At 70.4% G+C, this 57,671-nt stretch carries 51 protein-coding genes (1 of these 51 running past the window's edge); 36 read left to right on the top strand and 15 right to left on the bottom strand.

Annotation, left to right across the window (positions count from 1 at the left end; genetic code table 11):
- Positions 1-188 carry the 3' portion of a proline racemase family protein gene (locus ACYVIP_RS32125; RefSeq protein WP_460403194.1) on the top strand. Its footprint begins 814 nt before the window's first position, so 188 of the gene's 1,002 nt are visible here — the last part of the coding sequence; its start codon lies beyond the left edge, outside the window; it ends in the stop codon at positions 186-188.
- On the opposite strand, the gene ACYVIP_RS32120 is transcribed toward ACYVIP_RS32125, so the two are convergent.
- From ACYVIP_RS32120 to ACYVIP_RS32105, 4 genes are all read right to left on the bottom strand, one after another.
- On the bottom strand, positions 178-891 hold the full coding sequence (locus ACYVIP_RS32120) for a lysophospholipid acyltransferase family protein (protein ID WP_460403192.1): 714 nt from the start codon (positions 889-891) through the stop codon (positions 178-180). The genes ACYVIP_RS32125 and ACYVIP_RS32120 overlap by 11 nt on opposite strands.
- 163 nt (positions 892-1,054) lie before the next feature.
- On the bottom strand, positions 1,055-2,251 hold the full coding sequence (locus ACYVIP_RS32115; RefSeq protein WP_460403190.1) for a serine hydrolase domain-containing protein: 1,197 nt from the start codon (positions 2,249-2,251) through the stop codon (positions 1,055-1,057).
- A 129-nt stretch (positions 2,252-2,380) separates the two neighbouring features.
- Entirely contained in the window at positions 2,381-3,142 is a 762-nt protein-coding gene (locus tag ACYVIP_RS32110) for a MerR family transcriptional regulator (RefSeq protein WP_460403242.1), read from the bottom strand.
- Between the two features lie 26 nt (positions 3,143-3,168).
- A complete protein-coding gene (locus ACYVIP_RS32105) occupies positions 3,169-4,308 on the bottom strand; it encodes a serine hydrolase domain-containing protein (RefSeq protein ID WP_460403188.1) in 1,140 nt (379 codons plus the stop codon).
- Positions 4,309-4,560: 252 nt separating this feature from the next.
- On the opposite strand from ACYVIP_RS32105, the gene ACYVIP_RS32100 reads away from it, so the two are divergent.
- Positions 4,561-6,537 carry a HelD family protein gene (locus ACYVIP_RS32100; protein ID WP_460403240.1) on the top strand — a complete coding sequence of 659 codons (1,977 nt, stop codon included), beginning with the start codon at positions 4,561-4,563 and terminating at the stop codon, positions 6,535-6,537.
- Positions 6,538-6,542: 5 nt separating this feature from the next.
- Here ACYVIP_RS32100 and ACYVIP_RS32095 read toward each other — a convergent pair whose 3' ends face one another.
- The 4 genes from ACYVIP_RS32095 to ACYVIP_RS32080 form a co-directional block, all read right to left on the bottom strand.
- Entirely contained in the window at positions 6,543-7,412 is an 870-nt protein-coding gene (locus ACYVIP_RS32095) for an aminoglycoside phosphotransferase family protein (RefSeq protein WP_460403186.1), read from the bottom strand.
- 92 nt (positions 7,413-7,504) lie between these two features.
- Positions 7,505-8,200 carry an SUKH-4 family immunity protein gene (locus ACYVIP_RS32090; RefSeq protein ID WP_460403184.1) on the bottom strand — a complete coding sequence of 232 codons (696 nt, stop codon included), beginning with the start codon at positions 8,198-8,200 and terminating at the stop codon, positions 7,505-7,507.
- 18 nt (positions 8,201-8,218) lie between these two features.
- Positions 8,219-8,767: a GNAT family N-acetyltransferase gene (locus ACYVIP_RS32085; protein WP_460403182.1), complete on the bottom strand. Its 549-nt coding sequence runs from the start codon at positions 8,765-8,767 to the stop codon at positions 8,219-8,221.
- Between the two features lie 19 nt (positions 8,768-8,786).
- Positions 8,787-9,758 carry a hypothetical protein gene (locus ACYVIP_RS32080; RefSeq protein ID WP_460403180.1) on the bottom strand — a complete coding sequence of 324 codons (972 nt, stop codon included), beginning with the start codon at positions 9,756-9,758 and terminating at the stop codon, positions 8,787-8,789.
- Positions 9,759-9,850: 92 nt separating this feature from the next.
- On the opposite strand from ACYVIP_RS32080, the gene ACYVIP_RS32075 reads away from it, so the two are divergent.
- The 6 genes from ACYVIP_RS32075 (at position 9,851) to ACYVIP_RS32050 (ending at position 13,646) form a co-directional block, all read left to right on the top strand.
- Positions 9,851-10,264 carry a hypothetical protein gene (locus tag ACYVIP_RS32075; protein WP_460403178.1) on the top strand — a complete coding sequence of 138 codons (414 nt, stop codon included), beginning with the start codon at positions 9,851-9,853 and terminating at the stop codon, positions 10,262-10,264.
- Positions 10,265-10,366: 102 nt separating this feature from the next.
- Complete coding sequence (locus ACYVIP_RS32070) at positions 10,367-10,615, top strand: hypothetical protein (protein WP_460403176.1); 249 nt, start codon at positions 10,367-10,369, stop codon at positions 10,613-10,615.
- Positions 10,612-10,896: a hypothetical protein gene (locus tag ACYVIP_RS32065; protein WP_460403174.1), complete on the top strand. Its 285-nt coding sequence runs from the start codon at positions 10,612-10,614 to the stop codon at positions 10,894-10,896. Before ACYVIP_RS32070 ends, ACYVIP_RS32065 begins: the two co-directional genes overlap by 4 nt.
- A gap of 68 nt (positions 10,897-10,964) precedes the next feature.
- Entirely contained in the window at positions 10,965-12,758 is a 1,794-nt protein-coding gene (locus ACYVIP_RS32060) for a serine/threonine-protein kinase (protein ID WP_460403238.1), read from the top strand.
- Between the two features lie 67 nt (positions 12,759-12,825).
- Positions 12,826-12,993, top strand: a complete 168-nt coding sequence (locus ACYVIP_RS32055; RefSeq protein ID WP_460403172.1) for a hypothetical protein — start codon at positions 12,826-12,828, stop codon at positions 12,991-12,993.
- A gap of 146 nt (positions 12,994-13,139) precedes the next feature.
- Positions 13,140-13,646, top strand: a complete 507-nt coding sequence (locus tag ACYVIP_RS32050) for a class I SAM-dependent methyltransferase (protein WP_460403170.1) — start codon at positions 13,140-13,142, stop codon at positions 13,644-13,646.
- On the opposite strand, the gene ACYVIP_RS32045 is transcribed toward ACYVIP_RS32050, so the two are convergent.
- Positions 13,643-14,509, bottom strand: a complete 867-nt coding sequence (locus ACYVIP_RS32045) for a hypothetical protein (RefSeq protein WP_460403168.1) — start codon at positions 14,507-14,509, stop codon at positions 13,643-13,645. The genes ACYVIP_RS32050 and ACYVIP_RS32045 overlap by 4 nt on opposite strands.
- Before the next feature lie 42 nt (positions 14,510-14,551).
- Here ACYVIP_RS32045 and ACYVIP_RS32040 point away from each other — a divergent pair, with 42 nt between their 5' ends.
- The 5 genes from ACYVIP_RS32040 (at position 14,552) to ACYVIP_RS32020 (ending at position 18,852) form a co-directional block, all read left to right on the top strand.
- The gene (locus ACYVIP_RS32040) at positions 14,552-15,598 is read left to right on the top strand and encodes a hypothetical protein (RefSeq protein ID WP_460403166.1); all 1,047 of its coding nucleotides are present in this window, start codon (positions 14,552-14,554) and stop codon (positions 15,596-15,598) included.
- Positions 15,599-15,762: 164 nt separating this feature from the next.
- Complete coding sequence (locus ACYVIP_RS32035) at positions 15,763-16,389, top strand: cytidylate kinase family protein (RefSeq protein ID WP_460403164.1); 627 nt, start codon at positions 15,763-15,765, stop codon at positions 16,387-16,389.
- Positions 16,390-16,426: 37 nt separating this feature from the next.
- Positions 16,427-16,837 carry an NUDIX hydrolase gene (locus ACYVIP_RS32030; protein WP_460403162.1) on the top strand — a complete coding sequence of 137 codons (411 nt, stop codon included), beginning with the start codon at positions 16,427-16,429 and terminating at the stop codon, positions 16,835-16,837.
- 52 nt (positions 16,838-16,889) lie between these two features.
- A complete protein-coding gene (locus ACYVIP_RS32025) occupies positions 16,890-18,197 on the top strand; it encodes a coproporphyrinogen-III oxidase family protein (RefSeq protein ID WP_460403160.1) in 1,308 nt (435 codons plus the stop codon).
- Between the two features lie 52 nt (positions 18,198-18,249).
- A complete protein-coding gene (locus tag ACYVIP_RS32020; RefSeq protein WP_460403158.1) occupies positions 18,250-18,852 on the top strand; it encodes a DUF4406 domain-containing protein in 603 nt (200 codons plus the stop codon).
- A gap of 8 nt (positions 18,853-18,860) precedes the next feature.
- Here the strand turns inward: ACYVIP_RS32020 and ACYVIP_RS32015 are convergent, their stop codons facing one another.
- Complete coding sequence (locus ACYVIP_RS32015) at positions 18,861-21,053, bottom strand: NACHT domain-containing protein (RefSeq protein WP_460403156.1); 2,193 nt, start codon at positions 21,051-21,053, stop codon at positions 18,861-18,863.
- Here ACYVIP_RS32015 and ACYVIP_RS32010 point away from each other — a divergent pair.
- The 6 genes from ACYVIP_RS32010 to ACYVIP_RS31985 all read left to right on the top strand — a co-directional run bounded on the left by ACYVIP_RS32010 (position 21,018) and on the right by ACYVIP_RS31985 (position 26,298).
- A complete protein-coding gene (locus tag ACYVIP_RS32010; RefSeq protein ID WP_460403154.1) occupies positions 21,018-21,317 on the top strand; it encodes a hypothetical protein in 300 nt (99 codons plus the stop codon). The genes ACYVIP_RS32015 and ACYVIP_RS32010 overlap by 36 nt on opposite strands.
- 191 nt (positions 21,318-21,508) lie before the next feature.
- Entirely contained in the window at positions 21,509-22,303 is a 795-nt protein-coding gene (locus ACYVIP_RS32005; protein WP_460403152.1) for an ABC transporter ATP-binding protein, read from the top strand.
- Positions 22,300-23,061 (top strand): ABC transporter permease, encoded by a 762-nt coding sequence (locus tag ACYVIP_RS32000; RefSeq protein ID WP_460403150.1) that lies wholly within the window; start codon positions 22,300-22,302, stop codon positions 23,059-23,061. Before ACYVIP_RS32005 ends, ACYVIP_RS32000 begins: the two co-directional genes overlap by 4 nt.
- Before the next feature lie 14 nt (positions 23,062-23,075).
- A complete protein-coding gene (locus ACYVIP_RS31995) occupies positions 23,076-23,861 on the top strand; it encodes a MerR family transcriptional regulator (protein ID WP_460403148.1) in 786 nt (261 codons plus the stop codon).
- Positions 23,862-23,869: 8 nt separating this feature from the next.
- A complete protein-coding gene (locus ACYVIP_RS31990) occupies positions 23,870-24,883 on the top strand; it encodes a methyltransferase (protein ID WP_460403146.1) in 1,014 nt (337 codons plus the stop codon).
- Between the two features lie 71 nt (positions 24,884-24,954).
- Positions 24,955-26,298 carry a hypothetical protein gene (locus ACYVIP_RS31985; RefSeq protein WP_460403144.1) on the top strand — a complete coding sequence of 448 codons (1,344 nt, stop codon included), beginning with the start codon at positions 24,955-24,957 and terminating at the stop codon, positions 26,296-26,298.
- A gap of 5 nt (positions 26,299-26,303) precedes the next feature.
- Here ACYVIP_RS31985 and ACYVIP_RS31980 read toward each other — a convergent pair whose 3' ends face one another.
- Entirely contained in the window at positions 26,304-27,206 is a 903-nt protein-coding gene (locus ACYVIP_RS31980; protein WP_460403142.1) for a MurR/RpiR family transcriptional regulator, read from the bottom strand.
- Between the two features lie 43 nt (positions 27,207-27,249).
- Here ACYVIP_RS31980 and ACYVIP_RS31975 point away from each other — a divergent pair, with 43 nt between their 5' ends.
- The 6 genes from ACYVIP_RS31975 (at position 27,250) to ACYVIP_RS31950 (ending at position 34,975) form a co-directional block, all read left to right on the top strand.
- On the top strand, positions 27,250-28,407 hold the full coding sequence (locus ACYVIP_RS31975; RefSeq protein ID WP_460403140.1) for an NAD(P)/FAD-dependent oxidoreductase: 1,158 nt from the start codon (positions 27,250-27,252) through the stop codon (positions 28,405-28,407).
- Positions 28,404-30,146 (top strand): gamma-glutamyltransferase family protein, encoded by a 1,743-nt coding sequence (locus tag ACYVIP_RS31970; protein ID WP_460403138.1) that lies wholly within the window; start codon positions 28,404-28,406, stop codon positions 30,144-30,146. Before ACYVIP_RS31975 ends, ACYVIP_RS31970 begins: the two co-directional genes overlap by 4 nt.
- Positions 30,147-30,243: 97 nt before the next feature.
- The gene (locus ACYVIP_RS31965; RefSeq protein ID WP_460403136.1) at positions 30,244-31,164 is read left to right on the top strand and encodes a Bug family tripartite tricarboxylate transporter substrate binding protein; all 921 of its coding nucleotides are present in this window, start codon (positions 30,244-30,246) and stop codon (positions 31,162-31,164) included.
- A gap of 4 nt (positions 31,165-31,168) precedes the next feature.
- Positions 31,169-31,663 carry a tripartite tricarboxylate transporter TctB family protein gene (locus ACYVIP_RS31960; RefSeq protein ID WP_460403134.1) on the top strand — a complete coding sequence of 165 codons (495 nt, stop codon included), beginning with the start codon at positions 31,169-31,171 and terminating at the stop codon, positions 31,661-31,663.
- Positions 31,664-31,667: 4 nt separating this feature from the next.
- Positions 31,668-33,182 carry a tripartite tricarboxylate transporter permease gene (locus ACYVIP_RS31955; RefSeq protein WP_460403132.1) on the top strand — a complete coding sequence of 505 codons (1,515 nt, stop codon included), beginning with the start codon at positions 31,668-31,670 and terminating at the stop codon, positions 33,180-33,182.
- A 50-nt stretch (positions 33,183-33,232) separates the two neighbouring features.
- Complete coding sequence (locus ACYVIP_RS31950) at positions 33,233-34,975, top strand: gamma-glutamyltransferase family protein (protein WP_460403236.1); 1,743 nt, start codon at positions 33,233-33,235, stop codon at positions 34,973-34,975.
- Between the two features lie 97 nt (positions 34,976-35,072).
- Here ACYVIP_RS31950 and ACYVIP_RS31945 read toward each other — a convergent pair whose 3' ends face one another.
- The gene (locus tag ACYVIP_RS31945; protein ID WP_460403130.1) at positions 35,073-40,535 is read right to left on the bottom strand and encodes an ATP-binding protein; all 5,463 of its coding nucleotides are present in this window, start codon (positions 40,533-40,535) and stop codon (positions 35,073-35,075) included.
- A gap of 381 nt (positions 40,536-40,916) precedes the next feature.
- Here ACYVIP_RS31945 and ACYVIP_RS31940 point away from each other — a divergent pair, with 381 nt between their 5' ends.
- The 4 genes from ACYVIP_RS31940 to ACYVIP_RS31925 all read left to right on the top strand — a co-directional run bounded on the left by ACYVIP_RS31940 (position 40,917) and on the right by ACYVIP_RS31925 (position 45,617).
- A complete protein-coding gene (locus tag ACYVIP_RS31940; protein ID WP_460403128.1) occupies positions 40,917-41,960 on the top strand; it encodes a family 2 encapsulin nanocompartment cargo protein polyprenyl transferase in 1,044 nt (347 codons plus the stop codon).
- Positions 41,961-42,035: 75 nt separating this feature from the next.
- Complete coding sequence (locus ACYVIP_RS31935) at positions 42,036-43,529, top strand: hypothetical protein (protein ID WP_460403126.1); 1,494 nt, start codon at positions 42,036-42,038, stop codon at positions 43,527-43,529.
- Complete coding sequence (locus ACYVIP_RS31930) at positions 43,522-44,433, top strand: terpene synthase family protein (protein WP_460403124.1); 912 nt, start codon at positions 43,522-43,524, stop codon at positions 44,431-44,433. The genes ACYVIP_RS31935 and ACYVIP_RS31930 overlap by 8 nt, the downstream gene beginning before the upstream one ends.
- Positions 44,430-45,617 carry a cytochrome P450 gene (locus ACYVIP_RS31925; RefSeq protein WP_460403122.1) on the top strand — a complete coding sequence of 396 codons (1,188 nt, stop codon included), beginning with the start codon at positions 44,430-44,432 and terminating at the stop codon, positions 45,615-45,617. Before ACYVIP_RS31930 ends, ACYVIP_RS31925 begins: the two co-directional genes overlap by 4 nt.
- Positions 45,618-45,664: 47 nt before the next feature.
- Here the strand turns inward: ACYVIP_RS31925 and ACYVIP_RS31920 are convergent, their stop codons facing one another.
- A complete protein-coding gene (locus tag ACYVIP_RS31920) occupies positions 45,665-47,266 on the bottom strand; it encodes a GMC family oxidoreductase (protein WP_460403120.1) in 1,602 nt (533 codons plus the stop codon).
- A gap of 327 nt (positions 47,267-47,593) precedes the next feature.
- Here ACYVIP_RS31920 and ACYVIP_RS31915 point away from each other — a divergent pair, with 327 nt between their 5' ends.
- From ACYVIP_RS31915 to ACYVIP_RS31895, 5 genes are all read left to right on the top strand, one after another.
- Positions 47,594-50,128, top strand: coding sequence for a sensor histidine kinase (locus tag ACYVIP_RS31915; protein WP_460403118.1), 2,535 nt, complete (start codon positions 47,594-47,596; stop codon positions 50,126-50,128).
- A gap of 44 nt (positions 50,129-50,172) precedes the next feature.
- Positions 50,173-50,580 (top strand): roadblock/LC7 domain-containing protein, encoded by a 408-nt coding sequence (locus tag ACYVIP_RS31910; RefSeq protein ID WP_460403116.1) that lies wholly within the window; start codon positions 50,173-50,175, stop codon positions 50,578-50,580.
- On the top strand, positions 50,577-50,963 hold the full coding sequence (locus ACYVIP_RS31905; RefSeq protein WP_460403114.1) for a DUF742 domain-containing protein: 387 nt from the start codon (positions 50,577-50,579) through the stop codon (positions 50,961-50,963). The genes ACYVIP_RS31910 and ACYVIP_RS31905 overlap by 4 nt, the downstream gene beginning before the upstream one ends.
- Positions 50,944-51,546 carry a GTP-binding protein gene (locus ACYVIP_RS31900; RefSeq protein ID WP_460403112.1) on the top strand — a complete coding sequence of 201 codons (603 nt, stop codon included), beginning with the start codon at positions 50,944-50,946 and terminating at the stop codon, positions 51,544-51,546. Before ACYVIP_RS31905 ends, ACYVIP_RS31900 begins: the two co-directional genes overlap by 20 nt.
- A gap of 125 nt (positions 51,547-51,671) precedes the next feature.
- Entirely contained in the window at positions 51,672-52,100 is a 429-nt protein-coding gene (locus ACYVIP_RS31895; RefSeq protein ID WP_460403110.1) for a hypothetical protein, read from the top strand.
- Here the strand turns inward: ACYVIP_RS31895 and ACYVIP_RS31890 are convergent.
- Positions 52,087-53,139 carry a HAMP domain-containing sensor histidine kinase gene (locus tag ACYVIP_RS31890; protein WP_460403108.1) on the bottom strand — a complete coding sequence of 351 codons (1,053 nt, stop codon included), beginning with the start codon at positions 53,137-53,139 and terminating at the stop codon, positions 52,087-52,089. The two genes, ACYVIP_RS31895 and ACYVIP_RS31890, sit on opposite strands and share 14 nt — an antisense overlap.
- 14 nt (positions 53,140-53,153) lie before the next feature.
- Positions 53,154-53,813, bottom strand: a complete 660-nt coding sequence (locus tag ACYVIP_RS31885; RefSeq protein WP_460403106.1) for a response regulator transcription factor — start codon at positions 53,811-53,813, stop codon at positions 53,154-53,156.
- Positions 53,814-53,915: 102 nt separating this feature from the next.
- Here ACYVIP_RS31885 and ACYVIP_RS31880 point away from each other — a divergent pair, with 102 nt between their 5' ends.
- Both ACYVIP_RS31880 and lanM read left to right on the top strand, forming a co-directional pair.
- Complete coding sequence (locus ACYVIP_RS31880; protein WP_460403104.1) at positions 53,916-55,109, top strand: glycosyltransferase 87 family protein; 1,194 nt, start codon at positions 53,916-53,918, stop codon at positions 55,107-55,109.
- A gap of 80 nt (positions 55,110-55,189) precedes the next feature.
- A partial coding sequence (gene lanM, locus ACYVIP_RS31875; protein ID WP_460403102.1) for a type 2 lanthipeptide synthetase LanM occupies positions 55,190-57,671 on the top strand: 2,482 nt, incomplete at its 3' end.

The following is a 57,671-nucleotide window of genomic DNA, read 5'->3' as shown; positions in this document are numbered from 1 at the left end:
CGCTGGACACCGACTTCCGCAACGAGTCGTTCATCGGCACGTCGTTCGTCGGCAGGCTGGTGGCGCGGACCTCGGTCGCCGGCCTGCCCGCGGTGGTGCCGACGATCACCGGTCGCGCCTGGCTGACCGGGACCGCTCAGTACTTCCTCGACCCGGACGATCCATTCCCCGAGGGCTTCACGTTGTGAGCGCCTCCGGCTCGGGCGCCGAGCCGCCGAGGTGGGCGGGCAGCCAGAACGGGCTCTCGCCGGGTTTGGCCTTGTCCGGGTAGTCGAGCTGGACCTGGTCGAGCAGCGCGGACATCCTGGTGCGCAGGTCGGCGGTGAGCACGTCCAGGTCGTCGGCCGGCGTCGGCTGGAACGGCTCGCCGACCCGGATCAGCAGCGGCAGGTGGCGTTGGCCGAGGTTGCGGGGCCTGCCCTTGGTCCAGAGCCGCTGGCTGCCCCAGACGGTGACCGGGATGACCGGCACGCCGGCCTCCGCCGCCATCCGCACCGCGCCGGTCTTGAGCCCCTTGACGGTGAACGACTGGCTGATCGTGGCCTCGGGGAACACGCCGACCACCTCGCCGGCGCGCAGCGCGGCCACCGCCTGACGGTAGGCGGCCTGCCCGGCCGAGCGGTCGACGGGGATGTGGCGCATGCCACGCATCAGCGGCCCGGAGATCCGGTTGGCGAAGACCTGGTTCTTGGCCATGAACCGGACCTTGCGCCGGGACGGCAGGCCGGCAAGGCCGCAGAAGATGAAGTCCAGGTAGCTGACGTGGGTACAGGCGAGCACGGCGCCGCCACCTGTCGGCACATGTTCACTGCCCTGCACGTCCAACCGCAGGTCAAGGGCCCGGAACAGGGTCTTACAGGCCAGGATCACCGGCGGGTACACGAACTCCATGGGTCCAACCTAGCTCAGCGGTCGGGCCAGCGGGTTGTCGCGAACGTCCGGTTTTCGGCCGGCGGCGGCGCCAGTAGCCGGCGGCACCGAGAAGCCGAGTCGGGTGATGGTTTCCCACCGTGGCGACTCGGCTACTCATTCGCTACCGCCGGCTGCTCTGGCCTCAGGCGGCGTCGATCAGCCGCAGGTCGGTGTCGACCGGCACGTCGCAGATCGCGGCGGCCAGGACGTCGTTGATCGCGACGTAGAACCGTTGGGCCGCTTCGGCATCCGCGCTGTCAAAGTCGCCGCTGGTGACCGACATCTCGACCCGGGTGCCGCCGTCGGGCGTGCTGAACAGGTACGAGGTGTACCCGTGCATACCGCCGGTGTGGCCGTCATAGCGACCGCCGCACTCCGGCCCGACGTCGATGATCTCCAGGCCGAGGCCGTAGCCGCCGCCGGGAACCTCCTCGCGCATCTCCGCGAGCAGGTTGGGGGGCAGCAGCTCGCCGCCGAGGAGGGCGCTGATGAACCGGTCGAGGTCGCGGGTGGTGCTGATCAGCTCGCCCGCGGAGGAGGCCCAGGTCGGGTTGATCCTGGAGGCGTCGACCACCCGCGTCGTGCCGTTGTCCTGGAAGCCGTAGTAGCCGTGCGCGTGCGGCCCGGGGATGCCTGGCCGCGAGCCGGGGAAGCTCGTGTCCCGCAGGCCGAGCGGGTGCAGGATCCGGTGTTTCACCTCGGTGGCGTAGCGGTGTCCGGTCAGCCGCTCGATCAGCTGGCCGGCGAGGATGTAGTTGGTGTTGGAGTAGGACCAACTGGTGCCCGGCTCGAACCTGGCCGGGTTGGCCAACGCGACCTCGATCAGCTCGCTCGGCCGGTAGTCGCGGAACTGGTTCTCGGCGAACTCCGCGCCGAACAGGGGGATTCCCGGGTCGAGGGTGCCGTCCGGGTTGGCCTCGCCGGTGTAGTTGAACAGGCCGCTGGTGTGTTGGAGCACCATGCGCACGGTGATCCGCGGGTCGATGCCGAACTCGGGCAGGTGGCTGGCGATCGGGTCGCCCAACGTCAGCTCGCCCTCGTCGACGAGTTGGAGGACGACCGTCGAGATGAAGGTCTTGGTGATGCTGCCGCCGCGGAAGCGCCCGTTGGTGGGGACCTTGCCGCCGTCGAGCCGTCGGACGCCGGCCGAGCCGGTCCAGTCGCCGTCCTCGTCGTGGACGCGGACCTGGACGCCGGCCGCGCCGGAGTCGGCGAGGTCGCGCATGGCCTGCTGGAGTTGTGCGCGGTCGGCGTCGGCCCCGGCTGGCGAGCTGGTCAGGCCGGCGATCATGGTGCCGGCCAGGACGGCGCCGGCGAGCGCGCGAACTCTTACCCTCATAGGGATCCCCCAGACGTGTCAGGCCGAGGCCTTTCCTCGGCGGATGACACGTTTCCGTGTTATTGGCGCCGAAGCATCCGCTGACAGGGGGATGCCACCGTCATCCGTACGGAGGACATCGTGGCGGAGTTATTGGTGGGGGACGGGTATGCCCGCGGCGCGCAGTCTGGCCTCGACGAGCGCGTTGAGCCGTGCCCAGGTCGTCGGTGCCTGTTCCTCGCGGTGGTGGTTGATCAGCCCGTACCGGATGGGGTCGTCTGGCCGGGGTTGGAAACCGGTCGGCACCGCCAGGTGTTGGGGATGGGCCAGCAGGTTGTCGGCCAGCGCGGACGCCAGCTCGTCGATCCGCGGGTCGTCCGGCTGCCAGGACCGGGCGTCCCAGCCGCGTTTGGTCAGGTCGAGGAACTCGGGGTCGTCGAGCCGGTGTTCGAGCTGGGTCAGGAAGAGGTCGAACAACGTCGGGGCCAGTGCCCTGGCCAGGACCATGGCTTCCCGTTGGCCGGCGACGTAGTCGGGATCGAAGTCGAGACCGGTGAGCCGGTCCAGGATGACCAGCGCCCGGTGGGGCAGCAGGAGCCGGTCGCCGTCGGCGAGCCGCCGCAGGGTGTCGCGCCGGGTGATCAGCTCGGCGATCCGTTCGGTGAGGCGCTGTTCGACGTCGACGAGTGCGGTGGCGAACTGCTCGGTGTCGGCGTCGAGCAGCGGACCGACCTCGGCCAGCGGCACCCCGGCGGCGGCCAGCGTCCGGATCTGCACCAGCCGCAACAGGTCGGCCGATCCGTACCGGCGGTAGCCGGAGCTGTCGCGTCGTGGTTCGGCGAGCAGCCCGTGCCGGTGGTAGTGCCGCACGGCCTTCACCGTGATCCCGACGAAGGCCGCGGCCTGACCGATCGTGACGCCGCCGGCCGTGGTCCCCGTCAGCAGAACACCTCCTTGAGGAGCCTGGCCAACGCCGTCGGGTATCCCGTTTCCAGGTCGATCTCGGTGTCCCCGCTGGTCACCGAGGCGGTCAGGGTCCTGCTGCCGTCGGGTGTGCTGTACATCAGCGCTCCGTAGCCGATGGTGCTGCCGTTGTGGCGCAGGACGGTGACGCCGCAGCCCGCGTCCTCCACGAACAGTCCGAGGCCGTAGTTCGCCTTCGGGTGCGGGGTGCGCATCTCGGCCAGCAGTGGGCCTGGCAGGAGCCGGCCGCCCTGCAGCGCGGAGAAGAACGTACGCAGGTCCTGGGTGGTCGAGATCATGTCACCGGCGCCGAACAGCAGGGAGGGATTCTGGTGGGTGACGTCGACCGTCTGCCACTGGCCGGCGTCCTGGTAATGGTAGTAGCCGTGGGCGTGCGGCCCGGGGATCCCCGGCCGGTCGCCCGGCACCACGGTGCCCGACAGTCCGAGCGGCGTCAGGATCCGCCGTTGCGTCTCCTGGGCGTACGAGCGGCCGGTGACCTGTTCGATCAGCAGCGCGGCCAGGGTGTAGTTGGTGTTGGAGTAGTTCCAGTCCGTTCCCGGCGTGAACAGCGCGGGCCTGGACAACGCGAACCGCACCAGCTCGTCGGGCTGGTAGGTGCGGAACCGGTTGTCCACCCATTCCTGGCCGGTCGAGGGGAGCCCGGGCAGGGTCGTCCCGTCGTAGTAGTCGCCGGTGTGGCTGAACACCCCGCTGGTGTGCTGCAACAACATCCGCACCGTGATCCGCTGGTCCAGCCCGAACCGCGGCAGGTAGCGATCCACCGGTGCGTCCAGCCCGATCCTGCCCTCGGCCACCAGTTGCAGGACGATGGTCGCGACGACGGTCTTGGTGTTGCTGCCGATCCGGAACCGCCCGTTGGTCGGCGGCTTCGCGGTCTCGCCCAGCTCGCGCACCCCGGCGGCGCCCACCCACTCGCCTCGCTCATCGTGCACCCGCAGCTGCATCCCGGCGAAACCGGCGTCGACGAACTCCTGCATGGCCGCCCGCAACTCCGGGCGATCCTGCGCGGCGGTGGCCGGCGACCCGGACAGCAGTGCGACCGTCAGCGTCGCGATTGCCACGCGAGCCAGGGAAGTGATGGTGTTCCGCATGCGGTCAGGCTCCAGCCTGACCCAGGGGCGGGGTCAAGTCCGTGTCGGCTGAGGCAGCGGGAAAGAACAAGACTGTTCTTTCCGGAAGCCGCCGTGGACGCTCGACGGCACTGATCGCCGACCCAGGGGAGCGCGGGCGTGACCGGCAGCGACATCAACCATGACATCGACCGTGAGATCGACCGTGAGATCGACCGTGAGATCGACAACGAGCAGGAGTACGTGGCGGGCCTGTATGCCCGCGTCGATGCCATGCGCGCGCGGGCGGCCGCACGGTGCGCCGACGGGGACCAGGAGACGGTGGCCGTCTGGCGGGCGGAGGTGGCCCGGCTGGACGCGGTGGAGCGGGGACTGTGCTTCGGGCGGCTGGACCTGCGCGACGGCCGGCGCGTCTACATCGGCCGGCTGAGTCTGTTCCTGGACGAGGCCGCCGAGCCGTTGCTGGTGGACTGGCGCGCTCCGCTGGCCCAGGCGTTCTACACCGCGACGGCGACCGCGCCGGCTGGCGTGCGACGGCGACGGCGCATCACTACGCGAGGTCGGACGGTCGTCGCGCTGAACGACGAGTTGCTGGACCCGGACGGTGCGGACAACGCCGGCCTGGTCGGGGAGGCGGCGTTGCTGGCGGCGGTGACCTCGGCGCGAACCGGGCGGATGCCCGACATCGTGACCACCCTGCAGGCCGAACAGGACCGGATCATCCGGCACGAGACCAGCGGAGTGCTGGTGGTGCATGGCGGTCCCGGCACGGGCAAGACGGCGGTGGCGTTGCACCGGGTCGCATACCTGCTGTACACCCGTCCGCACCTGCGCACCCGAGGTGTCCTGGTCGTGGGCCCCAGCCGGATCTTCCTCGACTACATCGGCCAGGTCCTGCCGGGTCTCGGTGAGCGCGGCGTGGTCACGGCCACCGTCGCCGACCTGTGGCCGGGTATCGAGACCAGCCGGCAGGACCCGCCGGCAACCGCCGAGGGCAAGGGCCGGGCGGTCATGGCCGAACGGTTGGCGGCGGCGGTTCGGTCGCGGGTCCGGACACCGGACGACGCGGTGAGCGTCGAGTTCGAACAGCAGGTGCTCCGGCTCGACCCGCCGACCTGCGGCAGTGCCGTACGGAAGGCCAGGCGGTCCGGACTTCCGCACAACCAGGCCAGACTGGTCTTCCAGCGGGAGATCGTGGCGGTGCTCGCGGCGCGCCTGGTCCAGGACATGGAGGCGGTCGTGCTCACCGACACCGGGGAGGCGATCGACGGCGGCAGTCCGGACGGCCGGCTCGGCGCGGCCGACCGGCGTGCGCTGGCCGCCGCGGGTGTGGTGCTCGGCGCCGATGATTATGACGGACCGCGCACCCTGCTGGACGACACCGACCGGGACGGCCTGCGGGACGCGCTGCTCGCCGACCCCGGCGTCCAGGCCACCCTCGACGAGCTGTGGCCGCCGCTGACCCCGGAGCGCGTGGTGTCGGACCTGCTCGGCGAGTTCGTCGACGGCTGGAGTGCCGAGGATGTCCCGTTGCTTGACGAGGCCGCCACGCTGATCGGCCAGGGTGGTGACCGCGCGACGTTCGGCCACGTCGTCGTCGACGAGGCACAGGAACTGTCCGAAATGGCCTGGCGAATGCTGATGCGCCGGTGCCCCACCAGGTCGATGACCGTCGTCGGGGATCTCGCCCAGACCGGGAGCCCGGCCGGCGCCTCCTCGTGGGACCGTGTGCTGGGGCCACATGTGGGGGACCGCTGGCACCTTGTCCGGCTCACCGTCAACTACCGCACGCCGGCGGAGATCATGGCGGCCACCGCAGACCTGCTCGCCGCCCATCATCCGGGAACCTCGCCACCCCGGTCGGTCCGCGCGACCGGCGAACCACCGTGGCGTCTCGCCACCACGTCCGCCGCCCTCCCCGCCGCCATCGCCGCCCTTGCCGCGGCACACACCGACGGTCAGCTCGCGATCATCGCCCCGAATGTCCACATTGGACCCCTGGCCAGGGCGCTGTCCCTCGCCACACCACCGGACCTGACCGACAAGGTGGTACTGCTCACCCCCGCCCAGGCCAAGGGCCTGGAGTTCGACTCGGTCCTGATCGCCGACCCGGCCACGATCCTCGGTGCCGCACCGCTCGGTCACCACGACCTGTACGTCGCCATGACCCGAGCGACGCGCCACCTGGGCATCGTGCACCCCGGCCCACCGCCGGCGGAGCTGTCCGCCATGCGAGAACGCACCCCCTGACCCGCCTAGCCGACGATGGCCTGGCTGATCTGGCGGGTGGTCTGGGCGGCGATGCGGGGGTTGACGGCGGCGTAGGCGGTGTGGGCGCTCAGGCCGGTGGTCAGGGCCCAGCCACGGCCGCGGGTCCAGGTGGAGTCGTCCACCCCGAGCGCGGCGCGGAAGGTGGCGCGGGTCTCGGCGGACATCAGGGTGAAGGCGATGGTCAGGTCGCAGGCCGGGTCACCGATGCCGAGCCCGCCGAAATCGATGACGGCGCTGAGGCGGCCGCTGATGGTCAGCAGGTTGCCGGTGTGGAAGTCGCCGTGGAACCAGACCGGTGGACGGTCCCAGTCGGGGGCGGCGAGGGCGGTGTCCCACAGCTCGGTCATGGCCACGGTGTCGAATGCCGCACCGACTCTCGTGATGGCCGATCGCGTCGCCGTGTCCCGCGCGGCCAGCGACTGGCCGGCGAGATCGGCGGGCTGCGCGGAGTCGAACCGGTGGAGTGCGGTCAGGAACTCGGCCAGTGCGCTGGCGGCCTCGTGCGAGTCGGCCAGGGCGTCGACGGTCGCCACCTCGCCGGTCAGCCAGCGCGACACCGCCCACGGCCACGGGTAGCCGAAGTCCGGTTCCCCCACCTCGACCGGCACGGGAACAGCCAGCGGCAGGTGCGGCGCGAGCCGGGGCAGCCACTCGGCTTCCGTGCGCGCCTGCCTGATCGCACCGGCATGGCGCGGGAGCCGAACGGACAACTCCGCGCCCAGCCGGTAGATGACGTGGTCCGAGCCGGCCGGTGCCAGCAGCCGCAACGGCATTCCGGACCACCGCGGAAACTGCGTGTCCACCAAGCGCCTCGCCAGCGCGACGTTGATCGCCGGGGTGATCTCGCCGGTCAAGAACAGCTCCTGTGGGTAGGCCGTGGCTATCGCATCATGGCCCCGCGGCGTGCTCAACTCATTTGTTCGCGACTCGTATCTCGAGAACGGCCCTAATATCCCGGATCGGTGACGAGCTGGACCCACAGCGAGGCGGGATCGTCCAGGCGAACGTGGCTGTCGATCTCCACGATGTGCTTCAGCACGATCCGCTCAGCCGCGCTGACTCGGTTGTCGAAGGCCTCGTGCGCGTCAAGTGGCGCGGCGGCGGGGGGATGTTCCAGTGTGCGCAGGATGTGCAGCGCGGCGCGCCAGCGCCAACTGATCTCGACCAGTCGCGCCACCGATGAGTTGATGAAGTCCACAGCCGGGTGGTACAGGTCGCGATGAAACTCTCGCAGCGCCGGATGCAGGTCCTGGGCGGTCACCGGTCTGTCCCGGATCGCCAGCACCCGACCGTCACCAGCGACGGCGCCCATCCACGGTGTGCGATCGTGACCGCCCCACCTTCCCAACCGGTACAGCCGATCCGCCGGCGTGATCAGCCGGCTCTCCGCCGGCCCGGCCACGTTGGGCACGAGCACAGGTTCGGACTCGGCCTGGAAACGGGGTGTCATCAGCACGTCCCGCGGCAGCCCCCACTCGGCCAGTGTCCTCAGGTCGTTCGCCGGCAGATGCCACTCCCGCATGGCCGATGCAGGAGGAAGCACCCGCACGTCACCGTCGACGAGCACATCCAGCGGCGCGGTCATCACCGCGACGAGCCGATCTTCTGGCACAACCTGCCCCTGGTCGGCGTCACGTGGCATGGCCGACCGTATCCGTTGTCAGGATGTGGGCGTCCACTCGTGATCTAGGATCGAGAACAGTTCGGAGTCGCGCCAGGCGCCGTTGGTGTGCACGTGGTCGCGTAGCCGGCCCTCGTGCGTGAACCCAAGCCGCGTGACGACGGCGATGGAACCGGCGTTGTCAGGTCCGATGGCGGCGGTGATGCGGTGGAGGCCGAGGATGGCGAAGCCGAAGGTGATGATTGTTCGGGCGCCGTCGATGGCATAGCCCTTGCGCCAGTTGTTGGCCACGACGGCGCCGCCCAGCTTGGCGGCCTTGACTCCCGACAGGCCGAGCCGCGCGAAGCCGATCAGCTGGTCGTCGTCGTGGGTGGTTATCGCCAGGTAGTACTCGGTGCGGGGGTCGTGTCGGGCGCGGTCGATCGCGGCGGCGAGTAGCTCGGCCTGCTGATCTCGGCTCTTCGCGTCGAACGACAGGAAATGGGTCACCTGATCATCACCGACGACGGCCATCGACGCGTCGAGGTCCTCGATGCGGAACTCCCGTAGGCGGACCAGTTGGCCAGTCAGCGTCACGTCATAGGGCATAGTTAGCCTCATCGGGTCTCTATTCGAGCACTTCGGCAGCGCGGTAGACTTTCAGGTCTTTCGATATCCATGGTTCCCATGGTTCGATCGCGAGGCGTTCGATCCATCGCATCTGCGATGCGAAATATTCGGCGTATGAGGTGTCCTGGCCGAAGATCAGGATAGGTCCGTCGGTGCCACGTTTGCCGTGTCCGTACGGCATCACTCGATACTCATCGTCTATTTCCTCGATCGCGAACGAGCACGGGAAGTTGTACAACCACACCTCCAGTCCGGCGCCACGTTCACCGAATTCGGACAAGCGCTCCTGCGCTGCGGCCAAGGGGCGGAGCACTTCGCGTAGGTACCGGTCCGGATTCTCCATCGCCGCCTCGCCCGGCTCAAGCCGGTAGCGATCCTTCCGGGAATCAGAGGTTGGGTCCATCATGTACAGCCGAACCGGCACGGTGCGGGCCTTCGCCTCGATCATTGGCAGTACGTGATCACGGGCATAGAAGTTCCGGGTAAGTCCGAACACGTTCACCCGGTGCCTGGCTGAGGCGATCCGGCCGAACAGGTCACGCATGCTCTCGTCGTCGGTGCGTGGGTAGATGTCGATCAGGCCAGCACGTTCCAGGTGGGTGATTTCCTGCACCGAATGATCCTCTCCGTATCCGAGGCGGTCGGGCCTTGTCCGGTACACCCGGCAGAGATAGGCCACCCGCTCGTCGTTCGGCCGACGCTGGTCGTGCTCCCACCGCAGGATCTCGGGGTCGGTGAGGTGCGGGGGAGCGAGTCCGTCCTGTTCGTAGGCCCCGTCGATCCGGGCGGACAACTCGGACCGACTCCACCCGTGCGCCCAGCGCCACGCGAGCAGCGGATGGATGTCGTCCAGTCGCGCGATTCGCGTTGCGATGTCCTCTACGTGGCTCCCCTCCCGCAAGCCGGCGAGCCGGATCTCCAGGGCTTCCCGCTCTCGTTGTCGTCTTACTGATCGATCTACCCGCGCCATGCCCCGAACGGTGCCGGATTTGACGTGAGGCGTCAACTCCAATGACGTGCTGAGCCGTCGAGAACGTCAATCCAGATGACGATGCTCATGTCATGGCGGGTGCTGACATGGTCAACGTCGCGCTGCTGTCGTTCGACGACCTGTTGACGGAGCTGCGCATTCGAAGCTTTACGCTCTTTCGGTGGGGTCCCACGGAGGACCCCGCGATGCTGGCTGGTGTGTACCGGTGGTCAGCGGAGCGGCAGGCCGACGTGCTGTTACTGCGACCTGACCAGTCTGCGACCGCCTACCGTGCGCCGGTGTTCGACGACCGCGACATCTTCGCCCCGCAGACGGTGCTATGGGAATACCATTGCGAAAACGCGCTGTGGACGCTCCGTGCGTTGTTGACTCTTCCGGTGGCCGGAGACCGGCAGGCACCTCAGGTCATGTACCCGGCACGCGGTAAATGTGCGGTGCCTGGCGACCTGCCGTCGCCAGTCGTATTCCGGCCGCTCGGGAGGTGAACCTTGGCATTGTCCCATAGAAACAGGAGTATTCGCGGAGTGAACCCTGAATTTGGCGTACCTCAATCCGGCACCAATGGATCTGCCCAGTACTGTGGCGCGTTGGAGTCGCTGCGGGAGTTGTTCGCCGGCTATCCGTGTCATGTCGAGATGTCGTCCATTTCCATTGCTGTGGATCCGACGGGGCAGGCGGCGGTGACGGTGCGGCTGCGGGAGGCGGACCCGGCTGTGCTGGCCGCCGGCATCGTCGAGTGGAAACGGACGTTGAGCCGGGCCAGTACGTCGGCCTGGCGCACCCCGGCCGGATATGAGGTCCATGTCGCGATCCCCAACACTGGAGCCATATCGTGACGGCCACACCGTTTGCCCTGGTCAGTGTCAAGGACAGGAACCAGGTCTTCGCTTACGGTCTCGATATCGTCCTGCCGTCCGGGCGTGATGTCATCGTTTTCCGTAAGGAGGCCAACGGCCGGAATCTGGTGGGCGTGCACGACTCCGTCGAGGCGGCACGGCGGCGCTACAGCGCCATCACCCCGCTCGAACTCGTGTGGGAACCCGGTTGCCGCTGCTGCCTGTGCGTCAACGGGGACGACTCCTGCGCACTCGACGGCACGTGCTCGAGCCACCTGTGAGGGAACCGTGGCGCGCCGCGGCGGCTCGAATCGGGGGCTGACAAGGAGAAGCGCATGGCGGACAGGCACTGCCGGGATTCACCGAGCTGAGCGAGCTGGGAGCGGGCGGCTTCGGCCGGGTCGTACTGGCGCGCCACGACGAATCCGGGCGGTTCGTCGCGATCAAGTACCTGTTCGCCGAGTACGCCGCGGACCCCGAGCAGCGTGGTCTGTTCCGGCGGGAGGCGGAGATCATGCGTCGGGTGGTCAGCCCGTATGTGGCGCGGCTGTACGACTTCGTCGAGACCGATCGCACCGCGGCGATCGTGATGGAGGCCGTGCCGGGAGTGTCCCTGCAGGCGATCCTCGCCGTGGAACCGGTGTTGGCGCCGGAGTCGGCGTTGGCCTTGCTGAAAGGGTCGCTGCTGGGGCTGACCGCGGCGCACGCGGCGGGCACGGTGCACCGGGACTACAAGCCGGGCAACGTACTGGTGCCTGCTGACCGGCGCAGCGTGCTGGTCGACTTCGGTATCGCGGTGCTGGCCGGACAACGGGGATCGGCCATCGGCTCGCCCGCGTACATGGCGCCCGAGCAGTGGAATGCCGGCATAGCCACACCGGCCACCGACATCTACGCGGCGACCTGCGTGTTCTTCCAGTGCGTCGCCGGGCATCGGCCCTACCGGGGCAGTACCGAGGAACTGCGCGTGCTGCACGAACGGGCCGCCATTCCGGTCGAGGAGGTGCCGGCGGCGGTGCGCTCGCTCGTAGCCAGCGGCATGGCCAAGAGCCCCACCGGCCGCCCGGCGGACGCGGTCGCGTTCGTGGCGCTGCTGGAGGCGGCGGCCGCCGCCGGCTACGGCCAGGAATGGGAGGAGCGCGGGTGGCGTCGGCTGGCGGCCCACGCCGGCGCGCTGCTGGCGCTGTCCCCACTGGCGACGCTGCTCGGCGCGGCGACCGTGGCCGCCCCCACGACGGTCATGGCCGCCGGTGCGGCCGCCGGCGCCGCCGGTGCGGCCGCCAGCGGGGGAGTGCTCGGTGCGACCGCCATCAAGATCGCCGCGGCGGTTGTCGGCATCGGGCTGGCCACCGGGACGGCCGTGGTGGTGATCAACACGAAGGACGACCCGGTCGCCGCGCCGCCGCCGGTCACCTCGACCGTGGCCTCGCCGGTGCGGACCACGACGGCTGCCCCGATCCAGATCAGCACGCGGCAGCGCACCGAAACGTTCGACACGTTCACCTTCGACGGGCAGTACGTCGAGGTCTCCGGCCTGGCCGACGCCGCGCTCCAGGACCGGGTCAACGCGGCGCTGGCCGCTCCGGTCGACGACTGGGTCGACTTCGTCACGGCCGCGACCGGCGACCCGCAGCCCGGTGTCGATCCGGCCACCGCGTCGGTCGAGGCCCGCGTGCGGATCTCCGGGCCGAACGTGGTGTCCGTGGACTACCTGCGGATCGCGGGCGACACCGGCGTCTACTTCGGTGCCGGGGGCGAGGGCAGCGTGCATCCGGTCGCCGTGGACCTGGCCACGGGCCGACTGCTCACGCTGACCGACGTCTTCCCCGACGCCGCCACCCCGGCCGGCGCGGCGGCGATCGCCGAACGGGTGCGCACGGCCAACCCCAACGGGCTCTGCGGCGACCAGGAACAGGCCGGCACGACCCCGCTGGAGTTGGCGCCGGGTTCGTTCACCGATCCGTATTCCACCGGCGGCGACCCACTGGTCCAACTGGTGCTGACCCAGGACACCGCCGAGTTCGTGATCTACGCGTCGGCGTTCGGCTACGCCACCGCCTGCGACCTGACGCCGTCGGCCGTGCCGTACGCCGAGCTCACCGACCTGATGAGCCAGGAGGCGGTCGACCTGCTGACCGGATGACGCGCCCCTACAGGACATTCGCCCCATATCTGACTACGGTTGGGAGGTCCCCGACGAGAGGAAGCCCATGCCACTTGACCCCAGCCGCCGCCACCCGCGACTGCTCGCCGTCATGGCCGCGATCGTCCTGTTGCCCCTGCTCGGCGCCTGCGGCGACGATGACGATGATGACGACGACGATGATGATGACGACAGCATGCGCCGGCCGGCCGTGGTCATGATGCTGTCGGACTGACCCTGGCCTGACGCGATGAAGGCGTCCTTTCTCGCACTCAACGCGAGGAAGGACGCCTTCATCGCGTTCGAGGGGTTACCGTCGACTGTATGCCGATGAATGCGGTGCATCGCAGGTTATGTCGTTCGGACGGGTGGGCGCGGCGGATGCGCACCCAGGTCCTGCCGTGGGCGATGGACGAGGTCCCGCTCGACGGCCAGGTCCTCGAGCTCGGACCCGGCTACGGGATCACGTCCACCTGGCTGCTCGAACACGGCGCCCAGCTCACCGCCGTCGAGGTCGACCCGGCGTTGGCCGCCGCGCTGCGCACGCGGTTAGCCGACCGGGCGGACGTCCTCGAGGGCGACGGCGCGCGACTGCCGTTACCCGACGCGTCGTTCGACGCGGTCGTGTGCTTCACGATGCTCCACCACGTGCCCTCACCGGCACAGCAGGACCGGCTGTTCGCCGAGGCCGCTCGGGTCCTGCGCCCCGGCGGCACGTTCGCCGGCTCCGACAGCAGGCTCAGCCTGCGGTTCCGGTTGCTGCACATCGGCGACACCATGATCCCCGTCGACCCCGCCACGCTGCCCGACCGGCTGCGCCGGGCCGGGTTCACCGCCGCGGAGACCGCGCTCGGCGGCCGGTCCTACCGGTTCCTGGCGACCCGTTAGCCCCAGCGGGGCGCCGCCGGCTGCCTGGCGGCGGCCGCGGCCCTGGTCGACGCGTGCCGGGACAGCACCGCGCCGACGATCACGAACACGCCGCCGATACCGCAGATCACCCACAGTACGACCGACAGCTTGGCGGTCAGCGCGTCGTAGAACGGGGTGGCGATCTCCGGTGACGGGCTCTTCGCCACGACCTCGCCGCCGCCCAACCCCTCGGCGATGACCACCAGGATCATCACCACGGCCAGCCCGATCCCGGTGACGATCAACGTCTGGCCCCGGCGCGCGGACAGCAGCAGGCCGAGGGCGATCAGCGCGATCGAGACGATCGGCAGCACGATGCTGAGTCGTTCGAAGATGTCGAACGTGGGGATCGCCTGGCGGATCGCCGAGCTGGACATCACCTCGACCCGTGCGTTGACCTCCGGGATCCGGTCGGCCAGCGGCACCCCGTCGGCGACGAACCTGGACTTCAGGTCGGCGGCGACCACGCCGAGGTCGAGCACGATCGCGTCACCCTCGATCGCCAGGCCGTCACCCTCGTCGCGGAGCATGGCCAGCACCTGCGGGTGCACCTCGCGGTTGACCTCGACCCAGGACGTGCGGAACTCGTCGCTCTTGGTGAAGTTCGTGATGCTCACGTCGACGAGCTGCCGCGCGGCGTCGGGCACCTGGTCGCTGAGACTCGCGGATAACTGCTCGGCGACCGCGGTCTGCACGGCCGGCTCGTCGGCCAGCGGGGTGACCGCCTCGAGGTAGTTCTCCTCGTCGGTGACCTCGCCGGCCAGCACGAACGCCGCGACGGCCGGGCCGGCGAGCAGACAACCCAACAGGACGAGCAGAGTGGCGAAGCCGGTTCGGAACACCGACGCACCCTAGCGCCGCCCCCGATCGCCTACCTTTGTGGCATGGTCGAGCGGCGCGCGCGGGGTGGGCTGGGGCAGGTGCAGGCCTACCTCGGGCGGTGCGCGGCCGCCGACGCGCTGGCCAACCGCGAGCGGTTCGGCGGGGTGACCCTGCAGGGGCTGCACGGACTCAAGGTCGCCCGCGCCCTGGATCGCATGGGCGAACTCACCGGCATCGACCTCGATCCGGCGGCCTATCTGGCGCGCGGCAAGCCACGCTCGCCGGTGGTGGCCGGACAGCTCGGCCTCGACCTGGACCTGCCGGTGTTCGACTGGGTCGAGGCGCAGGCCGAGCTCGGGTTGCCGATCGTGCGCACCGCCGGGCCGCGACTGCGGGTCGGGCAGGTCGACGAGCTGACCGCCGAGCTGCACCGGGACTACCCGGTGCCGGTGTCGGTGACCCTCGTACTCGACGGCGGCTGGCTCGGGTCCCGGCACAGCGGCGTGCTCGCCGAACGACTGCGGGCGGCCGACCGGGACGTGTCGCTGGTACTCGGCGCGCCGTTCGACCCGGTCGACTCGTCCTACAAGGTCGCCGGCCTGCGGCGGCTGCTGCGCTGGAGCACGCGGACCGGGCGGCGCCTCGAGCTGCTGCGAACCGGGCCGATCGGGCTGCCGGCGGTCGCGGCGGGCGCGAAGCTCGCGGCCATCGGGCTGTCGACCTCGACCCGGCACCTCGGTGGCCCGGTGGCCCGGCGCACGGACGGCGTGCGGCCCCGGCGCAGCCCGCAGGTGTTCGTGCCCAGGCTGCTCGACTGGCGGCGGGGGATCGACCTGCGCGGCGCGGAGGTCGGCGAGTGCGGCTGCGCGGCGTGCGCGTCGGCCGGCACCGGCCTGCGGCGGTTCGAGGTCGCCTTCGACACCGCGGTACCCGGCCCGGTGCGCGCGGCGGCCGCGGAGCACGACTCGTACGCGTTGGCCGAGGTGGTCCGCGCGGTCACCTCGGCGGCCGACCCCAAGCTGGAACTGGCCACGCTGCGCCAGGACGCGCAGGAACTGGCCGCTGAGATGGGTCTCCCGGTACCGAAATGGCTAGCCAACTGGGACTGAACGATTACTGAAAGTTATCCGTTTCACTCGTCTATCGAGCGCCGTATCGCCTGATCAGGCATGGTCCCCATGGGAATTATCGGGACCACATCAGGGGTGTGTAAACGCGGACCGGATCAACCGGTATGTTCCCCGTCGTCTCGGCAGCGGGGAGGTAGGTACAAGTGAATATAGTGATATCCGGACTGACGGCCGCCGGGAAGACCACGCACGCGTTGTTGCTCGCGCGCTGCCTTGGTTATGACTACGTGTCCGCGAGCGCCCTCATGCTCAACCGGCTCGACGTCGTGCCCGATGAAACCAACACGCTGTGGGCGCGGCGATCCGTCGAGATCGAGAAACGCCGGGACGGGCAGCCGGTCGACCATCAGCTCAACGAGTTCCTCGCAGAACAGCTGAAAGTCAGGGACCACACGGTCTTCGACTCCTGGTCCGCGGCGTGGCTGGATCGGAGCGGGCGTTGTGTGCGCGTCTTCATCGAGTCGAGCAGGCGGTCCAGGGCGTTGAAGGCGCGGGTCTCCCAGGAGCCGCACGGTCCCTTCCTGTCCGCATCGGAAAACTTGCGGTTGATCGACGAGAAGGATCGATCGACCGCATTTCGGCTGGTCCCGTTGTTGGGTATCGATCTACGGTACGACCGCGCACCGTTCGACATTGTTCTGGACAACTCCCGGTTGATCGCCAAGCCGACCATCGACCAGGCCCGGCTGGGCATTCTCCGGTTTCACGACCTGCTCCACCAGGCGGTCACCAGCCGGATTTCCCCGGCCGACGGAGCTTCCCTGCATTAACTGAGTTCGCTACAATCTGTAACTGGAGGACGACCAGATGTCCCATGTTCGCCTGGCGGGCTGTGTCATCAGAGACGATCAGGATCGGGTGTTGCTGCTGCATCGCAACACCGCGAAGCGCACGCACTGGGAGATTCCCGGCGGGAAACTCGACCCGGGTGAGGACGCCTCCACCACCGCGGTCCGCGAGCTTCGTGAGGAGATGGGTATCGAGGTCAACCTCGAGCGAGAGCTGGGTGAGCAGCAGTTCGACGAGGACGGCCGAACCATGGTGTACACCTGGTTCCTCGCCACGATCGCGAGCGGCGAACCGACGGTGCGCGAGCGGGCCGTGCACGATCGTTTCGAGTACCTGTCGATGGCGATTCTCGAGGACATGCTCGACGAACTGTCGCCGAACACGAGGAACTTCCTGAACGAGTACAGAAGAGGTCACATAACCCTGTGAGGGTGTCATGCACCTACTCGCCGACCGGCCATCCACGACGGTGTTGTCCGAGTTGATCGATAAGCATGAGCACGCCGACTACGTGTACATGTACCCGCCGCGGCAGGCATATCGACCGTTCGACCAGACCACCACGAGCCGGCTCGACGAACTGGTCACGACCTCGTCGCGGCACTCGGAGGTGCTGAACCTCTATGTACACGTGCCCTTCTGCCGACAGATCTGCGGCTTCTGCAATCTCTACGCGGTAAGCGGGACCGGCCAGGAGTTCGACGACTACGTCGACGCGGTCCTGCGCGAGGCGGCGCGCTACGCCGAACTGGTCGGCCGCAAACAGGTGCCCACGCTGTACCTCGGCGGTGGCACGCCGTCCATATTGCGCCCCGATCAGCTCGAACGCCTGGTGACTGCGCTGCTGGACCTGTTCTCGGTCGATGGCGAACCTCCCCAGGAGACCGCGCTCGAGGTCGATCCGGCGACCGTGGACCTCGGCACGCTCCGCGACATCCGATCGGCCGGCATCAATCGGATCAACCTCGGATACCAGTCGATGGTGCGCGACGAGGTGGTCGGCATCGGTCGTCGTCGTCCGGAGACCGCCGGGCTGGCGCTGCTCGAACAGGCGCTGACGGTCGGCTTCGCCAACGTCTGTGTCGACCTCATCTACGGACTCGACGGACAGACCGACGACAACTGGCGGCGGTCGGTGAGCCAGGTGGCGAGGATCGGCCCACCGACGGTGTGCGCGTACTCGCTGACCCTGCGGCCGCACACGGGCTACCAGCGCCGCGGCTACGTCTCGGTCGATGGCGCGACCCTCTACCGGCGCTACGACATGGCCAACGACATCCTCCAGGCGGCCGGTTATCGCCAGGAGAACCACGTGCGCTGGGTGCGGGACGGCGGCGGCTACCTGCAGAAGGTCAACCACTGGGCGCTGCAGAACATCCTCGGCCTCGGCGCCGGCGCGCGCAGCTACCTGTGGGAGGTCGACCTGCGCAACGGGTACTCCGTGCGCTCTCGCGCGCGCCCGCTGCGCGGCTACCTCGCCCGCGTGAGCGAGAACCGATCGCCGGTGACGGACGGATACCTGATGACCGCGCCCGAGCGTGCGCGCAAGGCGGTGATGCTGAACCTGGTGTCCCTCGACCGCGCCCGGTACACGGACCTGATCGGCGCCGACCCGATGGCCGCCTTCGCCGACGAGTTCGCGGCGTTGTCCTCGTTGGGACTCTGCACGATCGGACCCGACCGGATAGCCCTGACCTCGACCGGGTTGAAGTACCGGGACCTCATCGCACAGTCGTTGTTCAGCGAGGAGGTGCGTACCCGAGTCGCCGGCTTCGACTACGACGAGTAGAACTCATGCAAGGGTACGACAGCCATCGCTCGTAGTTGAGGGAGTCCGACCAGTGAGCCACTCGCTGTCAACCAGCCGCCGCGGCGAGCGTGAGCTGCCGGTGCTCGCGGCATTGCAGGCGTTCGAGGCGATTCGCCTGCGGGACGCGGTCTATGTCGCCTGCGCGGTCAGCTCGGGCCGTCGTGAGCTCGACCTGATGATCGAGCTGTCGACGTTCGACCGCGACCGGTTGCGGCGCGAGCACGGCGAGCGGTGGAAACAGCGGGTTCTCGAACCCAACCGGACCGCGGCGTCGGCGGCGGTCTCCTCGGTCCGTCAGCGGTATGCGGATCGCAGTGTCATCAACCCGGCCGAGTTCGAGCTCGAGGGTCTCACCCAACCCGACTACGACTCGTTGTGCGAGCGGATCATCCGGGCCCACGTCGGTCACCTGGTGCTGGCCGACGGCTGGCAGTACAGCCGGGGCGCCCGAATCGAGGCGGTACTGGCCATGCACCTGAGCCTGCGGGTGACCGACGGCGGCGGCGACCCGCTCGGTCCGGACTCGATCCGCGAGCTGATGGACGTCACCCCCGCGCTCGTCGACGCCGGCGTGCCGGCTGGCATCGTGCGGGAACTGCTGCCCGAGCCGATGTCGTTGTCCCCAGCCGGCTGACGGGCGAGTCAGGGGGCCGGCCGGCACACGATCGCGTGCGAGGCCTGAAGTTCCTGCAACAGGCTGCCGGCTATCCCCGGTTCGCGCCACAGGTCGGCCAGGGCGCTTCCCGCGACCTGTGCGTCGATTCCGGTGAGAACCTGACCTCGCCAGATCGCGTAGTCATAGAGAAGGTAGAGGTCCAGATAACGGCGCTGCGCGGCCACCGTGTCCCGGTACCCGGCGGAGGACATCATGGCGATCGACCGCTCGCGGGTGCGACCCCAGCTCCGTTCCGGATCCGAGTCGACGTAAGGCGGTTCCGCGCTCCGGTCGATGTCCCCGTAGTAGTACATGACATAGCCTCGGTTCCAGGCCCGCCAGCGCGCGGAGGAGCGGGTCTCCCGCACGAACCGCGTCAGCGCGTCGTTGTCGCCGAGGTGGCACAGCCCCCAGAGGAGCGACTGCTGCAGGAACACGTCCGTCTCGCCGTCGAGCAGGCGGCGCAGTGCGGCCCGCCCGTCCGCCACCGCGCGGGACAGCAGGTAGGCGACGAGATTCCCCGCCGTGCGCGCTCGCGGCGAACGCGGTGTCGAGGTACGCAGGCGCAGGTAGGCGTCCTCCATGACCCCGGCGAGCCCGAACACCGAGTTCTCCCGGAGTTCGTCGACCAGAAAATGTCGGATCTCGGGAGACAGATCGAGGCTCAGGCTGTCGGTGAGCGCGTCCGGGCCGGCGGACAGCGCCGCTTTGAGCTTGCCCATGTAATGGCGGCTCACCAGGTACTCGAAGAACGAGTAGTGCACGAACCGGCCGTACACCCGGCCGCCGGCGCGCCACTGGTCACAGATCTGGCTCAACGCTCTGGACCGGCATCGGAGCTGGTCGGCGTCCGCGTTGTCGGGGACGGTGGTCACGGCGTCGAAGTCGAACCGGTCCTCACTCAGCATGCGCCGGGAGAAGATCTGCCAGGCGGCACCGATCCACAGGTCGAGCGAGCGGATCGGCAGCCGGCAGCCGGCCGCCGCCAGTGAGCCGTCACTGGCCGTGGCGAGCTTGTCGATGTACTCGGCGTAGAGCGAGCACACGTTGGTGACCGGGGCCAGCCCGTCCTGGCCGAGAAAGGTGAGCATCCTGGCGTAGAGCGGGCGTTCGATCATCCGTGCCAGGCCGGGGGAATCGCGGATGCCGGCCAGCAGTTCGGCGGACTCGAGCAACCCGCTGGACACCAGCCGAGAGACGAACTCGGTGAACTGATGGTCCAGCGTCCAGGTGTCGATCGTGTAGATGGAGTCGAAGGTGCTGCTGTCGATGGAATGCGCGAGCAGATCCTCGAACTCACGTCGTCGGCAGGTGACCACCATCGAGAACCGCTCACCGAGCCGGCCGAGAAGGTCGGCGAGGTCCGCCACAGTGGCGAACCCACTGATCGTCTCGTCCAGCCCGTCGATCACCAGCACCGGCTCCTGCCCGGCGTCGGTGCTGGGTCGGCGTAGGGCCGTTGCCAGCGCTGTCCCGGCGGTGGCCGGGTCGAGCGCGGTACGCAACTCCGACACCCGTGCGGCGACGGCCGGAGTCCGTCGTCGGAGTTGTGCCAGCAGCGCGTACGCGGCGACGCTCTTGCCGCTGCCGGGCTCGCCGAGAATCAACACCGAACGGTTGCCCTCGAGTCTGGCGGTGAGGAAGTCGACGTCGGCGGATCTGGTATCGCCGGTGAGATCGGAGAACGTGGCCGGGACGTAGACCCCGCGCTCGTGCAACTCGGCGATGCTGAGGTCGAGGGGATACGCCGTGCGGCGGGCACCGAGCCTGCGGGTGGACCGGTCCGACACCGCCCAGAGTTCGTTGTCCGCCACCGTCGGCGCGTGGTCGTGGTGACTCCGGTCGCCGGGGACATGGATCCAGGCGGTGGTGTCGGTCTCCTTCTCCATGACCCGAACTCGGTGATACGCCGTGGGATCGCCGTCCAGGCAGTGTCGGACCACCTCGCGGTAGAACCAGTCCGAGGTGATGAGGGCGAGCACTCCGGTCGAGTCGGTGAGCACGTCCTTCAGCTCCCGGGAGTCGAGCAGCCGGAACGCGAGGTTCACCGCCTCGGCGACCACGCCGTAGTCGTCGTGATGCACTTCGCCGGCGTGTACGGCCATCCGCAGCCGGAAGCTCTCCCCGGGAAGGTGGGTGTCGTTGTGCTCGAGAATCGCCGCGGCGAGTGCGGCTGGCACCCGCTCGACGAGGACGCTTTTGTTGACCTCCGCGGGAACCAGGATGAGGACGCCGTCGCCCCGGTCCTCGACATGGCAGTCCCGCCAGGTGATGCCGACCTCGGTCAGCGTGTGACGAAGTGCGTGATAGAGGCCTTGGCGGATTGCCAGCCGATGGGGGTTGGTTCGGTGAAACGCGCCGAAACGCTCGACATCGACGACGAGAACGGTGCGATGTACGGCCGGCCTCGACCGGCCTGGTTGACGTCCTTGCCGGGTCACTGACTCGCTCCACCTGGCCGCTGTGTTCGGGCCCGTATCCGCCGCTGACTGCTAATCCTGGCAGAGAATCCGAGAACAATTCGAGAAAGGTCCCAGATTTGGTGGTCGGGACCGGCTTGACCTTGACGCTGGGTCAACCCGCCACCCTTCTGGCAGGAGCTTGTCGAACAGCTCCCCAGAGGAGGAAACAGATCATGCCCGGAGAGAAGATCGCCGGCGACCTCGGTCCGGCGATTCGCGTGCGAGGGTTGACGAAGGCGTACGGGAAGCTCGACGTGCTGCGCGGCGTGGACTTCGACGTGGCGCGGGGCAGCGTCTTCGCGCTGCTCGGCGCCAACGGGTCGGGCAAGACCACGACCGTGCGGATCCTCGCCACGCTGTTGAGAACCGACGCGGGCACGGCCGTCGTCAACGGGTTCGACGTCGGCACGCATTCGGCGCGGGTGCGCGAGTCCATCAGCCTGACCGGGCAGTTCGCCGCGGTCGACGAGGTCCTCAGCGGGCGGGAGAACCTCGAGCTCGTCGCCAGGTTGCGCCACCTCGGGCAACCGGGCGCGGTCGCCGACGGGCTGCTCGCCCGGTTCTCGCTGACCGACGCGGCCGCCCGCAGGGTGTCGACCTACTCCGGTGGGATGCGCCGTCGCCTGGACATCGCGATGAGTCTCGTCGGGAACTCGCCGGTGGTCTTTCTGGACGAGCCGACCGCCGGGCTCGACCCGGAGGCGCGGATCGAGGTGTGGCAGACGGTCAGGGCACTCGCGGGCTCCGGCACGACGGTGCTGCTCACCACGCAGTATCTGGACGAGGCCGAACAGCTCGCCGACCGGATCGCGATCCTGCACCAGGGCCGGATCATCGCGAACGGCACCCTCGCCGAACTCACCCGACTCCTGCCGCCCACCAAAGCCGAGTACGTCGAGAAAAAGCCGACGCTGGCGGAGATCTTTCTCGCCGTCACCGGCCCGAACAACCAGGAACAGAAACAATGACCACGTATTTCCTCACGGACACCCGTGCGCTCACCGGACGAACCCTGCGTCATGTCACCCGCAGTATGGACACCATCATCACGACCGTGCTCACGCCGATCGCCATGATGCTGATGTTCGTCTATGTGTTCGGCGGCGCGATCGACACCGGTACCGGCCGGTACATCGACTACCTGCTGCCCGGAATCCTGCTCATCACGATCGCCTCCGGTATTTCCTACACCGCCTTCCGGCTGTTCATGGACATGAAGAGCGGGATCTTCGAGCGATTCCAGTCCATGCCGATCGCCCGGTCGGGTCTGTTGTGGGCACACGTGCTGACCTCGTTGGTGGCCAACCTGATCTCGCTGGTGCTCGTGGTGGGGGTCGCGCTGCTGCTGGGGTTCCGCTCGGGTGCGGGCGTGCTGGCCTGGCTCGCGGTCGCCGGCATCCTGGTGCTGTTCACCCTGGCGCTGACGTGGATCGCGGTGATCCCCGGGCTGTCCGCGTCATCGGTGGAGGGCGCGGGCGCGTTCGCCTACCCGCTCATCTTCCTGCCGTTCCTCAGTTCGGCGTTCGTGCCGACGGGGACCATGCCCGGTCCGGTGCGCTGGTTCGCCGAGCACCAGCCGGTCACCTCGATCGTCAACACGATCCGCGACCTGTTCGCGCAGCGGCCGGTCGGCGACGACATCGGGACCGCGCTCGCCTGGTGTGTCGGCATTCTGGTGGTGGCCTACGGGTTCGCGTTGGCCGCCTACCGCCGCCGGATTACCTGAGGCAGTCTGGACTCATGCTCACCATCAGCCAGTTGGCGGCCTACGCCGGGGTGACGGTGCGGGCGGTGCGCCACTACCACCAGATCGGGCTGCTGCCGGAGCCCGCGCGCGACCAGTCCGGGTATCGGAGCTACGACGCCGCCGCGGTGGTGCGCCTGATCCGGATCCGCACCCTGGCCGACGGCGGTGTGCCGTTGGCCAGGGTGCAGGAACTGCTCGATGCCGGCCAGGAGGAGTTCGCCGCCGGCGTCCAGGAGATCGACAAGCATCTGCGCGCCGAGATCCGGCGGCTGCGGGACACCCGCGAACGGCTCGCCCGGCTCGCCGCAGGCGAGCACCTCGCGCTGCCGCGCAGCGTCGTCGGCTACCTCGACCGGCTGCGTGGTCTCGGTGTCGCGGAGTGGTACATCGAGCTGGAACGGGACAGCTGGATCCTGATCGCCGCCCAGGTGCCGCACGTGATCGACGCGGTGATCGCCCAGAAGCACGAGGAGCTGGCCGACCCCGACATGGTGTCGCTCTACCGCCTGGTCAGCGGGGCGCTCGACTGGTCGCTCGACGACCAGCGGCTCGTCGAGATCGCCGACATCCTGGAGCGCCTGGCGATTCGCGCGGTGCGGGCAGGCGCGACCGGTGAGGTCGGCTTCGACGACCGGTTCGTCGCCCTGCTGGACGCCGCGATGGTCGAGTCCTCCCCGGGCGCGCGGCGGATCCTGGCGATCCTGGCGGAGCGGGGCTGGCAGGGCTGGACGCGCATCGAGCGGGTGCCCGCTGACAGACTCGACGCCCACCAACGGTAGGGGGAGTGATGGGCACGCCGTCGATCTGGGCCATGGCCGATCTGGCCACCCCGATGGCCATCCGGGTCGCCGCGACGCTCAGCCTGGTGGAGCACGCCGGCACCACGGGCGCGACCGCGACGCGACTGGCCGCCGACACCGGCGCCGCCGAACAACCGTTGCGCCGCCTGCTCGATCACCTGGTGACGATCGGCGCCTTCGACCTCGACCAGGAGGGCCGCTACCGGCCAACCGAGCTCGGGGCGCAGATGGGAGCGGACGGGGTCAAGCGCTTCCTCGACATCACCAGCGCTGGCGGCCGGGCCGACCTGGCGTTCGTGGAACTGCTCGGCACCATCATGACCGGCGCGCCCGCCTACCCGTCCCGGTACGGGGCCGACTTCTGGGCGGACCTGGACGCCAGACCGGAACTGCGGCGTTCGTTCGACGACCAGATGAACTGGCGGTTCCGGGTGCAGGCGCCACAGATCGCCGAGCGCTTCGACTGGGGCCGCTTCCCCGAGATCCTCGACGTCGGCGGGGGAGACGGGACCGTGCTCACCGCGATCCTGCTGGCCCATCCCGTGCTACGCGGCCGAGTCCTGGACCTCGCGCCGACGACCACCGCCGCCACCAACAGGTTCGTGGCCGCCGGGCTGCGCGATCGGGCCGGCACGGTGACCGGCAGCTTCTTCGACCCGCTGCCCACCGGCGCCGACGCCTATCTGCTCTCGGACATCCTGCACGACTGGGACGACGAGCACGCCGGCCGGATCCTGGCCGGCTGTGGTCGGGCCGCCGCACCGGATGGCACCGTGGTGGTCATCGAGCCGGTGCGGGAGCAGGGCGTCGGGACGGCGATGGACCTGTTCATGTTGATGTGCTTCGGCGGCCGGGAACGCACGGTCGACGAGTTGTCCGACCTGGCCGCCGGCAGCGGGCTGGTACTGCGCGACTGGGGCCCGGTCGCCGACGGGCGGACGGCACTGGAGTTTCGGGTGTCGGGTGTTGACCTGACACCAGCCGCGACGACACCTTCCTAGAGTGGCGCTCGACCGCCGTGCCGACCTGTCTCCGGCCGCGGAACCCGCAATCTGTCAGGGGAGTAGCCGCTGTGTCCGATCGTTATCCGAATCCTGGGTGGAACGGACCGGCACATCCCGGCCAACAACCGGTGGGGTATCCGCAGTACGGACCGGTTCCCGGCGGACCGGCGGACTGGCAGCCGAAGAAGAAGCGGACCGGGTTGATCGTCACGCTGGTGGTGGTGGTACTGGTCCTCGTGGTCGGTGGCGGTGTCGGCGTGTGGGTCTGGCAGAGCGGCGGGTCGGACGGTGATCCGAGCGCGGATCTGCCGGCGAACCCGGACCTGGCCGAGACGCCCTTCCCCGACCTGACGGCGTTGCGTGTCGCCGACGGGCCGCAGGCGATGTGTGCCGCCCTGGTCGAGAAGCTGACTCCTCGGGGTTATCTGCTGGTCAGCGGCAAGCGGGGTGGTGGCGGCCAGTACTGCCGGTTCGTCACCCCGGGAGCGTCCCTGTTGACGGACGGCTCCAACGACATCCTGCTGGAGATCAACGTCTGGCAGGACAACGTCGCGGACCGGTACGCGAAGTTCCAGGAGCAGGTACAGACCGATGCCACGGAGAACGCGCGCGCGTACTCGGCGAGCAAGGTCGAACGGTTCCCCGTCGGCGACGCCGGGTTTGTCTCCCATCGGGAGAACAAGCAGACCACCAGCACCGAGGCGTTCTTCCGCTCCGGTGAGCTCATGATGCGGATCATGGTGGGGGGCACCGTGGTGGTCGCCGACGCCCTGGCCACGACCCCGAAGCGAGAGCCGCTCGCCGAGGAGGTCACCTACCGCGAGGTCGCCGACGTCCTGGCCACGTTGAACGGTGCCGGCGAACCGGGTCCTCGGCAGATCACCACGCTCGAACAGGTGGACAGCCCCGCGCTGGCCGGCACCGCCGAACTGTCCTTTCCGGACGACCTGTCCCAGCAGAGCGCCTGCGACGCGGTCACCACCCTGGCCGCGTCGTGGAAGGTCAAGAGGACCGGGAGCGGGCAGAGCTGCAAGTTCGACCCGGTGAACAACGACTGGCGCGACTCGGTGGAGGGCAACATCGAGCGGAACATCCTGGTCGTGGTCAAGGACTTTCCGCCGGAGGGCAACGCGCGGCCGGAGGAGAAGTTGGGCGAGGACCTTCGCTTCGCACTTGGCTACGCCGAGAAGGACGAGAAGACGTGCCCGCTGTACCGGTTGCCGTTCGCTGACACCGGCTACACGATGTACTGCGGCAACTTCTTCTACGCGGGCTTCCTGCTCAACGGCCGGTCCTATGTGTACGTCGAGGCCAGCAACACCCTGGTGGTGTCCGACGGGCTGAGCCATCTCCCGGAGGACGTGGTGCTCGCCGACCTGGTCGCGATGCTCACCGCGATGGCCAGGAAGTAGGCCGCTCAGTCCGGCGGGGGCAGGGTCGCCATGTCCAGCTCGGTGCCCACGATGGCCGCCCGCAGCTGGTTGACCAACTCCAGCGCCTGCACCGCGTTGTCCCTGGTGGCCGCGGCGAGGGTCATCGTCAGCGCGTGCGCGAGCACCAGCGCGGCGGTGACCTCGCTCGCGGCCCCGGTGGTGGACTGCGGTGTCGACAGCACCGCGTGCACCCGCGATTCCAGTGACATGCCAAGGCTTTCGGTCACCAGGACCACCGAGGCGCCCACCTCGCCGGCGTAGTCGACCAGTACCGAGATCTCCCGGAACTCCCGCAGCGGCGCGAACACCACCACCACGTCGCCCGCGCGCAGCGTGGTCAGCTCGTCGGCCAGCCGGAAACCGGTGGTGGTCACCTCGCGGGCCGCCAGCCCGATCCTGGTCAGCGACAGGCTCAGGTAGCCGGCCACGCACGCCGCCGGCCCGATGCCGTACACCATCACCGAGTTCGCCGCCCGCAACGCGTCCACGGCCCGCCGCCACGCCGCCGGGTCGACGGTGTCCCGCAGATGGCCGAGCAGGTCCACCGAGTCGTCGATGACCCCGACGAGCTGGTCGCCGGCCACCCGCTCCAGCCGGCCGTCCATGGTCGCCGCCAGGTCGCGCTGGCGGGTGAACACCCGCAGCAGGCTGCGTTTGAGCTCGCGCAGCCCGCGATAGCCCAGCGCCTTGGTCGTGCGCACGACGGTCGCGTCGCTGGTGCCGGTGCGCGCGCCCAGCTCGATCGCCGAGCAGGACACGACCACCTCGGGATGGTTGGCCATGAACTCGGCGACCCGGCGTTCGCTGACCGACAGGCCCGCCGAGAGCGCGGTGACCCGCTGGTGGAGGGGCGTGTCCGGGTCCGCCACGTAATCTGAAGTTTTCACTACGTCATTGACTCCTTCATGTAGTGAATCTTACTCTCAGCCCATGGATGTCGTAGTCATCGGTGCCGGAGTGGTGGGGGTGTCGGTCGCCGCGGAGCTCGCTCGCCGCGGGGCCACGGTGACCGTGGTGGAGCGCGACGTGCCGGGCGCGGGGACGTCGTCGACCTCCTACGCCTGGGTGAACGCCAACGGCAAGGAGCCGCGAAGCTACTACGAGCTCAACCTCGCCGGGCTGCGCGCACACCGCGCACTGGCCGGCGACGGCGCCGACTGGTTCGTCGGCAACGGGCACGTCGAGTTCGCCATGGACGACCTCCACCGCGCCGACCTGCGGGCGCGGTTGGACCGGTTGGCACACCGTGGTTACCCCGTCGAGGAGATCACGCCGAAACGTGCCCGTGAGCTGCTGCCGGACGTGAAGATACCGGACTCCTGCGACACCATCGCCTACTTCAGCCAGGAAGGGCACTGCTACCCGCTGACCTACCTCGCGCACCTGCTGCACCAGGCACGGGATGCCGGCGTGCGGCTGCGCACCCGCACCGGCGTGACCGGCCTGGCCGCCACCGCGACCGGCTGCGCGGTCACCCTCGAGGACGGCACCGTGCTCACCGCCGACACCGTGGTGTCCTGCGTGGGCCGCTGGAGTGCCGACCTCGCCGCTACGGCCGGCCTGCACGTGCCGGTACTGGGCTTCCGCGAGCCGGGCGACGTCACCGTCGGCTTTCTCGCCGAGACCGAGCCGGTGCCGGTCGAGCTGACGCGGCTGGTCACCAGCCCGTGGCTCAACGTCCGGCCGGCGGGCGGCGGCCGGCTGCAACTCCAGGCACTCGACCTGGACGCGACCGCCCAGCCAGCTGCCGACCAGACCCCGGCCTCGCCGGTCGCCGTCGAGTTGCTGACCAGGGCGCGGGCGCTGCTGCGCAACACCGGGTCGGCGGTGATCAGCCGGCTGGTCGTCGGGCAGCGCGCCATGCCGGCCGACGGGCGCACCATCGTCGACCGGCACCCGGACGCCCCGTGGCTCTACGTCGTGGCCACCCACAGCGGGGTCACCCTCGCGCCGGTGCTCGGCCAGGGCGTGGCCACCGAGGTACTCGGCGGTGAGCTGGCGCTGTTCGCCGACTTCCGGTTGGCCAGGTTCGCCGGCGCCGCCGAGATCCCCCCACCCCGAACCCCACGAAAGCCGGGACAGCAATGAGCGACAAGTGGGTGCCGCGCACCAGCCGCCCGGTCATCATGGGCTCGCACTACATGGTCTCGACCGGACACTATCTCGCTTCCCTTGCCGCGACCCGGATCCTGGACGCCGGCGGCAACGCGGTCGACGCGGGCGTTGCCGCCGGACTGTGCCTCAACGTGCTCCAGCCGGACCTGACCAACATCGGCGGGGTCGCGCCGATCTGTGTGTACCAGGTGGACACCGGGCGGGTCAGCACGGTGAGCGGGCTCGGCGGCTGGCCGAGGGCGACCGACCCGGACTTCTTCGCCGCCACCGGGCACATCCCGGTCGGCGTGCCGCGCACGGTCGTCCCGGCGGCGATCGGCGCCTGGCTGACCGCGCTGGAGCGCTTCGGCACGATGTCCTTCCGTGCGGTCGCCGAACCGGCGATCGAGTTGGCGGCCAACGGGTTCGCGGTGCACTCGGTCATGTACGACACGATGTCCGCGCCGGGCGCGGTGGCCAACCTGCGGAGCTGGCCGGGCAATGCCGCGATCTTCCTCGACGCGCACGGCGACCCGCTGCCGGTCGGCGCGCGCTGCGTGCAGACCGACCTGGCCGCCACCCTGTCCAAACTGGCCGACGCGGACGCCACCGGCACCGATCGGGTCGCGGGCATCGCGGCCGCGCGGGACCGGTTCTACCGCGGCGATCTGGCCGCCGCGATGGTCCGCTTCTCCCAGGACAACGGCGGTTGGCTGGCCGCCGCCGACCTCGCCGGGTTCGAGCCGGAGGTCGAGGAGGCGCTGTCGGTCGACTACCGGGGCGCGCGGGTTTACGGCTGCGGCCCGTGGTGCCAGGGGCCGGTCGTGTTGCAGACGCTCAACATCCTCGAAGGCTACGACCTCGGCGCGCTGCCGCTGGGCGGAACCGACTACTACCACGTGATTCTCGAGTCGCTGAAGGCCGCGTTCGCCGATCGGGACCGGTACTACGGCGACCCCAGGTTCGTCCCGGTGCCGATCGACGGCCTGCTGTCCAAGGACTACGCGGCCACCCGCCGGGCCGGCATCGACCTGGCCACGGCGAATCCCGGCATGCCAGCGCCAGGAGACGCGTGGGCCTTCGCCGCCGCGACCGAACCGGCCCCGAGCGGCTGGCGGTTCCCGACCCCGGTCGGCGGGCCGGCGCAACCGGACACCAGCTATCTGTGCGTTGTGGACAGTGCGGGCAACGCGTTCTCCGCCACCCCGAGCGACGGTGTCACCGGCACACCGATCGTGCCCGGCCTTGGCAGCATCATCTCCAGCCGGGGCGTGCAGTCCTGGATCGACCAGAGCCATCCGGCCAGCATCCGGCCGGGCAAACGGCCCCGGCTCACCCCGAACCCGGGCATGGTCGTCAAACCGGGCGAGTTCGTCCTGCCCTACGGCACGCCGGGCGCGGACGTCCAACCCCAGGCGATGGTGCAGTTCCTCGTCGGCCACCTCGACCACGGGCTCGATCCGCAGGCCGCGGTCGAGACGCCCCGCGCGGCCACCTACAGCTTTCCCGGCACCCACGACCCGCACCCCTACCACGCCGGCCTGGTCCGGCTGGAGGGTCGCGCGGGTGCTGCGGTCGCGCGGGGGCTCACCGAGCGGGGTCACCGGGTGGAGCGCTGGCCGGAGCTGACCGGGGTCGCCGGCTCGGTCAGCGCCATTCGGGCCGAAGTGGACGGTCGACGGTACTTCGGCGCGGCCGATCCACGTCGAGTCGCCTACGCGTTGGGGTGGTAGCGCGAGCGCCACCCCGCACCGAACACAAGGAAGGCGAACCATGATGCGTACCGAAAGGACAGGTCGGCTACTCAGGACAGCGGCGGTAGGGATGGCCATGGTGCTCAGCGCGTGCGGCACGGCGGGCGGCTCCGGGGACTATCCGGCCAAACCAGTGAAACTGATCGTGCCCTACAGCGCTGGCGGCTCCGGCGACCCGGTCGCCCGGCAGTACGCGCGCCAACTGGGCAAGGAACTCGACACCTCGATCGTGGTGGAGAACCGCGAGGGCGGCTCGGGCACCATCGGCACCAACGCCGTGGTCACCGCCCCCGCGGACGGCTACACGATCGGCTACGGGCACAGCTCGCCGCTGGCGTTACAGGTGCACCGCAACAAGGACCTGTCCTATTCGTCCACAGAGGACTACCAGAGCATCGGCGGATTCGGCGACGAGCCGACGGCGGTCGCGGTGAAGGCGGACGCGCCGTGGGCCGACTTCGCGGCGTTCGTCGACGCCATGCGCGACGAGCCGGGCAAGCGCACGATCGCGGTCGGCGGCGCCGGCAACGTCAAGGACCTGCAACTGCAGGAGTTCGCCAGGGTCTCCGGAGCCGAGTTCACCACCGTCCCGTTCTCCGGCGGCGGCTCGGAGGCGATCACCGCGGTACTCGGCGGCCGCGCGGACGCGGTCGCGGTCAACCCGGCCGGCCTGGCCGGTCTGGTGCAGTCCGAGGATCTGCGCCTGCTCGTGGTGTTCACCGACGAGGACTACACCTTCCTGCCGTCGGAGTCGATCGTGGACGCCGGCTTCGACGTGCGGCTGCTGCCGGACCGCTCCGGCATCATCGCGCCGAAGGGCCTGCCGGCCAAGGCGCGGGACACGCTGCTGGCCGCCCACCGGGCGGTGGTCGACAGCGACGAGTTCCAGGAGTTCCTCGACCAGAACGGCTACGTCTACGTGCCGACCGACGCCGAGGAGTTCGCCGGCAAGCTCAAGGCCGACACCGACGCCTTCGCCGAGCTCGTCGAGGGATAGGCCGGTGACCGAGTCCACTGTGGACCAGAAGGGTGTGCCGCTTCCCCTGTGGCGAGGCAGGTTGATCGCGGCCTGCGTCGGGCTGGTGCTCGCCGTCGGGTACCTGTGGCAGGCGCTGCTGCTGCCGTTGGGCACCGAGAGCCGCCCGGGTGCCGGGCTGTTCCCGGTCGCCGTCGGCGTCGCGTTCGCGGTGATCAGCGTGGCGACCGGGGTGGAGGCGCTGCGCATGCGGGGCGCGGACACCACGCTGTCGCTGCCGCGCGGCAGCGAGCTGCGGCAGATGCTGATCGTGCTGGCCGCGCTGGTGGTGCTGCTCGCGCTGCTGCCGGTGCTCGGTCTGCTGCTGAGCGGATCGGCCTTCGCGGTCGTCACGCTGCGTACCCTCGGTGCCGGGTCCTGGCCGCGCGCGCTGCTCTACGGCTGTGGCCTCGGGGTTGCGGTCTACCTGGTGTTCGTGGTGCTGCTCGAGGTGTCCTTCCCGTCGTTGACGGGGGTGTAGGCCGATGGACGCCCTGGAAGGCCTGGCCTACGGGTTCGAGGTGGCGATCACCCCGGAGAACCTGTTCGCCGCGTTCATCGGAGTACTCATCGGCACGATGATCGGCGTCATCCCCGGCCTTGGCCCGGTGGCCGGCGCCGCGCTGATCCTGCCCTTCACCTACACGCTCAACCCCGCCGCCGCGGTGATCATGATCGCCGGCATCTACTACGGCGGCATGTACGGCGGCTCGACCACATCGGTCCTGCTGAACGTGCCGGGGGAGACCGCGTCGGTGGTCACCACCATCGACGGCTACCAGCTCACCAAGAAGGGCCGCGCCGGCCCGACGCTGTTCATCATGGCCGTCGGCTCGCTGATCGCGGCGACCGTGTCGATCACGCTGGTTGCCGCGTTCACGCCGACCCTGGCCGGGATCGGCCTGGACTTCGGCCCGGCGGAGTTCTTCGCGGTCATGGTGTGCGGGCTGGTGATGCTGTCCAGGATCTCCGGCGGCAGCCTGCTGAGCAGCCTGTTCCCGCTGGCGATCGGCCTGGCCGTCGGCACCGTCGGCCAGGAGCAGGTCACCTCGGTCTACCGGTTCACCTTCGGCTCCCTCGACCTCGCCTCCGGCCTGCCGGTGGTCGCGATCGCCATCGGCCTCTACGGCATCGCCGAGGTCTTCTCGCTGCTGGAGGACCGGGGCAAGGCGCCGACGGTGTCGCGGGTGCGGGTCCGGGACATGGTGCCCTCGCGCGAGGAGTGGCGCCGGTCGTGGGCGCCGTGGGGGCGCGGGTCGGTCATCGGCTTCCTGTTCGGCCTGCTGCCCGGCCCGTCCGCGGCCATGTCCAGCTTCGCCTCCTACCGGGCGGAGCAGAAACTGTCCAAGTACCGCAAGGAGTTGGGCCACGGCGCGATCGAGGGGGTCGCCGGCCCCGAGGCGGCCAACAACGCGGCGGCCACCTCGGGCATGGTGCCCGTGCTCTCCCTCGGCCTGCCGTTCTCGGCGACCCTCGCGCTGATCCTGTCGGCACTGATGATCCAGGGCATCCAGCCAGGCCCGCTGCTCGTCGACCAGCATCCGGACATCTTCTGGGGCGTGATCGCCTCGATGTACATCGGCAACATCATGTTGCTGGTACTGAACATCCCGCTGATCGGCGTGTGGGTCAGCATGCTGCGCATCCCGCTGTACGTGCTGGCGGTGGCCATCCTGCTGGTCGCCACGGTCGGCGCGTTCAGCGCGACCAACAGCATGCTCGGCGCCTACGCGCTGGTGGTGGCCGGCATCGTCGGCTACTTCCTGCGCAAGCTGGCGTTCAACCTCACCCCACTCATCCTCGGGCTGATCCTCGGCCCGCTCATCGAGAAACACCTGCGGGAAGGGCTGTTCCTGTCCCAGGGTGACCTCGGCTACTTCGTCAGCGGACCGATCGCACCGGTCATCTACGCTGCGATGCTGGTCGTCGTCGTGCTCGTGCCGATCCACCGGATGCGTCGCCGCGCCAGACACCGCGCGGCGAGCGCGCCGACCAGTTGAGGAGCACCGTGTCCTTCACCACCAGGCCGACACTGCAGGGCACCTTCGGCATGGTCTCGTCCACCCACTGGCTGGCCTCGAGCACCGCGATGGCGGTGCTCGAGGACGGCGGCAACGCCTTCGACGCCGCAGTGGCCGCCGGGTTCGTGCTGCACGTGGTGGAACCGCACCTGAACGGCCCCGCTGGCGAGGTGCCGATGATGCTCGCTCCGGCGGGCGGCCATCCGACCGTCCTGTGTGGACAGGGGCCGGCGCCGGCCGGCGCGACCATCGGGCACTACCGCGCGCTCGGCCTGGACCTCGTGCCGGGCACCGGGCCGCTGGCCGCGGCCGTGCCCGGCGCGTTCGACGCGTGGATGCTGTTGCTGCGCGACCACGGCACCCGCCGGGTCGCCGACGTGCTGGCCTACGCCATCGGCTACGCCGAGCACGGGCATCCGGCCGTCGAGCGGATCGGCGAGACGGTCGAGACCGTGCGCGCGCTGTTCGAGACCGAGTGGCCGACCTCGGCGGCGGTCTACCTGCCGGGCGGCCGGTCGCCCGCGCCGGGATCGCTGCTGCGCAACCCGGCGCTCGCGGCCACCTGGCGGCGGCTGATCGCCGAGGCCGAGGCCGCCGGAGCCGACCGGGAGGCCCAGATCGAGGCCGCCCGGCGGGCGTGGCGGGAGGGGTTCATCGCCGAGGAGCTGGTCGCCTTCGCCGGCCGGGAGGTGCGCGACACCTCCGGCCGCCGGCACGCCGGCACGCTGACCGGCGACGACCTGGCCGCCTACACGGCCACCTACGAACCGCCGGTCAGCCACGACTGGCACGGCTGGACGGTGTGCAAGGCCGGGCCGTGGTCCCAGGGCCCGGTGTTCCTCCAGCAACTGGCGCTGCTGCCCGACACACTGCCCGAGCCGGGCGGCGCGGACTACGTGCACACGCTGGTCGAGGGCACCAAGCTGGCGATGGCCGACCGGGAGGCCTGGTACGGCGACGCCGCCGAGGTGCCGCTGGCGGAGCTGTTGTCGACGGACTACAACGCCGCCCGCCGGCTGCTGGTCGGCGAGCGCGCGGCCACCGAGATGCGCCCCGGCAGCCCGGGAGGCCGCGAGCCCCGGCTGAGCGACTACGCCCTCGGCACCGCCGCCGACCTCCCGGTAGCCGCCGGCGCGGGCGAGCCGACCGTGCTGGACACCGGCGCCACCCGGGGCGACACCTGCCATCTGGACGTGGTCGACCGGCACGGCAACCTGGTCGCCGCCACCCCCAGCGGCGGGTGGCTGCACTCCAACCCGGTGATCCCCGCGCTCGGCTTCCCCCTCGGCACCCGCCTGCAGATGGCCTGGCTCCAGCCGGGCCTGCCCAACTCGCTGACCCCGGGCAGGCGGCCGAGGACCACGCTGACCCCGTCGCTCGCGCTGCGCGGCGGCGAGCCGGTGATGGCGTTCGGCACGCCAGGCGGGGACCAGCAGGACCAGTGGGGCCTGCACTTCTTCCTCGCGGTGGCCAGCAGGCAGCCGGTGCGCGGGCAGCCCGACCTGCAGGGGGCGATCGACGCGCCGAACTGGCACACCGACAGCTTCACCGGCTCGTTCTACCCCCGCGCCATGCGCCCGGCCGGCCTGACCGTCGAGAGCCGGCTCGGGGAACGGACCATCGCCGAGCTGCGCCGCCGAGGACACGACGTGACGGTCGGCCAGCCGTGGTCGGAGGGCAGACTCTGCGCGGTCGCCCGCGACCCGGAGACCGGCCTGCTGTCAGCGGCGGCGAACCCCCGCGGCATGCAGGGCTACGCGGTAGGCCGCTGAGGCAGCCGCACCATCGGCCCACTCGCCTGGTCATGCCCTGAATGGGGCATTGGGGACGTTGAGCGTCCCGAATGCCCCATTCAGGGCTTTGTCCGTCTCAGGCCAGGCGGGACTCGATGGCCTCGATGATCTTTGGACGCAGTTCCGCCGCCCGGATGACCTCGTCGACCGAGCCGACCTCGACCGCCCGCCGGATGTCGTGCACCCGGTCGAACTCGGTGGCCACCTCGCCGAGCTTCTCCGCGCGGACCGATCCGCGCAGCTCGTCGAGCTCCGCGGTCAGCGCGGCCCGGTCGGCCCCGGCGGCGGCCCTGGCCCTGGCCTCCATGCCCCGCACCCGGGCATCGGCCGCGGTACGCGCGTTCACGTCGCCGGAGAACACCACCGCCGCGGCGGGAGCGCCGCCCAGCACCGAGGCGAACGAGCCGTCCAGCGCGAGCACGGTCATGTTCGGGTTCAGCGCCTTGGAGAACACCACGAACGCGCCGCCGTGGTACCGCGAGATCACGCAGAACACGATGGGACCACGGAAGTTGACGATCGCCCTGCCGATCTCCGCGCCATACTCCAGCTGCAGCGCGCGCATCGACTCCGGGGAGCCGTCGAACCCCGACAGGTTCGCCAGCACCACCAGCGGCCGGTTGCCGCTGGCCGCGTTGATCGCCCGCGCCGCCTTCTTCGACGAGCGGGGGAACAGCGTGCCGGCGGTGTAGGTGTCCGGGCCGTCGGTGGGCGGGAACCCACGCCTGGCCACCCCGCGCGACTCGATGCCGAGCAGGCACACCGGGATTCCGCCCAGGTGCACGTCGGCGACCACGGCGGTCTCCGCGTCGGCCATGCCGGCCCAGCGCTCGAGCACCTCGTGGTCCTGGTCGGCCAGCGCGCGCATCACCGTCCTGATGTCGAACGGCTTCTTGCGGTCGGGGTTGGCCTGCGCGGAGAAGATCTGCCCGACGGTGGTGAAGTCGCTGCCCTCCAGCGAGTGCGGGAAGTCGGAGACGTCGCGGTCGACCGGGTCGGCGGTGGTCGCCCGCCGCGGCGCCTGCTCGCCAGGGGCGACATAGGTGTGGTCGTAGTAGGACATCAGCACGTTGCGCGCGGCCGGCAGGTTCGGCGCCCAGTACTGCGCCTGGCCGTTGGGGCCCATCACCCGGTCGTAGCCGCCGATGCCGAAGTTGTCCTCGGCCGAGACGCCACCGGAGAAGTCCAGCGACTGCTTGCCGGTGAGCACCATCGCCGAGTCCGGCGTCATCACCAGGATTCCCCTGGTGTGCATGAGCATCGTGGCCTCGGCGTTCCAGTACGGCTGGGCGCCGACGTTGATGCCGGCGACCACGATGTTGATCTCGCCGCCGTCCTGGGTGAACTTGACGATCCGCTTGAGCGCCGCGGCCACCCAGTCCATGTTCTCCGTGCCGGAGTCCATGGAGATCCGGGCGCCCGCCGACAGCGAGTACCACTCCAGCGGCACCCGCAGCCGCTCCGCCAGGTCCAGCCCGGCGATCACCCGGCGGCACTCCGGCTCGGACAGCGCGCCCAGCGCCATCGTCGGGTCGCCGAGCAGCACCACCCGGGTGACGCCCTGCGGGTGCCGGGTGGTCGGCGTGGTGACCACACCGGCCACGATGGCCGCGGTGTTGCGGCCCTTCGGCCGGTCGACCGGGACCAGGACGTGCTCGTCGTCGAGGTCGTACTCGACGAAGTCGCCGAGCATGCCGGTCAGCTCGTAGGGGTAGACGGTGTTGCGGCTGCTGGCCCGCAGCACCTTCTGCCGGTAGTCGTCGACCGGCTCCACCTGGTCGGCCGTCAGGTCGCCGATGGTCAGCTCGGCGCCGCCGGTGGCGTCGAACGAGACCCGCACGGAGGTCTTGGTCAGCTCACCGGTCGCCGGGTCGCGCTGGCGGGCGATGAACAGGATCTCCTCCAGGCCGGCACCCGCGGCCGTCGGCAGCACGCGGTCGGCGATCATCGCCAGCTCCGCGCGGGTGATGTCGCTCGGCGGCCAGACGTAGATGACGATCCGGTTGGTGGTGAGGCGTTTCTTCGACGGCCGGCGCGCCTGCGCGCGGCGGATGGAGTCCAGACAGGTGGCCAGGGTGTCCTCCGCGGTCGGCAACGCGACCAGCCGCCCGTCCTGCTCGCGCAGCTCGGTCAGGTCCCGCACCTGCGCGAACGCGACCAGCCGGTCGTCGGCCGGGTTCTCCCTGGCCACGCACTGGAACAGGTAGACCTCCTCGTCCGAGGACGGCAGCCGGGTGAGGTCGAACTTGCTCAGCCGCTCCAGCTGCATCCGCTGGGCGATGTAGGGGTGCAGGCCGCGGATGAGCCGCTCCTCGGTCATCCCGGCGGTCGTCGGGCGGAAGGTGAAGTGGTCGTGCATCACCGCGCCGCCGCTGCCGGCCACCGTGGCGGTGAGCCTGCGGACCTGGCTTGGCAGCGGGTGCGCGCCGATGACCGCGTGCAGCGCCGAGGCCATCGCGTCGGAGTCCTCCGGCTGGTTCTCCCAGGCGAGGTAGATGTCGGCGTCGGTGATGTTCTCGCCACGGGCCAGGTCGGCCAGGCCGCGCAGCGCGCTGTCGAGCGCGTCGAAGCCGACCGCGGTGGTGGCCAGGGACGAGCCTGCCCGCTCGGCGACCACGAACGTGCAGTCGGCGATGTCGTGGGTGCGGATGGCGGTCAGGCCCTTGTTGCCGTAGTACCGCCTGGTCAGCACCTCCAGCATGACCACGTTGTCCAGCGCGCCCCGGCCGAGGCGCTGGCCCAGCAGCCGCACCAGCGGCTCGGTGCTGGCCACCATCTCGGCCACTCGCTCGGCGCGGTCCGGCGCGTCCGGGTGCGCGTCCAGGTGGCGCAGGTGCTTGCGGACGTTGGCGTAGACCCGGGCGCGGTTGCGGCGCAGCAGCGGCTGGCCGAACCAGGCGAACACGACCCCGCGGGCGAGGTCGGCGACCACCGGGAAGCGGACCTGGGTCGCGGCCACCAGCTGCTCGAGCGCGAGCCCGACCGGCTCGCGCAGCGCGTCGTCCGGCGGCGGCTCCCGCAGCCACGCGCGCAGCAACGTGGCCACCACGCCGGCGTCCACGGCCGCGCGCTGCTGGGCGAGGAAGATCCGGAACACCGCGGCCTCGAGCTCGGGGGAGCGGTCCAGCTCGGTCACCCCGTAGCGCCCGAGCGCGGTGGCCAGCCGCGCGCGGAAGGACTCCGGCAGCACGGCCCGTTCGACGTCGAGGCTCTGCAGGTAGGTGTGGAAGTGCTCGCGGGCGCTGTGCACGTGCCCGGTGCCGTCCCCGTCGCCGCCAAGCGGCCGGTTGCGGCTCAGCTCGGTGAGGTTGGCGAACACCTCGACCAGTTCGAGCTCCTCGGCCAGCGGCCGGTGACCGTCCCCGGCGGCCACCTCGCGCGCGGCGAGGTAGTCGTCGAGCACCCGGCGCTCGTCGTGCGGGTCGACGTCGAAGCCGAGCAGCAGGCTGCGCAGGTCCTCGAGGCCGCGCGCGGCCCGCTCCGGGGCCGGGGCGGCGCTCGGCGCGGCCGGCAGGTCCAGCTCGACGGCGGACTCGGTCGCGGTGTCCTCGGTGTCCTCGTCGTCGGCCAGCGGTTCCAGTCGCAGCAGCGGCGCGCCGGTCTCCACCTGGCTGCCGACGGCCACCACGCATTCCTTGAGCCGCGCCCGGAACGGCGCGCGCAGCACCGTCTCCATCTTCATGCTCTCCAGCACCAGCACCGGCGCGCCGGCGTCGACCTCGGCGCCGACCGCCAGCGGGGTGGCGACCACCAGCGCGGGCGCGGGTGAGCGCACGACGCCACCCTCGTCCCGGCTGACCCGGTGGGTCACCCCGTTCACCTCGACCAGGTGGATCGGCCCGTGGGTGCCGGTGAGCAGCCGGAACCGGGTGCCGTTGACCACGATCTGCCCGGTGTGCCGGTCGACCCGGTCGAGCTCGACGTCGGCGGTGCGGCTGTCCTCGCCGGCTTCGAGGCCGACGCGGAAGCGGTGCGCGCCGACCCGCGCGACCCGTACGCGGTACGCGGCGCCGCGCAGCTTGAGGTCCAGCGGCTGGCCGCTCTCGTGCTGCACCTGGGGGCGCCCACCGAACGCGGTCGACAGCAACCGCTGCCGCTCCCCGCGCTCCTCCTCCTCGTAGGCGTCGATGGCCGCCGCCGCGAGCGCGACGGCCGAGTGCCGGTGGGAGACCAGCCTGCCCTCGCCGCGGACGCGGTCGATCCAGCCGGTGTCCGCGCTGGCGTCGATCACCTCCGGCTGGTCGAGCAGGTCGAGCACGAAGCTCTTGTTGGTCGCGCCGCCCTCGATGAGCACCCTGGTCTCGGCCATCGCCCGGCGCAGCCGGCCGAGGGCCTCGTCGCGGTCGCGGCCGTAGGCGATGATCTTCGCGATCATCGAGTCGAAGTCGGCGGGGATGGTGTCGCCCTCGCTGACGCCGGTGTCCACCCGGATGCCCGGCCCGGCCGGCAGGTCGAGCAGCGCGATCCGGCCGGGGGATGGTGCGAAGTCGCGGTCGGGGTCCTCGGCGTTGAGCCTGGCCTCGATGGCGTGCCCGCGCTCAGCCGGCGGCGTGCCCTCCAGCCGCTCGCCGGCCGCCACCCGCAGCTGGGCCTTGACCAGGTCGAACCCGGTGGTGGACTCGGTGATCGGGTGCTCGACCTGCAGCCGGGTGTTGACCTCGAGGAAGGCGAACACCTGGTCGCCGGGGTGGTAGAGGAACTCGACGGTCGCCGCGCCCCGGTAGCCGACCGCCAGCGCCAGCCGCTCGGCCGACGCCTTGAGCTCGGCGGCCTGTGCCTGGCTGAGCACCGGTGAGGCGGACTCCTCGATGACCTTCTGGTTGCGCCGCTGGATCGAGCAGTCGCGCACGCCCAGTGCCCACGCGGTGCCCGCGCCGTCGGCGATCACCTGGACCTCGACGTGCCGGGCGCCGGTGACCAGGCGCTCCAGGAACACCACCCCGCTGCCGAAGGCGCGCGCGGCCTCCTGGCTGGTGCGCTCGTAGGCGTCGGCGAGCTCGGCCTCGCTGGTGATCACCCGGATGCCGCGACCGCCACCGCCGGCGGTGGCCTTGAGCATCAGCGGGTAGCCGATCTCGGCCGCGGCCAGCGTCGCGGCCTCGAGCGTCTCGACCGCGCCCCGGCTCCACGGCGCGACCGGCACGCCGACCTCCTCGGCGATCAGCTTCGCGCCGATCTTGTCGCCGAGCTTGCGCATGGCGTCGGCGGACGGGCCGACGAAGGTGACGCCCACCTTCTCGCACAGTTCGGCGAAGGCGGGGTCCTCGGCCACGAAGCCCCAGCCGACCCACGCGGCGTCGGCCCTGGTCTCCACCAGCGCCTGCTCCAGCACCTTCAGGTCGAGGTAGGGGCGCGCGGAGGCGGGACCGAGGTCGTAGGCGACGTCGGCCTCGCGGACGAAGGTCGCGGTGCGGTCGACGTCGGTGTGCAGGGCGACGGTCTCGATCCGCGCCCCGGTCTCCGCGGCGATCTCTCGGACGGCATGGATGAGCCGCGATGCGGCTTCACCACGGTTGACGATGGCGACACGACCGAACACCGACCGAGCCCCTTCTGGTAGACGACGGGGAACACCGCAACGACATGGCCGCTCCGGCAGTGAGCACACTTCCGGCTATCGGCGAGTTGCGCCATGTCGCCAACACCGCAGAGTACGCGGCTCTGGTTGTAGGAACCGACCAAATCCACTGGACCGCGAGTGGTAACCAGCCAGTCTTCAGCCAGAACAAGAGCCGGCTCACCGAGTGTCCGGATGATCACCCTGTGTGCCTGCTCACTGTAGGTCACCAGGGCGGTTGGTGGATCGTTTCCCACTGGGCCATCTGTTGGTTTCGGACTCGCCACTTGATGGTGTACCAAGGATTTGGGCATTCTCGCGAGCGGCACAGCACTACTTCCGACAGGTTGGAGTCAGCCACACATGGCGCCATTCGAGATCGTCGATGATCGTTCGGGTACCGACGTTCTGGAGTGGAGCAGAGAGCTGGTCCAACCGGCCATGCGGCTGGCGATCGGACGATTACCGGTATTGGTCCGACGCGTCGCCGAGTACCATTTCGGCTGGTCGGACGTTCATGGCAGACCGGTCGAAACCGTTGTCAAAGAAGGAAAGTCGCTGCGCCCGGCGCTGGTCCTGCTGGCCGCGCGAGCGGTGGGCGGCGATGCGGAGTCGGCGGTGCCGGCGGCCTGCGCGGCCGAACTCGTACACAACTTCACGTTGCTGCACGACGACGTGATGGACCGTGATCTCACCCGCAGGCACCGGCCGACCAGTTGGTCGGTCTTCGGTGCCAGCGCGGCGATCCTGGCCGGGGACGCGTTGTTGACGCTGGCCTTCGACGTGCTCGCCCGCGCGGGCGGATCGGCCGCCGGCACCGAGTTACGCCTGCTCTCCTCGGTCGTCTACGAACTGGTCGACGGGCAGAGCGCGGACATCCTGTTCGAGAACCGCCAGGATGTCGGGTTGCCGGAATGCGTGCGGATGGCCGCCGGCAAGACCGGCTCGCTGCTTGGCGGCGCCTGCGGTCTCGGCGCGATCTTCGGTGGCGGTGACCAGGACCAGGTGGCGCGGCTGCGCGGCTTCGGCCAGCACCTCGGGCTGGCGTTCCAGTTCGTCGACGATCTGCTTGGTATCTGGGGAGATCCGGGCATGACGGGCAAGCCGGTGTACTCGGACCTGGCCAACCGCAAGAAGTCCCTGCCGGTGGTGGCGACCCTGACCGCGGACACGTCCCAGGCGAGCGAACTGGCCGCGCTCTATCGCCGCGACGGCGCGCTGTCCCCCGAGGAGCTGGCACGGGCCGCGGAGCTGATCGAGGTGGCCGGCGGGCGGGCGTGGGCGACCGACCAGGCGCGCGAGCACCTGGAGCTGGCGTTGTCCAGCCTGCGCGATGCCGGCCTCGACCCGAGCGCGGTCGCGGAGCTCGACGTGCTCGCCGGTCTCGTTGTCGATCGCGACCACTGAGATCGCGACCACTGACCAGCTCACCGGTTTCCTGCCCACCGCGCGGCGCGCCTCGGCGAACGCCGTGGTCCCGATGTGTCACCGAACCGAGAGGGCACGATGCCGAGCACGATCGACCAGGCGGACCGGATCGTCGACGGGTTGGGCACCCGGCCGGTTGCGGCCATGGCCTACGCCACCGCGTGGGCGGCCAGACTGGTGACCGACAGTGGCCAACCGGTGTTCCCTCGGGCGCGGGAGTGGCTGCGGACCCATCAGCACGCGGACGGCTCGTGGGGTGGCACGGTGCCCAACCCCTATGACCGGCTGGTGTCCACAGTGGCCGCCGTGCTGGCGCTGGCCGAGGTGCCGTCGTCCTGGGCATGCGCGGCGGTGCGCGCAGGGGCGGACTACCTGCGCGCGCACGCGTCGGACTGGCGCGGCGCGGTCGGCGAGCCGATCGGGTTCGAGGTGGTGGCCCCGCATCTGGTCGAGCAGGCCCAACTGGCAGGCCTGCTGGCTGGCGACTCGCTCGCGGACCTGGTGCGGCTGCGCGAAGACAAGCTGTCCAGGGTGCCGCCGGGCGCGTTGGCCGGCGAGCCGACCGGGCTGCTGTACTCCCTGGAGGCACTCGGCGAGCTGGTCGCCTTACCGGAGATGGCCAGGTTCTCCGCCGCCAACGGGTCGATGGCCAACAACCCGCCGGCGACCGGCGCGTTGTGGGCGGTGACCAACGGCCAGGCCGCGCTCGACTACCTGACCGAGGCGGCCAGGTCCACCGAGGACGGTGGGATGCCGGAGATCTACCCGATCAACGTGTTCGAGCCGTCCTGGGTGATCTACCTGCTCGGCCGGGCCAACCTGGTCGCCCCCGGCGCGCGCGCCCAGGTCGAGCGGCTGGCGAAGCTGGCCGGGCCGGCCGAGCCGATCGGGGTCAGCGAGGAGTTCCCGGTGCCCGACTCCGACGACACCGCCATGGTCGCGAACCTGCTGCACGCCTTCGGTTACGACCCGACCGCGCTGCTGGACTCGTTGCTGTCCTTCGAGACCGACGACCACTTCGTCGGCTTCGCCCACGAGCGGGGCGCGCCGGTGAGCGCGAACGGTCGCGTCCTGGAGGCGCTTGGCCAACAGGCCCACCGGTTCGGACCGCAGATCACCAAGGCACAGCGGTTCCTGCTCGACTCACGGCGGGAATCCGCGTGGTGGATCGACAAGTGGCACCTGTCGGTCTACTACGCCACCGCGCAGGCGGTCTTCGGGCTGGCCGGCACCGTCGCGGCGGACACGCTCGCCGGGACCTGGCACTGGTTGCTGGCCGGCCAGCACGCGGACGGCTCCTGGGGGATGGCCGGCGGGCTGCCGGAGGAGACCGCGCACGCCGTGCTCGCGTTGGACGCGCTCGCACCCCACCTCGGCCCGGTGCCGCCCGAGAGCTACCGCCGGGCCAACGCCTACCTGCGCGAGCACCTCGCGGCCCGCGACCACGCCGAACTCTGGATCGGCAAAGGGCTTTACACCCCACCGGCGGTGGTCCGCGCGGCGGTGCTCGCCGCGTACGTGCTCAGTGGGCGAGGCGACCATGCCTGACCGGTTCCCCCCGGCCGGCCAGTGCGTGCCGATCGTGCTGGCCGCCTCGGCCGTGCTCGCCGACCTGCACCGGTGGACCGGCACGCACCTGCCGGGCTATGACTACCTGCCGCTGACCGGCATCGCCTTCGGTGAGGCGGTGATCAGCCCGTGGGTGCCGGCCGACCAGTTGCGCCTGCCCGGCCGGATCGCCACCTGGGCCTACGCCCTCGACGACCACATCGAGCGGGAGATCACCGGCCTCGACGAGCTCGACGAGTTCGTCGGGCGCTGCGAGTCCGTGGTGCGCACCGGAGAACCCGACACCGGCAACCCGCTGTTGGCCTGTTTGTCCACCCTGCAACCGGAACTGGCCAGCCAGCCCGGCTATCCGGCGCTGTCGTCGTTGTGGGAGCGGATCTTCGCCTCCTGCCTGCGCGGTCACCGGTACGACTGGGTCGTCGCCGACACCCGGGCACGCGGCGGCGCGCCGCCATCGGATGTCGGGGAGTACCTCGACCATGCCGACAGCAGCGCGGTCGCCCAGGTGCACCTGCCGCGCTGGATCGCCTACGGCGGCCGGGAGCTGCCCGCGCGGCTGGACCTGTTGGTCCCCGCGCTCACCGACGCCGGCGTGGCGACCAGGCTGGCCAACGACCTGGTCACCATCGACCGCGAACGGGCGAGCGGCGAGAACAACGTCCTGATGTACGGCGTGTCCGAGGACTGGGTGCGCGCCGAGCTCGCGAGCCGGATCGCGGCCGTGCGCGACCGGCTCGCCCCGTTGGTCGCGGAGAACTTCCTGCCGGCCGTCGGCGTCGTCCGCCTCGCCGAGTGGTCGGTCGGGGTGTACGCGCGCGACGATATGCGCGTGCTGAGCGCGCTGTCCCCACCCGCCGGCCGAAACGGAGTACCCGCACCATGAGCACGACACCAGCCGACCTCGGCGCCCCGGTCCGGGAGTTCGACCACCACGCCGATCCCGCGGTGCGGGTGGACCCCTTCACCGCGTTCGACCGGTTCCGCGACGAGCGGGTGTTCTGGACCCCGGAGCTCGGCGGTTTCTGGGTGCTCACCCGCTATGCGGACATCCGCGCGCTGCTGCGCGACACCGAGGCGTTCTCCAGCAGGGAGACCTCGATCCCGCCCGCAGGCTGGCCCCGGCCGCTGATGCCGGTCGAGTTGGACCCGCCCGAGCACGGCCGGTACCGGGCGCTGCTGGCGCGCTGCCTGAACGGCCAGGCGGGTGTCACGATCGCGACCGCGCTCGACCGGGAGTCCGCGCGGCTGGTCGAGCGCCTCGCGCCGGCCGGCGAGTGCGATCTGGTCCTCGACTTCGCCCGGCCGCTGCAGAACGCGTTGTTCGCCGCGTTGTTCGCCGTGCCGGCGGAGGAGACACTGGCCTGTGCGCGCTGGGCGGCCGACCTCCTGCAGGACACCGACCCGGCGCGGCGGGCCGCCGCGACCAGGGACTTCATGTCCTATGTGGACCGTGCGATCTCCGAGTACACCACGGGTGCGCGCCGCGGCGATGGCACAGGGCTGCTCGACCTGCTGTCCACCGCCGAGGTCGACGGCCGGCCGCTGACCCGCGAGCAGGCGCTCGACCTGGCGTTCCTGATGGGCATGGCCAGCCTGGACACGCTGACCAACTCCATCAGCTTCAGTTTCCGTTATCTCGCGGGGCATCCCGAGCACCAGCGCCGGCTGGCCGACCCCGAGGTCGCCGGCCGGGCGGCCGAGGAACTGTTGCGGCTGCACTCGGTGGTCAGCATCGCCCGCACCGCGATCCAGGACGTCGAGGTCGCGGGGGTGCGGATCCGCGCGGGCGAGCGGGCGCTGTTCAACCTGTCGCTCGCCGGCCGCGACCCGCACCACTATCCGGATCCGGCGACGGCCGACTTCGACCGGTCCAACAGCGCGAGCCACCTCGCGTTCGGGTTCGGCGCGCACCGCTGTCTCGGCGCCAGGATCGCCACCCAGGGCCTGACCTCGGCCCTGCGTGACTGGCATCAGTCCATTCAGGACTACTCGATGCCGGCGGGGGTCGAGCTGGAGATGGACGGCGGCGCGGTCTGCTCGCTGGAGAACCTGCCGTTGGTGTGGTGAGCGCGTCCGGCGGCCGCCACCGGTGATCCGGGGCGGCCACCGGCGCGTCACGCCTCGTCGAGAATCAGGTCGGCCGCGCGCCAGCCGATGGCCGAGACCGGGCCGTTGAGGTTGCCCGACACCATGATCGGCAGCACCGACGCGTCGACCACCCGCAGCGCGCGCACCCCGCGCACGCGCAGCCGGGCGTCGACCACGTCGTCGTCGTTCGGGCCCATGGCACAGGTTCCGATGGCGTGGTAACCGCAACCGCCCATCGTCAGCCCGGCGTCGATGATCTCCTGGTCGGTCTGCACGCCGTTGCCCGGCAGTGTCTCGTGGTCGATCCGCTTACCGAGCGGTCCGGTGGCGAACAGCCTGCGCAGGCCGCGGAAAATGTCCACCGCGGTACTACGGTCGTGGTCGGTCGCGTAGTAGTTGGGGTCGATGTCCAGCGGCGCGTCCGGATCCGCCGATGTGATCGCCACCCGGCCCTCGCTGTCTGGCCGCAGGATGTAGCCGACGCAGATCATGCCCGGCTCCCGCTCGATCTGCATGGCCCCGCCCGGTTCCGGTGGCAGCACCGAGAACGGCGCGATCTGGAACTGGGCGTCCGGCCGGTCGAGCTCCGGGCGGGTCTTGAAGAACCCGACGACGTCGAACGACGGCACGCCAAGGGGTCCGCCCCCGGTCTCGGCGTACTCCTCGGCGGCCGACTGCTGGCCCTCCGGCGTGCTCAGCAGCCGGTTGTAGCCGATGTCCTCGGTGAGCCGGAACTGCATGGTGAACACGCGGTGCTCGCGCAGCCGGGCGCCGACGTGCTGGCTGTCCACGACCACGTCCACCCCGGCGTCGCGCAGCGTGCTCGCCGGGCCGATGCCGGACAGCTGGAGGATCCTGGGCGTGGCGATGCTGCCGGCCGACAGCAGCACCTCGCGCGTCGCGCGGTACTCGACGGCCTGGCCGTCCCGCCGGCCGCGCACGCCGACGGCCCGGCCGTCCTCGAGCACCACTCGATCGACGATCGTGCGCGGCGCGACGGTCAGGTTGGCCCGGTCGGACACCGGGTGCAGGAACGCGTTCGCCGCACTGACCCGTTTGCCGTCGCGGATGGTCGCGGTGGCGTAGCCGATGCGCTCGTCGTCGGTCTCGTTGAGGTCCCGCATCTGTCGCCAGCCGAGTTCGGTGCCGGCGGTGAGCACGTCGTCGAGCAGGGGGTCGCCGCCGGTGGCGGTCGAGACCCGCAGCGGGCCGCCGGCACCCCGGTTGTCGGTGGCGCCGAGGTCGTTGTCCTCGATCCGCCGGAACACCGACAGCATCTCGTCCCAGCCCCAGCCGGGATTGCCCAGTTCCGCCAGCGCGTCGTAGTCCGCGCGTTGCCCCCGGTTGTAGACCATGCCGTTGACCGCGCTCGACCCGCCGAGGGTTTTGCCCCGTACCCAGTACTCGACCTGTTGTGCTGGGCCGAATGGCCGAGTGGGGTAGTGCCAGGCGGTGTTCGGGTCGCCGAGCAGTTCGCCGAATCCACGCGGCATGGCGATCAGCGGGTTGGTGTCCTGGTCGCCTGCCTCGACCAACAGCACCCTGACGTCCGGGTCGGCGGAGAGGCGGTTGGCCAACACGCACCCCGCAGGCCCGGCGCCGACGATGACGTAGTCGAACTGTGTCACGGAAACTCCCGTTCTGGTCACTGGCTCGATCGATATCCCGGAAGAACTCAGCCCGGCACAGTAGTACTCGAGGATCGGCGTTGGATAGCCGCTGATCGGGGTTCCTCAATCGCCGGTGAAGAGCTTCTGGTAACAATCATTTTCTGTCGCTAGTGGACGGTCCGCCTGGTTTTTTTGTCACGAATAGTGATCGTCCTGTTCACGGTGGCCGGGAAATCCACTATGGTGCCGGCGATGATCAGCACCGGGCCGGGGCTGGTCTGATCCGCATTGACCTGTGAGGGAGTCGGGGTTGTTGTGAGGCTTGCCAGTGGCAGGGGGCGGAGGGTGCGGAGCATCAGGCTGCGGATGCTCGCCATCGTGCTCATCCCCAGTGCGGCGTTGCTGATCATCGGCGTCGGTGCCTCCGGCTACCTCGTCTACGACGGCTACCAGGCCCAGAACTGGGCCACGACGATGCAGGACACCGTCGAGCCGGGAACCCAGTTCGCCGCCAGGGTCGAGGAGGAGCGGCGGCTGAGCCTGCTGCGCCTCGGCGGCGACACCAGCGTCGGGCCCGACCTCGCCCAGCGCCGGGCCGAGCTCGACGAGGCACTGGCCGGCCTCGAGGCGTTGGCCGCCAACCTCACCGAGCTGAACCCGGAGGCACTGGCCGAGGGCAACGAGGCCTTCCAGCAACTGCTCGGCATGCTGCCGCAACTGCGGACGGGCATCGATTCCGGGGAGGCGCCCGTCGCGGACGTCTACGGGTACTACAACTCGCTGACCGAGGTCATCAAGCTCGGTCTGCAGGGGCTCGCCTCGACCGCGCCGGACCCGGTGACCGCGGTCGAGGAGTCCACGGCCACGGCGTTGTTCGACGTGGCCGACGCGATGTCGCGCGGGCACGCGCTCGCGATCGGCGCGGTCGCCGGCGAGGGCCTGTCGCCGGAGTGGTTCCAGGAGTTCTCCCGGCAGATCGGCCGGTACCACACGGTGGTCGAGGGTCTGGTGCCCGTGCTGACCGAGGACCTGCGGCAGCGCTACGCCGCGCTCGCGGAAAGCCCGGCATGGCAGCGGTTGGTCGAACAGGAGAGCGCGCTGCTGCTGCGCGGCCCCGGAGAGTCCACATCGGACGACGAGTTGCCGATGAATCTCGCGCAGTGGCAGGAAGCGGCGTCCACGGTGAACACCGAGCTGCTCGCGATCTACTCCGAACACCACCGCTACGCCGAGGGTTTCGCCGCCGACGCCGGCCAGCGCACGTTCGTCAACTCGCTGATCGGTGGCGGCGTGCTCCTGCTGGTCACCATCTTCGCCACGTTGGTCGCGATCAGACTGTCCAACCGGGTGGTCCAGCGGATGAAGAACCTGCGCGCGGAGACCCTGGAACTGGCCGACGAACGCCTGCCCGCGATCGTGCGACGACTGCGCAACGGCGAGCAGATCGACATCGAGCGGGAGGTGCCGCCGCTGGACTACGGCGAGGACGAGCTCGGCGAGGTCGCCCAGGCGTTCAACAAGGCGCAGCGCACCGCCGTGGCCGCGGCCGCGCAGGAGGCCGAGATCCAGAACGGCTTCCGCACGGTGTTCCTGAACATCGCGCACCGCAGCCAGGTCGTGGTCCGCCGCCAGCTCGAGGTGTTGGACAAGGCCGAGCGGGAGCAGGAGGACCCCGAGCACCTCGAGTCGCTGTTCCAGCTCGACCACCTGGCCACCCGCGCCCGCCGCAACGCCGAGAACCTGCTCATCCTCGGCGGCGAGCGCCCAGGGCGGCGGTGGCGCAACCCGGTGCCGCTGGTGGAGATCGTGCGCAGCGCCATCGGCGAGACCGAGCACTACAAGCGGGTGCACACCGGCAAGCTGCCCGAGGTCCTGATGTTGGGGTCGGTGGTCGCCGACCTGATCCACCTGTTGGCCGAGCTGGTCGACAACGCGACGGCGTTCTCCCCACCGGATGCCAGGGTGGAGGTGCGCGGCAACCGGGTCGGCAACGGCGTGGTGGTCGAGGTCGAGGACCAGGGGGTCGGCATCCCCGCCGAGGAGCGCGAGGACATCAACCTCTTCCTGCGCAACCCGCCGAACTTCGGGGTGATGGCGTTGACCGAGGAGGCCAGGCTCGGCCTGTTCGTGGTCTCCCAACTCTCGGCGCGCCACGGCATCAACGTGACCCTGGTGAACTCCGCCTACGGTGGCGTGCGGGCGATCGTGCTGGTGCGCTCCGCGCTGATCGCGGCCGAGCAGGGCGAGCGCACGCCACCGACCATGCCACCGGCCAGGTCGCCGAGAACGGCCCAGCAACACGCCGACCACGGCATGGGGCAGAACGGAACCGGCCGGACCGGCGAGTTCCGCCCCGAGCTGCCGCGCTACCAGCCACCGGACGCCAGCCCGCTGCCCGTGCCCGAGCAGCGGCCGGCACCGATGCCCGCCCAGTCGATCCCGGAACCGCCGCCGGAGCCGCCGGTCCAGGCCCGCCCGGCGTTCCCCAACGATCTCGCCCCGCCGGAGGACATCGCCGAGCAGACGATCCGGTGGGCGGTCGCGGACGTGACCGGGGTCAGCGGTCCAGCGCGGCCGCTGACCAACGGCATCGGCCGGATGCGGGGCCGGTCGGGTCCGAACACCGCAGCGCCCACACCCGCGCCCACACCCGCGCCCACCGCCGGCGCCGACCAGAACCACCACGTCGAGGACAACCGGCCGCCGCTGCCGCGCAGGCGCCGCCAGGCCAACCTCGCGCCGCAGCTGACCGGCGAGGCGGAGGTCCCGGCCGAGCTGACCGAGTCCGGCCAGGACGATTCGGCGGCCTCCGCCGAGCAGGCGCGGGACCGGATGTCGGCCTTCCAACGCGGTACCCGCGAAGGGCGCGCGGCCGAGTGAGCCGCCGTCCACCCGAGTTTGTCCAGCAGCAAGACAGGGGAGCCATGGAGGAGTCCAACCCGAGCGATCTGAACTGGTTGCTCGACGATCTGGTCCTGCGGGCGGTCGGTGCCCAGCACGCGGTGGTGCTGTCGACCGATGGTCTGTGTGTCGGCCGGTCCCGCAGCCTGAACCGGGAGGACAGCGAACACCTTTCGGCGATGGCGTCCGCGTTCCAGAGCCTGGCCAGGGGTGTTGGCCGGCATTTCAACGGCGGGCAGGTCCGGCAGACCGTCGTCGAACTCGACCAGGTGTTCATGGTGGTGACCTCGGCGGGCAATGGTGCGTGCCTCGCGCTGGTGACCTCCGCCGACGCCGACATCGGCATGATCGCCTATGAGATGAACGTGATGGTCAAGAAGGTCGGCAAGTATCTTGTCGCGCTGCCGCGCGTTCCTGGGGTCAACATGTGAATCAGGAAAACATGAAGCACGGTCGGGATTCCTGGTACGACGACGAGGCCGGTCCGCTGGTACGTCCGTACACCGTGACGCGTGGTCGCACCCACTCGGCTCGGCTCGACCTCAACCTGATAACCCTGGTGGTCACCGCAGCTTATGAGAACACGTCGATGGATCCCGAATACACCGACATCATGCGGCTTTGTCACTATCCGCTCTCGATCGCGGAGATCAGTGCCAAGCTCAGGCTGCCGATCACGGTCATCAAGATTCTGGTGGCCGACCTGATCGAACAAGGATATCTGCTTTTCAGCTCGCCCCCCTCGTCATTGAACACGGAGACCCCAGACATGAACATCCTGCAGGCGGTACTCGATGGCATCCGCAGGCTTTGATCCCGCCGCCCAGGCGACGCTGGGGACCTCTGCGCTGAAGGTGTTGGTCGCCGGCGGGTTCGGCGTCGGCAAGACCACCCTCGTGGGTTCGGTGAGCGAGATCGCGCCGCTGCGCACCGAGGAGATGCTCAGCACCGTCAGCGGGGGAGTGGACGACCTGGCGGGCGTGGAGACCAAGAACACCACCACGGTGGCGTTGGACTTCGGCCGGATCACCGTCAACGAGTCGTTGATCCTCTACCTGTTCGGGACTCCCGGCCAGGAGCGGTTCTGGTTCATGTGGGACGAGCTGGCGCTCGGCGCGCTGGGTGCGGTGGTGCTCGCCGACACCCGTCGGCTGGACGGCTGTTTCGCTGCGGTCGACTTCTTCGAACGCCGCCAGATCCCGTTCATCGTCGCGGTGAACAACTTCTACGGCGAGCAGTCCTACACCGTGGACGAGGTCCGGGAGGCGACCGATCTCGACCCGGAGGTGCCGATCCTGCAGTGTGACGTGCGGGAGCGGGATTCGAGCAAGGGCGTGTTGACCTCGCTGCTCGAACTGCTCATCGCCAGGGTGGCCCAGCGGCACGCGCGGCGCTGACCCTCGGCCAGGTTGGCCGGATCCGCGCTTGACCCTCCTATACCCCCCAATGGTATCTTCCAATCCGAAGGATACCCCCTAGTGGTATCTGGACTCGTTGTCGGGCAGGGAAACCGGAGGTCGTCGTGCGCAAGATCGTGGTGAAGGGTCCGGTCTGGAACTTCGTCCAGCATCTGCTGGAGATGGTCGTGGCCATGTTCGTCGGCATGTTCGCACTCGGCATGCCGGCGGAGATGCTGTTCGAGGCGCTCGGCTGGACCTCGGTGACCGAGGACCTGGTGCCGGCGACCCTGTTGATGGCCACCTACATGAGCCTCGGCATGGCCGCGTGGATGCGGGTGCGCGGGTGCGGCTGGCCGGCCGTGCGCGAGATGGCACTGGCGATGTACGTGCCGTTCCTGCTCATGTACCCGCTCTACGCGGCGGGCTGGGCGTCCAGCGGTGCCGTGATGGTCGTCGGGCACGTGCTGATGGTGCCCGCCATGGTCGTGGCGATGCTGTTCCGGCTGGACGAGTACACCGGCACCCACCGGCGACCGGTCACGGCAGGGTGATCTCGATGCGCAGGCCGCCATGGTCGCCCGGCCGCGCGTGCACGCTTCCGCCGTGTGCCGCGCAGATCGACCGCACGATCGACAGGCCGAGACCGGCGCCGTCGCGTTGGTGGACGCGCTCGGCGGTGAGCCGGCGGAACGGCTCGAACAGCGCGGCGACCGACTCCGCCGGCACGTGAATCCCGGTGTTGTGCACCGAAAGCGCGGGCTCGCGGGCCACCACGACATCGACCGTGCCGCCCGGTTCGTTGTACTTGATCGCGTTGTGCACCAGGTTGCTGACCAGCCGTTCCAGCAGCACGGTGTCGGCCTGCACGGTCCGCTCGACCATCCCCCGGCGCAGGGTCACCTGGTGTTCGGCGGCCAGTTCGTCGTAGGAGTCCATGATCTTCTCCACCAGGACGTCCAACCGCACCGGCACCACGCCCGGCAGCCCCCGGTCGCTCTCGGCGAGTACCAGCAGGCCCTCGATCAGCCGCTCGTTGCGTTCGTTGACCACCAGCAACTGCTCGGCGAGCCGGTTCAGGTCGGGGTCGTCCCTGCCGGTCACCATCGCGACCTCGACGAGGGTGCGCTGCACGGCCAGCGGGGTGCGCAGCTCGTGGGAGGCGTTGGAGGCGAACCGGCGCTGCCCCTCGAAGCCGGTGACCATCCGGTCGAGCATGTCGTCCAGCGCGTCGGCCAACTGGCGCAGCTCGTCCTGCGGGCCGTCCAACCGCACCCGCTGACCGAGGTTCTGCGGTCCGAGGTGGCGCACCGCGCTGGTCATCGTGGACACGGGCCGCAGCGCCCAGCGCGCCAACCGCCGCAACACCAGGACAACCAGGAGGAGCCCGACCAGCAGGAGCAGGCCCCCGATCACCCGCCGCTGCGTCTCGTACGGAACGCAGAAGTAGGCGACGCCCCGGTCGTCCCAACAGGTCTGTTCGATGCCGAGGAACGACGCGAACAGGAGCTGGAAGTAGTCCTGCAGCAGCTGGAAGACGAAGACGCCCACACCGAGGGTCAGCAGGCACAGCAGGACGATCCGGCCGCCCACCGACCGGACACCGGTCAGGTTTCGAAACGATAGCCGGCGCCGGGGACGGTGTGGATCAGTGGTGGCTCGCCCAGCTTGCGCCGCAGGGTCATCACCGCCATGCGGACCGCGTTCGTGAAGGGGTCCGTGTGCTCGTCCCATGCCTTCTCCAGCAGTTCCTCGGGGGTGATCACGGTACCCGCACCCCGCATGAGGATCTCCAGAACGGCGAACTCCTTGGGCGACAACGACAGCGGCTGACCGTCCCGGGCGACGTAGCGCCGGGGGTGGTCGAGTACCACCCCGCCGGCCTCGAGTACCGGCGGCAGCGCCCGGTGGGCCCGCCGGTACAGCGCCTGCACCCTGGCGGTCAGCTCGGCGAAGGCGAACGGCTTGGTCAGGTAGTCGTCGGCGCCGAGTCCGAGACCATCGACCCGGTCGCGGATGCTCGCCGCGGCGGTCAACATGAGCACCCGGGTCTCCAGGCGCAGCTCGATGATCCGCCGGCACACCTCGTCGCCGTGTACTTTCGGCAGGTCGCGGTCGAGGATCACCACGTCGTAGGCGTGCACGGCGACCCGTTCGGCGGCCGCGTCACCGTCGTAGCACACGTCGACGGCGAAGCCGTAGTGCCGCAGGCCGGTGGCGACCGCGTCGGCGAGCAGGCGCTCGTCCTCGGCCACAAGTATCCGCATGTGGGTCCCTCCCCGCCTCATGTTCTAGCGGTCGCCGGATAAGCGCGGGATAAAGGTCGTCCTTATCCGCCGCCGACCGCGCCGCCCGTAGATCTCGTCGCCGTGCGAACACGAATCGCGGTGGCGACCGGGGTGGCCCTGGTCGTGCTCACCTGGCTGGGTGTGTTGTTGGCGTTGGGCAAGCCGGCGCTGACCGGCTACCGCATCGACCTGGACGTCTATCGGATCGGCGCGCGGGTATGGCTCGACGGCGGGCCGCTCTACGGTGTGCTGCCGGAGTTGCGCGGCGGTAGGCACCTGCCGTTCACCTATCCGCCGATCTCCTCGGTGCTGTTGGCGCCGTTGGCGTTGGTGTCGTTCGAGGTCGCGAGTGCCGCGATCACGTTGCTGACCGTCGGCGCGCTGGTCGTGGTGCTGGTCACGGTGTTGCGCTCGCTGGATGTGCCGCCCTGGCCGGTGGCGGTGGCGTTGCTCGCGGTGGCGCTCGCCGTCGAGCCGGTTCGCGCGACCGTCGACTTCGGACAGGTCAACGCGCTGCTGATGGCGTTGGTCGTGCTGGACGCCCTGGTCCGCACGCCCCGGTGGCCGCGAGGGGCGCTGATCGGGCTCGCCGCGGCGGTCAAGCTGACGCCGGTGCTGTTCGTGCTGTTCTTCCTGGTGCGCGGTGACCGGCGGGCGGTGCTGACCGCCGGGGGCTCGTTCGTGGTGGCCACCGGGGTCGGCTTCCTGTTCGCCGGCAAGGACTCGATGCGGTACTGGACGTCGACGGTGTTCGACTCGGGGCGCATCGGTGGGGTCCGGCACGCGTCCAACCAGTCGTTCACCGCGCTGTTCGCCCGGCTGGGGATCGAGTCCACGGTGGTGTGGGCGGTGCTGGCCGCGGCGTTGTTCGCCGCGACGGTGATCGCGATGCGGCGGGCGTTCGCCGATGGCCAGCACACCTGGGCGTTGGCGCTCAACGCGCTGGGCGCGCTGCCGCTGTCGCCGGTGTCCTGGTCGCACCACTGGGTGTGGGCGGTGCCGATCATGGTGACCGCCGGGGTGGCGTGGTGGCGGTGGCGGGCGCCGGCCGCGCTGGCGCTGGCCGCGGGCGGGACGGCCCTGTTCGTGCTGTCGCCGCACTGGTGGTGGCACCGCGACGACCCGTGGGACCTGGTGCGCACGGTGTCCGGCCACGGCTACCTGATCTTCGCGGTCGTGGTGGTCGGTCTGGTCGCGGCCGGCAGGCTCCGGCTGACCGCGACGGCGACCGAGCGACTCTCCGGTGAGGTTCCCGTTGCCGTGCAACGGACCTGACCGGCCCGGGGGCGGTCGCGTGGAATGTGGGGGAAGGTTCCCCATGACGCGCGCGCGACCGGCTGGCACGGTCAGCGGTCGTGAGCAACCAGCCCGCGTTTGGCGCGGCGACCGGTCAACCCTTCTGGTGGGCGCGTGGCCTGTCCCTTGCTGAGCGGCTGCCGGCCGTCGGGGACCCGGATCCGACCACCGTCCAGGCCGCCGGCCGGCGATTAGCCCGCTGGGCGGCGGCCACCGATCTGCACGCCGATGGGCGGTTCGCCACCCGGCTGGCCGCCGCCGGCCTGGACGAACAGGCGATGCTGACCCTGCTCACCGAGCACCCGGCCGCGCTCGCCGCCCGCACCCCGACTCCGGCATGGGCGACGTTCGTGCGGCGCGCGCTCACCGGGGCGCCGGTGGCGGCCGAGGACACCGGCGCCTGGCAGGAGCAGTTCGCCGCCGCGCTCGGCCTGTTCACCACCTCGGCGGTCGCCGAGGTCGTCAAGCGGATCACCCCCGCCGCCGAGGCCGGCCGGTTCGAGCCGGCGACCCTGGCCGAGGACTTCGGCCGGTGGCTTGGCCTGCGGCTGACCAGGCTCGCCGCGCGCACGCTGGTCCTGGAGCTGAACGTCGCCAGGGTGCGCGGCGACCTCACCCGGGCCACTGCGGGCGAACGGTTCGCCGAGTTCGCGCAGAACCTGGCCACCGCCGACGGGCTCGCGGCGCTGCTGGCCGAGTACCCGGTGCTCGCCCGCCTGCTCGGCCAGGCCTGCGAGCACCTGGTCGCGGCCTACGCCGAGCTGGTCGACCGGTTCGCCGCCGACCGCGCCACGGTCGTCGACCAGCTCCTCGACGGCACCGATCCCGGTGTCCTGCACCGGATCGAGCTCGGGCACGGGGACTCCCACCAGGGCGGCCGGATGGTCGCGATCCTGCGCTTCGCCGACGCCGCGGTGGTGTACAAGCCGCGCGGCCAGGCGCTGCAACAGCGCTTCGGCGGGCTGGTCCGGTGGCTCAACAGCCGGCTGCCCGGACTGGACCTGCGCACCCCGGCCACCCTGCCGCGCGACGGCTACGGCTGGGCCGAGCACATCGCCCCCCGGCCATGTACCGAGGTCAGCGAGGTGGACCGGTTCTACCGCCGGCAGGGCGCGCTGCTCGCGCTGCTCTACGCCCTGGACGGCACCGACATCCACTGCGAGAACCTGATCGCCGCCGGTGACCAGCCGGTGCTGGTGGACGTGGAGACGCTGTTCCACCCCACGCTCGTGCCGGTCAGCGCGACCGGCGACGACCCGGCGTCCCGCGCGCTGTCGGAGTCGGTGTGCCGCACCGCCCTGCTGCCGCTGCTGCTGGTCGGCGAGCACGGCTCGCTGGACATCTCCGGCCTTGGCGGCGACCGGGGCGCGCTGTTCCCGTTCGCGGTGCTCGGCTGGGACGACACCGGCACCGACGGCATGCGCGTCGTGCGCGCCCCGGCGGAGTTCCTCGGCCACGACAACCAGCCCCGGCTGGGGGACGCGCCGGTCGACCCGGCCGGCTACCTGGCCGCGCTGCTGACCGGCTTCCACGACGGCTACGACGCGATCCTCGCCCACCGCGACGAGCTGATGCGGCTGGTGGCGGCCGCGGCGGGCGACCAGATCCGCGTCGTGGTGCGCCCGACCACGCTCTACGCGACCCTGCTGGACGAGTCCACCCACCCGGACGTGCTGCGCGACGGCCTCGACCGCGACCCGGTGTTCGAGCTGCTCTGGGCCGACGCGGCCGGCGATCCGCTCAAGGAGCGCCTGACCGGCCACGAGCTCGCCGACCTGTGGGCCGGTGACGTGCCGATCTTCTTCGGCCGCGTCGGTGACCGGCACATCTGGACCGCCGGTGGCCACCGGCTGCCCGACGTGCTCCCGGTGTCGGGCATGGCGTCGGTACTGGCCAAGCTCGCGCGGCTGGACGAGGTCGACCGGCACGACCAGAACTGGCTGATCACCGCCACGTTCGCGACCAGGACCGGTCCGATCCGCCACCACAGCGGCCAGGCGCCGCCGCGACCGATCGCCACCGCCGTGCCGGAACCCCGCCAGCTGCTGACCGCGGCCTGCTCGGTGGCCGACGAACTGGTCGCCAGGGCCGTGCACGGCCGGGCCCCGGCCGGTGAGCGGGCCAACTGGCTGGGCCTGGAGCTGGTCGACGACCAGCACTGGTCGGTGCTCCCGCTCGGCGCCGGCCTGGCCACCGGCTACACCGGGGTGGCGCTGTTCCTCGCCCAACTCGGTGACCTCACCGACACGTCCCGCTACCTCGACCTGGCCGCGCGGGCGCTGCGGCCGGTGCCCCGGCTGCTGGCCACCCTGGAGCAGAACCCCGACCTGGCGCGCTCGGTCGGCCCCGGCGGGTTCCTCGGCACCGGCGGCATCTGTTACGGCCTGGCCAGGACCGCCGTGCTGCTCGACGACGCCGAGATCTACGACTGGTTCGTCCGCGCGGTGAGCCTGGTGCCCGGCAGCGACGACGGCACCGCCGGGTTCGCGGCCGGCCGCGCGGGCGGGGTGGCCGCGCTGCTGGCCGCGCACGCCGAGTCCG

The organism is Actinophytocola sediminis (assembly GCF_054779715.1).
Note: the sequence above shows the minus strand (reverse complement) of the source record. Positions and strands in the feature narration are given on the sequence as shown.

What these genes read in the sequence shown, in the direction of transcription:
- ACYVIP_RS31925 (WP_460403122.1), top strand. Translation starts at nt 44,430, where the DNA reads ATGAGCACGACACCAGCCGACCTCGGCGCCCCGGTCCGGGAGTTCGAC.
- ACYVIP_RS31995 (WP_460403148.1), top strand. Translation starts at nt 23,076, where the DNA reads ATGCTCACCATCAGCCAGTTGGCGGCCTACGCCGGGGTGACGGTGCGG.
- ACYVIP_RS31955 (WP_460403132.1), top strand. Translation starts at nt 31,668, where the DNA reads ATGGACGCCCTGGAAGGCCTGGCCTACGGGTTCGAGGTGGCGATCACC.
- ACYVIP_RS32040 (WP_460403166.1), top strand. Translation starts at nt 14,552, where the DNA reads ATGGTCGAGCGGCGCGCGCGGGGTGGGCTGGGGCAGGTGCAGGCCTAC.
- ACYVIP_RS32050 (WP_460403170.1), top strand. Translation starts at nt 13,140, where the DNA reads ATGCGCACCCAGGTCCTGCCGTGGGCGATGGACGAGGTCCCGCTCGAC.
- ACYVIP_RS31930 (WP_460403124.1), top strand. Translation starts at nt 43,522, where the DNA reads ATGCCTGACCGGTTCCCCCCGGCCGGCCAGTGCGTGCCGATCGTGCTG.
- ACYVIP_RS31975 (WP_460403140.1), top strand. Translation starts at nt 27,250, where the DNA reads ATGGATGTCGTAGTCATCGGTGCCGGAGTGGTGGGGGTGTCGGTCGCC.
- ACYVIP_RS32085 (WP_460403182.1), bottom strand. Translation starts at nt 8,767, where the DNA reads ATGCCCTATGACGTGACGCTGACTGGCCAACTGGTCCGCCTACGGGAG.
- ACYVIP_RS32100 (WP_460403240.1), top strand. Translation starts at nt 4,561, where the DNA reads ATGCGCGCGCGGGCGGCCGCACGGTGCGCCGACGGGGACCAGGAGACG.
- ACYVIP_RS32000 (WP_460403150.1), top strand. Translation starts at nt 22,300, where the DNA reads ATGACCACGTATTTCCTCACGGACACCCGTGCGCTCACCGGACGAACC.
- ACYVIP_RS31950 (WP_460403236.1), top strand. Translation starts at nt 33,233, where the DNA reads ATGGTCTCGTCCACCCACTGGCTGGCCTCGAGCACCGCGATGGCGGTG.
- ACYVIP_RS31965 (WP_460403136.1), top strand. Translation starts at nt 30,244, where the DNA reads ATGGTGCTCAGCGCGTGCGGCACGGCGGGCGGCTCCGGGGACTATCCG.
- ACYVIP_RS32120 (WP_460403192.1), bottom strand. Translation starts at nt 891, where the DNA reads ATGGAGTTCGTGTACCCGCCGGTGATCCTGGCCTGTAAGACCCTGTTC.
- ACYVIP_RS31990 (WP_460403146.1), top strand. Translation starts at nt 23,870, where the DNA reads ATGGGCACGCCGTCGATCTGGGCCATGGCCGATCTGGCCACCCCGATG.
- ACYVIP_RS32005 (WP_460403152.1), top strand. Translation starts at nt 21,509, where the DNA reads ATGCCCGGAGAGAAGATCGCCGGCGACCTCGGTCCGGCGATTCGCGTG.
- ACYVIP_RS32105 (WP_460403188.1), bottom strand. Translation starts at nt 4,308, where the DNA reads ATGCGGAACACCATCACTTCCCTGGCTCGCGTGGCAATCGCGACGCTG.
- ACYVIP_RS31900 (WP_460403112.1), top strand. Translation starts at nt 50,944, where the DNA reads ATGGCATCCGCAGGCTTTGATCCCGCCGCCCAGGCGACGCTGGGGACC.
- ACYVIP_RS31885 (WP_460403106.1), bottom strand. Translation starts at nt 53,813, where the DNA reads ATGCGGATACTTGTGGCCGAGGACGAGCGCCTGCTCGCCGACGCGGTC.
- ACYVIP_RS32080 (WP_460403180.1), bottom strand. Translation starts at nt 9,758, where the DNA reads ATGGCGCGGGTAGATCGATCAGTAAGACGACAACGAGAGCGGGAAGCC.
- ACYVIP_RS32030 (WP_460403162.1), top strand. Translation starts at nt 16,427, where the DNA reads ATGTCCCATGTTCGCCTGGCGGGCTGTGTCATCAGAGACGATCAGGAT.
- ACYVIP_RS31910 (WP_460403116.1), top strand. Translation starts at nt 50,173, where the DNA reads ATGGAGGAGTCCAACCCGAGCGATCTGAACTGGTTGCTCGACGATCTG.
- ACYVIP_RS32055 (WP_460403172.1), top strand. Translation starts at nt 12,826, where the DNA reads ATGCCACTTGACCCCAGCCGCCGCCACCCGCGACTGCTCGCCGTCATG.
- ACYVIP_RS31940 (WP_460403128.1), top strand. Translation starts at nt 40,917, where the DNA reads ATGGCGCCATTCGAGATCGTCGATGATCGTTCGGGTACCGACGTTCTG.
- ACYVIP_RS32090 (WP_460403184.1), bottom strand. Translation starts at nt 8,200, where the DNA reads ATGCCACGTGACGCCGACCAGGGGCAGGTTGTGCCAGAAGATCGGCTC.
- ACYVIP_RS32075 (WP_460403178.1), top strand. Translation starts at nt 9,851, where the DNA reads ATGGCGGGTGCTGACATGGTCAACGTCGCGCTGCTGTCGTTCGACGAC.
- ACYVIP_RS31970 (WP_460403138.1), top strand. Translation starts at nt 28,404, where the DNA reads ATGAGCGACAAGTGGGTGCCGCGCACCAGCCGCCCGGTCATCATGGGC.
- ACYVIP_RS32115 (WP_460403190.1), bottom strand. Translation starts at nt 2,251, where the DNA reads ATGAGGGTAAGAGTTCGCGCGCTCGCCGGCGCCGTCCTGGCCGGCACC.